This is a genomic window from Methylobacterium cerastii (assembly GCF_022179125.1).
In the GTDB taxonomy this organism is placed as follows: Bacteria; Pseudomonadota; Alphaproteobacteria; order Rhizobiales; family Beijerinckiaceae; genus Methylobacterium; species Methylobacterium cerastii.
The window spans coordinates 52,961-107,937 of sequence record NZ_BPQG01000025.1 but is presented as its reverse complement, the minus strand read 5'-3'; the positions used below and the strand labels follow the sequence as shown (position 1 = coordinate 107,937).

The window sequence follows — 54,977 nt, the reverse complement described above, 5'->3', positions numbered from 1 at the left end:
AGCTTCTGGCCCATCAGGATGTTCTGCAGCAGCGTCAGCACGCGGTTCGCCACGTACTTGTAGCGGGGCATCCCGCCTGCCAGCGCGCCCTTGCCGAGGATGCGCGAGGCGAGGACGGCATCGTACTCGCCGGACACGATCATCGAGGCCATCGCGGTGACGAGGCGCGGCGCGTACTGGTAGTCCGGGTGGAGCATGACGACGATGTCGGCGCCCCGCGCCAGCGCCGCCCGGTAGCAGGTCTTCTGGTTGCCGCCGTAGCCGCGGTTGCGCTCGTGCCGGATGGTGTGGATGCCGAGGCTTTCGGCGAGCGCCGCCGTCCGGTCGCGGCTCGCGTCGTCGATCAGGATGATGTCGTCGACGATGTCCTTGGGGATGTCGTCGAACGTCCGCCGCAGGGTCGCCTCGGCGTTGTAGGCCGGGAGGACGACGGCGATCTTCTGTCCGTGAAGCATGAGATCCTTCTGCGATCGGCGCGCGCGGCGTGGGCGTCTTCGAATTCAGGGCGCGCGGCGAAGCCGCACGAGGAGGCCCGGCATCGCGCCGGCGAGCAGCAGGGCGGCGTGGACGACCTGCCCCGCCTCCCGCGGCGAGCGCCGCAGCAGCGCCAACCCGAGCCGTAGCGGAAGCTGGAACGCGAAGGTCGCCCCCGCGAGCTTCAGCGCCGTCGCAAAGCCATGGTGCTTGGCCGCGTAGAGGATGCGGCTGCGCTGGATATAGAACAGGCGCCGCGCCTTCACCTGTCGGGTCGTCCCCTGCCCGTCGTGCCGGACCGTCACCTCGGCGAGGTGGCGGACCGTGAAGCCCGCATCCCAGACGCGGGCGCAGAGGTCGACGTCCTCGTAATAGACGTGGAAGCGCTCGTCGAAGCCGCCGAGCCGTTCGAACAGCGAGCGCCGGATCATCAGGAAAGCGCCCATCACCTGATCGACCGGCCCTGACGCGGCGTGGTCCCACTCCGTCATGAAGTGCGTCGGCACCCGCCCCGGCAGCAGCCGGTCGAGGTGGAGTTCCTGTCCGATCAAGCTTTTCGCGCTCGGGCGCCGCGCACACATCCGCTGCACTTGGCCCACGCCGTCGACCAGCTGCGCGCCGACGACGCCGACGGTCGGGTCTTGCGCAAGCGCGGCCAGCGCCAGCCGCAGGGCGTCCGGCCCGGCCTCGGTGTCGGGATTCAGGAACAGGATCGCCGGCGCCCGGCCAAGCGCGGCACCCTGGTTGCAGGCGCGGCCGAACCCGGCGTTGTCGGGGTTGCGCAGCACGGTGAGCCGAAGGTCCGGCCGCTCCAGCCCGTCGGCGGAGCCGTCGACGGAGGCGTTGTCGACGACGACCACCGCCTTTGCGGGGTCTTCGCCGGCGGCAGCCAGGCTCGCGAGGCAGGCGCGCACCAGGGCGCCGCCGTTCCAGTTGACGATCACGACGTCGATCTCGGCCGGGCCTTGGGCGAGGGGCGCCGTCATGGCGCGTCGGCCGGGCGCCCGAGCCGGCCACGGAAGCCGTCGAGCACCGCTTGCGCGAGCCGCCGCAGCACCGCCGGCCGGTAGCCGCCGTCGCGCCAGTACAGCGCGACCTGAAGCGGGAGGTAGGCGAGCTGGCGCAGCTTCCACGGCAGCGGGATGTGGCGCAGGCGCCAGCCGTAGACGGAGTTGCGGAGATACGTCGCCATACGGAACAGCGGCTGGCGTGGCGTCTCGATGCCGAACGCGCGGATCGTGCCGCCGCCGACGCGGTGGCCGATCGTGGCCTCCCGCGTCATCCAGCACCCATAGCCGGCGCTCCAGGCGCGAAAGCACCATTCGAGCTCGACGCCGTCGATGAAGTAGTCCGCCCGGAACGGCCCGACGGCGCGGAACGCCGCCACGTCGATGAGTGAACCGGAGGTGGCCAGGAATTCCACCGGCAGCAGCGTGCCGACCGCCTCGCGGCCGGGGCGTTGCCGGAACCGCGGGGGCTTGGCGGCGTCGTTCGCCCGCCCCGGCACCGGGCCGACCACCGCGCAAGGACGGTTCTCGGCCAGCAGGCGGTCGCGGGCCCCGGCCAGGGCGGCGACCATGTCCGGGCCGACCTGCGCGTCCTGGTCCAGCAGGAGCACGGCGTCCGCGCCCCCGCGCGCCGCCGCCTCGACGACGGCGTTGAGCGCTGCGGCGACGCCGACATTGGTCTCGGCCGACAGCAGGCGCACGCCGGCCGCCTCGAGCTTCATGCGATCCACCGGTCCGAGGCCGCCGTTGTCGAAGGCGAGGACCGGATGCGAGCTTCCGGCGTAGCGCCGGACGATGTCGTCGACTTGGTCGCGGCTCGGGTGGAACAGGGTCAGGCCGATGGCCAGCATCTCGCACATCCAAGACTGGCCGCGCAGGACGGGCTGCGCAGGACAGGCCGCGGCCGGCCTACGGCCCGAGCCGATACCGGAATCGCGCGCCCGAGGCGAGGCCCGGGCGATCGAGGCTCGGTGCCCAGCGCGATCAGCGCTGTCCGAAGGTCGGGTCCTTGAACAGGTCCTTGTAGGCCCGCGGCTGCGAGCGCCAGTACTGCTTGGGCGCCCGCACGGTCGCGCCGAGCTCGGCCGCCGCGTGCCAGGGCCAGCGCGGATCGTAGAGCATGGCGCGGGCGAGCGAGATCGCGTCCGCCCGGCCCTCGGCCAGGATCGCCTCGGCCTCGGCCGGCTCGGTGATCAGCCCGACGGCCATGGTCGCGAGCCCGGTCTCGGCCCTGATCCGCTCGGCGTAGGGCACCTGGTAGCCCGGCCCGAGCTTGATCGCCTGCTTCGGCGAGACGCCGCCGGTGGAGACGTGGATCGCCGGCGAGCCGGCCTGCTTCAGGCGCTGGGCGAGTTCGACGGTCTCCTCCAGGTCCCAGCCGTCCTCGACCCAGTCGGTGGCCGAGACCCGCATCCATACCGGATGGCCCGCGGGCACCACCGCGCGCACGGCCTCGAACACCTCGAGCGGGAACCGCATCCGGTTTTCCAGGCTGCCGCCGTAGGCGTCGGTGCGCTCGTTGGCGAGCGGCGAGAGGAACTGGTGGAGCAGGTAGCCGTGGGCGCCGTGCAGCTCGAACGCCTCGATTCCGAGCCGAACCGCGCGCTTGGCGGTGGCGACGAAGTCGTCGCGGATGCGCTTGAGGTCCGCCGCGTCGAGGGCGTGGGGCGCCACCTCGCCGTCGCCGTGCGCCAGCGCCGACGGCGCCTCGGTGCGCCATCCGTAGGGATGCTCCGGCGCGATCTGCTGGCCGCCGTCCCACGGCGCCTGGCTCGACGCCTTGCGGCCGGCATGGGCGATCTGGATGCAGACCGGGATCGGCGCGTAGTCGCGGATCGCCGACAGAACCCGGCCCAAGGCCCGCTCGCAGCCGTCGGAATAGAGCCCGAGGTCCCACGCCGTGATGCGCGCCTCGGGCGACACCGCCGTCGCCTCCAGCGTCAGCAGCCCGGCGCCCGACATCGCGAGCTGCCCGAGATGCATCATGTGCCAGTCGGTCGCCTCGCCGTCGCGCGCCGAGTACTGGCACATCGGCGCGATCAGGATGCGGTTCTCCAGCGTCAGGTCGTCGAGCTTGAGCGGTTCGAACAGGCGGGCGGTCATCGGCAACTCCGGGTTGCGGGGGCCCGCGCTGTGTGCCGCACTCTCGAAGCCGACGCCAGTTCGCCGCCTCATGCCGGTCCTCCGCCGAGCTTTGCTCTCGGCTTGCTGCCGCGACGCGGCTTCTGCGCCTCACCCCTCCCCGATCCCCCGCGCCTTCAGGCTTTCGCCGATCTCGTCCAGGACGCCCGCGTCGTCGATGGTCGCCGGCATGGTCCAGGGCTCGTGGTCGGCGATGCGCTTCATCGTGGCGCGCAGGATCTTGCCCGAGCGGGTCTTCGGCAGCCGCTGCACCGTAAGCGCGAGCTTGAAGGCGGCCACGGGGCCGATCTCGTCGCGGACCTTGGCGACCAGCTCGCGCTCGATCTCGGCCGGATCGCGCGCGACCTGCGCCTTGAGCACGACGAAGCCGCAGGGCGCCTCGCCCTTCAGCGCGTCGCGGATGCCGATGACCGCGCATTCGGCGACGTCGGGGTGGGACGACAGCACCGCCTCCATCCCGCCGGTGGAAAGCCGGTGGCCGGCGACGTTGATGATGTCGTCCGTCCGCCCGAGCACGGTGATGTAGCCGTCGGCGTCGATCACGCCCGCATCCGAGGTGTCGTACCAGCCGGGAAAGGTCTCGAGATAGCTCGTGCGCATCCGGGTATCGGAGCCCCACAGGGTCGGCAGGCATCCCGGCGGCAGCGGCAGGCGGATCGCGATGGTGCCCATCGTGCCGGCGGGCACCGGCTTGCCGCCCTCGTCGAGCACCTGCACGTCGTAGCCCGGCATCGGCACGCAGGTGCTGCCGTGCTTGACCGGGAGCAGCCCCAGGCCGACCGGGTTGCCGGCGATCGGCCAGCCGGTCTCGGTCTGCCACCAATGGTCGACCACCGGCCGGTCGAGCACGCGCTCGGCCCAGGCGACCGAAGCCGGGTCCGCGCGCTCGCCGGCCAGGAACAGGGTGCGGAAGCGCGAGAGGTCGTGGCCAGCCACATGGCTGCCTTTCGAATCCTCCTTCTTGATCGCGCGGAGCGCCGTCGGCGCCGTGAACAGGCAGACCGTGCCGGTCTCGGCGACGACCCGCCAGAACGCGCCGGGATCGGGGGTGCCGACCGGCTTGCCCTCGTACAGGACCGTGGTGCAGCCGTGCAGCAGCGGCGCGTAGACGATGTAGGAATGGCCGACCACCCAGCCGATGTCGGAAGCGCAGAAGTAGGTCTCGCCGGGCTGCACGCCGTAGAGGTTGGACATCGACCAGCTGAGCGCGACGAGGTAGCCGCCGGTGTCGCGCACCACGCCCTTGGGCTTGCCGGTGGTGCCGGAGGTGTAGAGCACGTAGAGCGGGTCGGTCGCGGCCATCGGCACGCAGTCCGGCTTCCGCCCCTCGGCCGCCGCGACCGCCTCGGCCCAATCCCGGTCGCGGCCCTCGACGAGGCTCGCGAGGGCTTGCGGGCGCTGAAGGATGAGGCAGGCGGCGGGCTTGTGCCGGGCCGTGGCGAGGGCGGCGTCCAGCAGCGGCTTGTAGGCGACCACCCGGCTCGGCTCGATGCCGCAGGAGGCGGCGAGCACCACCTTCGGCGCCGCGTCCTCGATCCGGACGCTCAGCTCGTTGGCGGCGAACCCGCCGAACACCACCGAGTGCACCGCGCCGATGCGGGCGCAGGCGAGCATGCCGAACAGGGCTTCAGGCACCATCGGCATGTAGAGGATCACCCGGTCGCCCCGGCCGACGCCGAGGTCGGCGAGCACGGCGGCCAGGGCCGAGACCTCGCGCAGGAGGTCCGCATAGGTGATGGCGCGCTTGGTGCCCGTGGCCGGCGAATCGTAGCGGATCGCGACCTGCTCCGCGCGGCCGCCGGCGACGTGCCGATCGACGGCGTTCCAGCAGGCGTTCAGCGCCCCGTCGGGGAACCAGCGACCGTAGGGGCCGGACTTGGGCTTGAAGGCCCGGGTCGGCTCCGTCGTCCAGTCGATCGCCCGCGCCGCGTCGAGCCAGAACCCCTCGGGGTCGCGCATCGCGCGCTCATGCACCGCGGCGTAGCGCGACGGCAGGTCTGGGGAGGGGTCGGCGGTCGGCATGGCGGCTCCTCGGACGGGGCGGCCTCTTCGGGGGCCGCCGCCTGGCAGCGAAGCTAGCAGGATTGCGGGCCGCGCAGGATCGAGCGGCTGCATAAAAAAGCCGCGCCGTGGGGGACGGCGCGGCGGATCTCGGTGTCGTGCTTCGAAACAGGTCCGTCAGTGCAGCGTGTCGACGCCCGCCTGCAGCCGGTTGATCTCGTCCTTCAGGAGAAGTTTGCGCCGCTTCAACTCGGCGATGTGCAGGTCGTCCTCGGACGGCCTCAGCGTCGCCTGGTGGATTTCGCGTTCGAGGGCTTCGTGCTTCCGGGTGAGCTGGCTCAGATGCGTCTGCAGCGACATGAGTCGTGTCTCCTGTCATCGTTCCGACGCGGGGAATCTGGCACATGTCGAGCCGGCTGTCGAAGGCAATCCTCAGCCTATGCCTCACGAATGCTTGCCGCTCGGGCGTGCCTGACGCATGCTCGATTCCGGCACAGGATGGTTTTCGAAGGCGGCGATGGCGGTTGAGTTGGTCCCGGATGCGCAATCCGAACTGGACGTCGAGCTGGCGCGGCTGAAACAGGAGCATCGCGACCTCGACGACGCGATCGATGCCCTCGAGCGCAACGTCGCCGGCGACCAGCTGCAGATCCAGCGCCTGAAGAAGCGCAAGCTGACGCTGCGCGACAGGATCGCCTTCGTCGAGGACCAGATCACCCCCGACATCATCGCCTGATGCCGGTGGATGCCGGTGCGCCTCGCCTTGCCGCGCCGGATCGGCGCCTGTAAGCGGCGAGCTTGCCAGCGGCGAGGACGGGTCGACCGGCCCGCATCGCGAAGGAAATGGGTTTGACGCGGATGGTGCCGTCGCCTGCGGTCGCGATCATCATGGGCAGCCAGTCCGACTGGGCGACCATGCGGAACGCCGCCGACACCCTCGACGCGCTCGGCGTCGCCTACGACGCGCGCATCGTCTCGGCTCATCGCACGCCGGACCGGCTGGTGGCCTTCGCCAAGGGCGCCAAGGCTGCCGGCTTCAAGGTCGTGATCGCGGGCGCGGGCGGCGCGGCGCACCTGCCGGGCATGGCCGCCGCGATGACGAGCCTCCCGGTCTTCGGCGTGCCGGTGGAATCGAAGGCGTTGTCGGGACAGGACAGCCTGCTCTCGATCGTGCAGATGCCGGCCGGCATTCCCGTCGGCACCCTGGCGATCGGCCGGGCCGGCGCGGTGAACGCCGCGCTGCTCGCCGCCGCCGTGCTCGCCCTGTCCGACGACGCGTTGGCCCAGCGCCTGGACGCCTGGCGCGCGGCCCAGACCGCATCCGTCGCCGAACGGCCGGAGACCGAGACCCCGTGACCCCAAAGACCATCGCGCCCGGCGGCACCCTCGGCATCGTCGGCGGCGGCCAGCTCGGCCGCATGATCGCGCTGGCCGCGGCCAACATGGGCCTCAAGGCCCACATCTACTGCCCCGATGCCGACAGCCCGGCCTTCGACGTGGCGGCTAAGACCACCTGCGCCGCCTACGACGACGCGGAGGCGCTGACGCGATTCGCGCAAAGCGTCGACGTGGTGACCTACGAGTTCGAGAACATCCCGCGCGAGACCGCCGACCTGCTCGCGGCCCACGCCGCCCTGCATCCCAGCGCCTCGGCGCTGGCGACGACGCAGGACCGGCTGTCGGAGAAGGACTTCATCAACCGCCTCGGCATCCCGACGGCGCCGTTCCGCGCGGTCGACACCCCGGACGACTTCGCCCGCGCCCTCGACGCGATCGGCCGCCCGGCCGTGCTGAAGACCCGCCGCTTCGGTTACGACGGCAAGGGCCAGCGCATCATCCGGACGGAGGCCGAATCGGACCGCAACGCGATCTTCGCCGAGTTCGGCGGCGCGGCTTTGATCCTCGAAGGCTTCGTCGCGTTCGAGCGGGAAGTCTCGGTGGTCGCGGCGCGGGCCGCCGACGGGAGCTTCGCCGCCTTCGACCTGTGCGAGAACGAGCACCGCGACCACATCCTCGCCGTCACCCGCGTGCCGGCGCCGGGCATCGCACCCGAGACGGCGCAGGCCGCCCTCGGCATCGCCCGGACGATCGCCGACGCCCTCGACTACGTCGGGGTGCTCGCCGTCGAGATGTTCCTGGTGCGCGAGGCCGACGGCGCCGAGCGCCTCGTCGTGAACGAGATCGCGCCGCGGGTGCACAATTCCGGGCACTGGACGATCGAGGGCGCGACCACCTCGCAGTTCGCCCAGCACGTGCGCGCGGTCTGCGGCTGGCCGCTGGGCGATCCGTCCCGCCCGGGCGGATTGAAGGCCGAGATGCGCAACCTCATCGGCGACGAGGTGGAAGGCTGGCGATCGGTGCTGGCCGAGCCCGGCGCGCACCTCCACCTCTACGGCAAGGGCGAGGCCCGGCCCGGCCGCAAGATGGGCCACGTCACCCGCCTCAAGCCCTGAACTCCGATGCATCCGCACCACAGCGGATGACTCGCGTGCCCCCCGCTTCGACGTTCGCGACGACTTTTCGCGTCGAGCCATACGTTCGCCACATCGGCCCGCATCAACGGGATCGTCGCCCGCGCTTAATCGGGCGTTCACCGCGATGCGCGAACGTGCCGGGGCCAACGCAACCGGATCGGACCGGCCGCGCGCCGGCCGCGCCGCTTGGGGTGCGTGGATCAGAGATTCGGGCGTGCTGAAGGCTTGAGCACCGTGCCGAGGGGAATGGGGCGATGACGTCAGACAGCGTGCGGTTACAACGGGCCCTGCTCGGCCTCGCGGCGCTCGCGAGCGTGGGGCTCGCCGGCTGCGAGACCGTGGGAAGCGCTGCCGGCTCGCGGCAATTCGCCGTGCTGGAGGCGGACACCACGGGCGCGACCAACGTCAACATCGCTTCGCTGACCGAGGTGGTGCAGCGTAACCCCAACGACGCCGCCGCCTACAACACCCGTGGCGCGGCCTACGCCCGCGCGGGCCAGTTCAACGACGCGATCGGCGACTTCACCAAGGCGGTGCAGATCGACCCGAATTCGGGCTCGGCCTACAACAACCGCGCGCTGGCCTATCGCCAGACCGGCCGCAACGACGCCGCGCTGCAGGATTTCACCAAGGCGATCGCCTCCGACCCGAATTACGGCCCGGCCTATATCGGCCGCGCCAACGTGCTGCGCGCCCAGGGCGACCTCGAAGGCGCGATGCGCGACCTCAACGTCGCGATCCGCCTGATGCCCGAATCGGCCGAGGCGTATCACGCCCGTGGCCTGGTCCGGCAGAAGCAGGGCCAGGACATCGCCGCCATCGGCGACTTCGACGCCGCGATCGACCGCAACCCCTTCGTCAGCGCGCCCTACGCCGCCCGCGGCCAGAGCCTGATCGCCACGAACAAATACGACAAGGCGATCGAGGACTACAACGCCGCGCTCAACGTCGACAACAAGGACGCGACCTCCTGGGCCTATCGCGGCCTCGCCTACGAGAAGTCGAACCGGAAGAAGGAGGCGATGGAGAACTACCAGCGCGCCTCGACCATCGACCCGAACAACCCGATCGCGCGCCAGGGCCTCGGCCGCGTGCAGGGCGGCGTCGGCTCGCTGTTCAACTGAGCTTCCGCCGCACGTTCCTGCGATCGACGCCGCGCGAGAGCGCGGCGTTTTTCGTTGCAAGGCCGCGACGGCGCGCATCGTATGCTTTATGCACGTGCGCGCAAACCACCTGTGTTAGCGGCTGCGAAAACAAACCGGATGCGCTGGGTCGCGAAATCTGTCACACTTTCGCAAATGCCGTACTTTTACTGCCATCTTCATGGACCGGGCGGTTTCGAGCGCGACGAGATCGGACTGGAGTTCAGCGGCCTCGATGCGGTCTACCTCGACGTCTGCCGCGCCATCCTCGACATCTCGGCGGACCTCGCACGCTCCGGCTACGACCCGATGCCCTACGCGTTCGAGATCGTGGACGCGGGCGGCGCGCTGCTGATGGACGTGCCGTTCCGGGAGATGCTGAACAAGGCTCCGCGCAACGGCCGGTACCGCCCTCCCGTCTCTCAGGCGGGGCAGCGCGCCGAGATGCTGCGGGCGACGCTCCTGAAGGCCGCGGTCTCCGAATCGATCGACCGCCTCGGGGAGACGATCAGGATGTCGCGCCAGATCGTGGCGCGCTCGCGCGCCAGCGCCGCAGACGACCCGTGGGGCGCCCCGCCGCGACAGGCCGCCCTCGCGTCCTAGTGCATGTTCTTCACGCGAGCCGGCATCCACCTCGCTCGAAAATGCTCTCGCTCCGGTCAGGCCGGCCGCAGGGCGAGGATGGCGTCGGCCAGCGCGTCGACCTGCGCCGCGTCATGCGCCGCCGAGAACGCCACCCGCAGCCGCGCGGTGCCGTCGGGCACGGTCGGCGGCCGGATCGCCACGACGAGGAAACCGCGCGCTTCGAGCGCCGCGGAGAGCGCCAGCGCATCCTGCGCCGCGCCGACCATCACCGGCACCACCGCGCTCTCGGCCTCCGGCAGCCCGAGGCGTGCGGTGAAGCGGCGGGCGAGCGCCAGGGGTTTCGCGCCGCGCTCGGGCTCCACCTCGAGGATCGCCAGGGCTTCGAGGGCGGCCGCCGCGGAGGCCGGCGGTAGCCCGGTGGTGTAGACGAAGCTGCGGGCGCGGCTCGTCAGCAGGTCGACCACGGCCTGCGAGGCGCAGAGATAGCCGCCGTAGGAGCCGAGCGACTTCGACAGGGTGCCCATCTCCAAGGGCGCTTTCGGACCGCCCTCGACCACGCCGAGCCCGTGCGCGTCGTCCACCAGGGTCCAGGCGTCATGAGCCTCGGCCACCCCCAGGATGTCGCCGAGCGGCGCACGGTCGCCGTCCATGCTGAACACCCGCTCGGTGAGGATCATCGCCCGGCGATGGCGCGCGCGATGCTCGGCGAGCAGCCGGCCGAGGTCGGCGACGTCGTTGTGGCGGAACGTCAGGGTCGTCGCCCCCGAGATCCGCGCGCCGCCCCACATGCAGGCGTGGGCGAGCGCGTCGACGAGGATGAGGTCGCCCGCGCCGACCAGCGCCGGGGTGATGCCAAGGTTGGCGAGGTAGCCGCTGCCGAAAACCAGGGCGGCCTCGGTGCCCTTGTGCGCGGCGAGCCGGGCCTCGATGGCGATCAGCAGCGGATGGTTGCCGGTCACCAGGCGCGATCCGCCGGCGCCGGCGCCGTAGGCGGCGACGGCCTGCTGCGCCGCCGCGACCACCCGCGGGTCGTGGCTCAGGCCGAGGTAGTCGTTGCACGAGAACGAGACCAGGCGGCGCGCGCCGCGTTCCGCCATCGCGTCGACGGCGCGGGTCGTCGGCACGAGGCGGCGGCGCAGCGCGGCAGCGTCCAGGCCGGAGAGCTTGTCGCGGGCGAAGGATTCGAGGCTCGACATGCGGCCTCAAAGCGCCGCGGGGCCGCCGTGAGTCAAGTCGCGCGCGGAGGTTGACCGGCGCGCCGCGGGCCAGCATCGATCGGCGCATGGCGACGGACGATCCGAGCGCCGCCCACCTGTGGCGGCCCTACACCCAGATGAAGCAAGCGGCGCCGCCGCTGGAGGCGGTGCGCACGCACGGGTCGCGCATCGTGCTCGCAAACGGGCGCGAGCTCGTCGACGGCATCGCCTCATGGTGGACGGCGGTGCACGGCTACAATCATTCCCACATCGCCGCCGCGGTGGCTGGACAGCTCGGCACCATGCCGCACGTGATGTTCGGCGGCCTGACGCACGCTCCGGCCGAGCGGCTGGCGAGCCGGCTCGCCGCCCTCCTGCCCGGCGATTTGAACCACGTGTTCTTCACCGATTCCGGTTCGGTCGCGGTCGAGGTGGCGTTGAAGATGGCGGTGCAGCTCTGGCTGAACCGCGGCGAGGCCGGGCGCACCCGCATCCTCGCGTTCCGCGGCGGCTACCACGGCGACACCATGGGCGCGATGTCGGTCTGCGACCCCGAGGAGGGCATGCATCGCCGCTTCGGCGCCTTCCTGCCGAGCCAGGTCTTCTGTGACCTGCCGCGGACCGAAGCGGAGACGGCCGCCCTCGACGGCGTCTTGGCGCGCCACCGCACCGAGCTCGCCGCGGTGATCGTCGAGCCGCTGGTGCAGGGTGCCGGCGGCATGCGGATGCATCCGCCCGAGGTGCTGGCGACGATCGCGCGCCTCGCGCGCCGGCACGGCCTGCCGCTGATCCTCGACGAGATCTTCACCGGTTTCGGCCGCACCGGCACGCTGTTCGCCTGCGAGCAGGCCGGCATCGTGCCCGACATCCTGTGCCTGTCGAAGGCGCTGACCGGTGGGACGATGGCGCTCGCCGCCACGGTCGCGACGCACGCGGTGTTCTCCGGGTTCTGGTCGGACGACGCGAGCGCCGCGCTGATGCACGGACCGACCTTCATGGCCAACCCGCTGGCCTGCGCGGCCGCCAACGCCAGCCTCGACCTGTTCGCCAGCGAGCCGCGGCTGGAGCAGGCCCAAGCGATCGGCGCCCGCCTCGCCGACGGCCTCGAAGCGTTGCGCGGGCGGCCGGGCATCGCCGAGGTGCGCACGCTCGGCGCGATCGGCGCCGTCCAGTTCACCCGGCCGCCGGACCTCGGCGCCCTCAAGGCGCGCTTCGTGGAGCGCGGCGTCTGGGTCCGCCCGTTCGGCGACATCGTCTACCTGACGCCGGCCCTGACCATCGAACGCGGCGACCTCGACCAGCTGATCGAGGCCGTGGTCGCGGTCGCCGGATCGGTCGGGACGACGGCCGGCTGACGACCTGTCGGCAACCCCCGATTCGCACTGCAACCGGAACGCCCTTCTGCCGTTGGACATCGAGAACGACGGTGCGGCGGGGGGCGCGTCCCGGCCGCGCCTCCGGACCGAAACGCTGGAGATGCACATCGTGACGAGCGAGCAGACGAGTCCCCAGGAAGACCGGCCCGTGATCCTGCTCGTCGAGGACGAGGCGCTGACCATCATGGACCTCGGCGACGTGCTCGAGGGGGGCGGCTACGAGACGGTGCAATGCGCCTCGGCCGAGCGGGCGATGAGCATCCTGCAAGCGCGGCCGGACATCTGCGGCCTCGTCACCGACGTGGAGCTGTCCGGCAAGGCCAACGGCTTCGACCTCGCCAGCTCGGTCGCCGAGGCACGGCCCAAGCTGCCGATCCTCATCGTCTCGGGCCGCGCCGCGCCGGACCCGGCGCGGATGCCGGAGGGCGCGCACTTCATCGCCCGCCCGTGCAGCGGCGAGGACATCCTCGACCAGCTCCGCCGCCTGATGCCCTGCTGAGCGGGGGATCGCCGCCGCCACCGTCATCCCAGCTTCACACGCCCGAGGCACAGCCGACCGAGAACGATGTCGGCCCCCGCGCGGGGCCGGACTTTCGGCGTGTTCGGTCGTGTTGTGCGGGGTATGGGATGTCAGCGGCGGATGAGATACCGGCAGCCGCGCCGGTCATCGACAACCCGGGACTGCCCGTGAACGGCAAGGCGAAGAACCGGAAGGACGAGCGGCACGCCGCCGACGCGCCGCGAGCCAAGCGGAAGGGCCGCCCCAGCGAGGTGGCGCCCATCGTCGAGGCTTCCGCCGTCGATGCGCCGAGCGCGAAAACTGCGGAGACCAAGCGCGTCGGAGCCAAGCCGCCGGGCGCCAAGAGCGTCGGGTGGGCGCTTGTCCAGGCCGCGCGGCTGCATCGGGCTCGAATCGGCGACCGGCTCGCGACCCTCGATCTCTTCGCCGGCCAGGAGCAGGTGGTGCAGGTGCTGGCGGCGTCGGGCACCATGACGATGGGCGACCTCGCGGCCACGTTGCGCGTGCGTCCGCCGACCGCATCGAAGACGATCTCGCGGCTGGCCGCCCTCGGCTTCGTGGAGCGCCGGGCGGAAGCCGGAGACGGGCGCATCGTTCGCGTGCGCCTCACCGAGGCAGGGCTGGCCAAGGCCGAGGCGATCGAGGGCATCTGGGACGCCGTCGAGGCGGAATTGCTCTCCGGCTTCGACGGCAAGGAGCGCCGCCGCCTGCGCAAGCTGTTGCGCAAGGCCGCCAAGGGCCTCGCCGAGGCCGGCGGCCTCACCGGGCACGAGACCGAGGCGGATGCCGAAATCGAGGCCGACGAGGACGAGACCGAGCCCCTGGTCGTCGCGCCCGCGCACTGACGCCGAGAATTTCGAGACCGTTGGACAACGGGAGCGCGGCCGGTACGCTGCCGGAATGCGCACGCCCCTCGCCATCGGCCTCGCAACCGCGGCACTGCTCGCCGGACCCGGCATCGCCGAGACGACTCCGGTCGCCGATACCATGCCGAAGCGGGTCGGCGCGTGCGCCACGACGGTCATCACCGCGATCGGGACGCGCTTCGGCGACACGCTCGTGCGGCCGAAGAGCAAGGACGCCGACGACGGCACCGGCGTGGTGCTCAAGAACGGCGTCTACGGCGTGTCCTATCAATTCGTCCCCGAGGTCGCGAACGCCCGCGTCGGCGACCCGGTCAGAACCTGCCTGGTCTCGGTTCCGAAGGGATGCCCCGAGGGCGACGACCGAGGAAAGGTCTACACGACGACCAACCTGCGCACGCAGGAATCCTGGACGCTCGCCGATTCACAGCACCTCTGCGGCGGCGCCTGACCGGACCAGCCGCGAAGGCTTGTCCCGTCGGGCGCTGTCGGCCTACCGGCCGAGCGGCTGGATGCTCTCAGCGATCGCCTTGAGCTGCGAGGCGTACTTCTTCTCGCCGGCGGGCGATCCCCAATACGACAGCATGCCGACCTTGGTCTCGGACAGGATGATGATCGACAGGCTCACCTTGGTCGGGCCGTCCTTGTCGACGCCGTCCCAGCCGAGGTCGACCACGTCGAAGCCGTTGACCTTGGCCTCGGTCTTCTTCTGCGACTTCGGATCGATCTTCACGCCGCTCTCGGCGAAGAACTTCACTCCCTCGACGATGGCGTTCTCGAGGTTCTTCAGGTTCTGGACCTCGAAGGCGACGTAGATAGAAGCATCCGGCGACGTCGCCTGGGCGCCCTTGTCGATCTCCTCAGGTGACCACGCATTCGGCAGGTCGATGGTCACGATCGGCTTGGCATCAGGTAGCTCGAACGGCTTGGCGAGCGCACCCGATGTTGTGCCGACCAACAGACCGGCGACGACCGCCGTCATCAAAACGATGTTCTTCAAGACAACCTCCACCGTCGCCGAAGACGGCGCTCGGAATACAGCCCTGACCGACGTCGCGCGAGGAGTCGAGACCGGTTCCGAGGTCATGCACGGATCGTGCGCTCGCGCCGTCACGGAATCGGCGCACCCGGTGGCACGAGTCCCGCATAGGGGGTTGCGATCCCTGCATACGCCGTCGACGACGGCGCGCGGATGACGGATCACCCGGAATGATACGACGGACGGTTGACCCGGCTCTATTTTCCTAGGCATCCAGAGTGGGTCGATCCTGCCGATGCCCATCGCTTGAGGGAGTTGCGTTTGTCGATTTCACGGATCCGGACGTTGGCGGCGGCCACCAGCCTCGCCATCGCGCTCGGGATGGCGCCGGCTCAGGCCGCGAACGTCTTCCGCTTCGCCTTCCAAGGCGACATCAAGTCCTTGGACCCGTATTCGCTGAAGGAAAGCTTCACGATCGGCATGCACGCCGCGGTCTACGACGCGCTGATCACCCGCGACAAAGACCTGAACCTCGCCCCCGGCCTGGCCGAATCCTGGGAGACGCCGGAGCCGACGCGCTGGCGCTTCCACCTGCGCAAGAACGTGAAATTTCACGACGGCTCGCCCTTCACCGCCGACGACGTGCTGTTCTCCGCCGACCGGGTGCGCGCTTCGGGATCGAGCTTCACCACCAACATCCCCTCGGACGCCAAGTTCGTGAAGGTCGACGACCACACCGTCGACATGGTGCTGTCGAAGCCGAACCCGATCGCGCTGTACCAGTTCTCGACCTGGTACATCATGTCGAAGGCTTGGGCGGAGAAGAACGGCGCCGTCGCGCCCTCCCCCGTCAGCGCGTCGGCCCCGAGCTATGCGACCCTGCACGAGAACGGCACCGGCCCGTTCGTGATCACCGAGCATCAGCCCGGCGTCCGCACGGTGTTCAAGAAGTTCCCCGGCTACTGGGGCAAGGTCGAGTCGAACCTCGACGAGGCGGTGTTCACGACCATCTCGAACGACGCGACCCGCGTCGCGGCACTGATCGGCGGCGAGGTCGACTGGATCGACCCGGTGCCGCTGCAGGACCAGCAGCGCGTCAACGCCAGCGGCACCGCCACGGTGATGACCGGGCCAGAGCTGCGCACGATCTTCCTCGGGATGGATCAGGTCCGAGACGAGCTTAAGGATTCGAGCGTCAAGGGCAAGAACCCGTTCAAGGACGTGCGCGTGCGCGAGGCGATGTACCTCGCCATCGACGAGGACACGATCGCCAAGCGCGTCATGCGCGGGCAGGCGACGCCGAGCGCGCTGATGATCGCGCCCTCGCTCTACGCCCGCTCGGCCGAGTTCAAGCGCCCGGCGACCGACGCCAAGAAGGCCAAGGCGCTGCTCGCCGAGGCGGGCTACCCGGACGGCTTCACCGTGCCGATGGATTGCCCGAACGACCGCTACGTCAACGACGAGGCGATCTGCCAGGCGGTGGTCTCGATGCTCGCCCGCGTCGGCGTCAAGGTGAACCTCAACGCCCAGCCGAAGGCCAAGTACTTCGCCAAGGTTTTGGCGCCGAACTACGACACCTCGTTCTACCTGCTGGGCTGGACGCCCTCCTCGCAGGACAGCCACAACATCCTCTACGAGATGGTCGGCTGCCGTACCGATCCGAAGTCGAGCCGCGGCGGCTGGAACCTCGGCGGCTACTGCAACACCAAGCTCGACGCCATCGCCGACCAGGTCGAGGGCGAGACCGACCCGGCCAAGCGCGACCAGGAGATCATGGACGGCTTCGAGATCCTGCAGAAGGATTGGGCCGTGATCCCGCTGCACCAGCAGGCCTTGGCCTGGGGCGTCTCGAAGAAGGTGACGCTGACCCAGCGGCCCGACAACCTGCTGCTGCTCTACTGGGTATCGAAGCAGCCGTGAGGCGGGGCGTGGAGGGTTGAACCCATGCTAGCCTTCATCCTCCGCCGCCTTCTGCAATCGGTCGTGGTGCTCGCCGTCGTCGGGCTGATCGCCTTCTCGATGTTCCGGTTCGCGGGCGACCCCGTGAACCAGATCGTCGGCGTCGACACGCCGGTCTCCGAGCGCACCGAGATTCGCAAGAGCCTCGGCCTCGACGATTCCACGGCGGTGCAGGCGGCCCGCTACGCCGCCAACGTGCTGCGGGGCGATTTCGGGATCTCGTACCAGTTCCGCCAGCCGGTCTCGCACCTGCTGGCGGAGCGGATGCCCGCGACCCTCGAGCTGGCTTTGTGCGCGACGGTCTTCGCGCTCGTCGTCGGCATCCTCATGGGCGTCTACTGCGCGCTCCACCGCGAGACGGTGCTGGCCAAGCTGTTCCTCGCGGTCTCGCTCGCGGGCGTCAGCCTGCCGACCTTCCTGATCGGCATCCTGCTGATCTTCCTGTTCTCGGTGACGCTCGGCTGGCTCCCTTCCTTCGGTCGCGGCGACACGGTGCGGCTCGGCTGGTGGACCACCGGCTTCCTGACGGTCTCGGGGCTTCGCGCCCTGATCCTGCCCGCGATCACCCTGGGGCTGTTCCAGATGACCCTGATCATGCGCCTCGTCCGCGCCGAGATGCTGGAGGTGCTGCGCGCCGACTACATCCGCTTCGCCCGCGCCCGCGGCCTCACCACCCGCGCGATCCATTTCGGGCACGCGCTGAAGAACACGCTGGTCCCGGTCATCACCATCGCCGGGCTGCAGCTCGGTTCGGTGATCGCCTTCTCGATCATCACCGAGACGGTGTTCCAGTGGCCGGGCATGGGGCTGCTGTTCGTGCAGGCGGTGCAGAACGTCGACATCCCGATCATGGCCGCCTACCTGCTGCTCGTTGCGGCGATCTTCGTGGCGATCAACCTCGCCGTCGACGTGCTCTACACCATCGTCGACCCGCGCCTGCGACTTGCGGGGCGCACCGCATGAGCCTCGCTTCCGCGACGCCGCCTTCGCGCTGGGCCAAGTTCCTCGATTCCGACGTGTTCGCGAGCTTCCGCCGCTCGAAGCTCGCGATGGCGGCGCTCGCCGTCACGGTGCTGTTCTTCGCGCTCGCCATCGCCGCCCCGTGGATCTCGCCGCAGAACCCCTACGATCCAGCGCAACTCGACCTGATCAACTCCAACCTTCCGCCGATCTGGAGTCCCGACGGCCAATCCCCGTTCCTCGTGGGCACCGACGACCAGGGGCGCGACGTCCTCTCGGCGGTGTTCTACGGCTTGCGCCTCTCGCTCGTCGTCGGCCTGCTCGGCGTCCTCGTCTCGGGCACCCTCGGCGCCGCGCTCGGGCTGATCGCGGGCTATTTCGGCGGATTCGTCGACACGCTCATCATGCGCGTCGCCGACGTGCAGCTCACCTTCCCGGCAATCCTGATCGCCCTCGTCGTCGACGGCGTCGCCAAGGCCGCGGCCGGCGGCGGGCTCGACACCAACGCGACGATCGGGCTGATCGTGGTCTCGATCGGACTGTCGTTCTGGGTCCAGTACGCCCGCACCGTGCGCTCCTCGGTGTTGGTCGAGAAGAACAAGGACTACGTCCAGGCCGGGCGCCTGATCGGCCTGTCCTCGCCGGTGATCATGGTCCGCCACGTCCTGCCGAACGTGCTCGGGCCGGTCTTCGTCATCGCCACGATCAACCTCGCGCTGGCGATCATCACCGAGGCGACCCTGTCGTTCCTCGGCACCGGCCTCCCCGAGACCATGCCGTCGCTCGGCACCCTGATCCGCACCGGCAACCGCTTCCTGTTCTCCGGCGAGTGGTGGATCGTCGCCTTCCCCGGCCTGGCGCTCGCCGGGCTGGTGCTGGCGATCAACCTGCTCGGCGACTGGCTCCGCGACGCGCTGAACCCGAAGCTGCAATGACAGAGCCAGTCCTCTCCGTCCGCGACCTGCGCGTCGAGTTCGCGACGCGCCGCGGCGTCCTCAAGGCGATCGACGGCGTGTCCTTCGACATCGCGCGGGGCGAAATCTTGGGCGTCGTCGGCGAGTCCGGCGCCGGGAAATCCGTCACCGGCGCTGCGGTGATCGGGTTGATCGACCCGCCCGGCCGGATCGCCGGCGGCGAGATCCGGCTCGGGGGCGAGCGCATCGACAACCTGCCGCCGGAAAAGATGCGGCGCATCCGCGGCCGGCGCATCGGCATGATCTTCCAGGACCCGCTGACGAGCCTCAACCCGCTCTACCGCATCGGCCGCCAGATCATCGAGACCGTGCAGACCCATACCGACCTCTCGGCCAAGGCCGCGCGGACGCGGGCGATCGACCTCCTCGCCGAGGTCGGCATCCCGGCGCCCGAGCGGCGGATCGACGGCTACCCGCACGAGTTCTCCGGCGGCATGCGCCAGCGCGTGGTGATCGCGCTCGCGCTCGCGGCCGAGCCCGAACTGATCATCGCCGACGAGCCCACGACGGCGCTCGACGTCTCGGTGCAGGCGCAGATCATCACCCTGCTCAAGCGCCTCGGCCGCGACCACGGCACCGCGGTGATGCTGGTGACCCACGACATGGGCGTGATCGCGGAGGCTGCCGACCGCGTCGCGGTGATGTATTCGGGTCGCGTCGCCGAGATCGGCCCGGTCCGCGCCGTCGTCGGCGACCCGCTCCACCCCTATGCCAAGGGCCTGATGGGCGCGATCCCGACGCTGACCCAGGACACCGGGCGCCTCGCCCAGATCCCGGGCGCGATGCCGCGCCTGACGGCGATTCCCCCCGGCTGCGCCTTCAACCCGCGCTGCCCGAAGGTCTTCGTCCGCTGCCGCGTGGAGCGGCCCGACCCGATCCCGGTCGGCGAGCACCGCGTCGCCTGCCATCTCTACGATCGCGCCGAGGTGGCGGCATGAGCGGGCCCACCCCTTACGTCGAGGTCGAGGGCCTGCGGCGGCTGTTCGACGTCTCGAAGCCCTGGCTCAACCGGATGATCGAACGGAAGCCGAAGCAGTGGCTGAAGGCGGTCGACGGCGTCGGCTTCACGATCCAGCGCGGCGAGACCTTCGCCCTCGTCGGCGAATCCGGCTCCGGCAAGTCGACCGTGGCGCGGATGGTGGTCGGGCTGCTGCCGCCGAGCGCGGGCGACGTGCGCATCACCGGCGTCTCGATGACCGATCCGGCGCAAGGCGCGGCCCGCCGCCAGCTGCGACGGCGCATCCAGATGGTGTTCCAGGACCCCTACGCCTCGATGAACCCGCGCTGGCGGGTGGGCAAGATCGTCGCCGAGCCGATCCGCGCCTTCGACCTGATCCAGGGCGAGGCGGCCATCGCCGCCCGCGTCGGCGAATTGCTCACCCTCGTCGGCCTGCATCCCGACGACCGGGTGAAGTACCCGCACGAATTCTCCGGCGGCCAGCGCCAGCGCGTCGCCATCGCCCGCGCGCTCGCCTCGGAGGCCGAGTTCCTCGTCGGCGACGAGCCGACCTCGGCCCTCGACGTCTCGGTGCAGGCGCAGATCCTGAACCTGATGCGCGACCTGCAGGACCGGCTCGGGCTGACCTACCTGTTCATCAGCCACAACCTCGCCGTGGTGCGCCACATGGCGACGCGCATCGGCGTGATGTATCTCGGCCGCGTGGTCGAGATCGGCGGCGGGCGCGAGCTGTTCACGCGCCCCAAGCACCCCTACACGCGGATGCTGCTCGACGCGGTGCCCGATATCGGCCTCACCGGGCGGCAGCGCACGCCGGTCTCCGGCGAGATCCCCAACCCGATCGACCCGCCGCCGGGTTGCAGCTTCAACCCGCGCTGCCCCTTCGCCAACGACCGCTGCCGCGCCGAAGTGCCGGCGCTGATCGAGGGCGTCGCCTGCCACGCCTATCAGGAACGCCGGCTGACCTGAGCGCCTACATGCCGTGCTGCCCCTTGCCATTCTGCGCGGTGGAGACCGCATGACCGCGTCAGCCCTCCCCTCCGACATCCTGGAGATGAGCGCCGTGGCGCTCTCGGCCGCGATCCATGCCAGGACGGTGTCCTGCGTCGAGGTCATGCGCGCCACCCTCGCGCAGATCGCGCGGTACAACCCAGCGGTGAACGCGATCGTCGCGCTTCAGGACCCGGTCCAGCTCCTCGCGGAAGCCGCCGAGCGCGACGCGCGCCTCGCCCGCGGCGAGAGCGCCGGCCCGCTCCATGGCTTTCCGCTGGCGGTGAAGGATTTCGATCCGGTACGCGGCCTGCCGTTCTCGCAGGGCTCGCCGATCTTCCGCCACCGGATCGCGCCGGCCGACTCGATCATGGCCGGGCGGTTTCGCTGCGGCGGCGTGGTCTTCACCGGCAAGACCAACATCCCGGAATTCGGCCTCGGCTCGCACACCTACAACCCGGTCCACGGCGCCACCGCGAACGCCTACGACCAACGCAAGTCCGCCGGCGGTTCGAGCGGGGGCGCCGCGGTGTCGGTGGCTTTGCGGATGCAGCCGGTGGCCGACGGCAGCGACCACGCCGGCAGCCTGCGCAACCCGCCGGCCTTCAACAACCTGTTCGGCCTTCGCACCTGCTACGGCCGCATCCCGATCGCGACGCCGGACGTGTTCGCGCCGGGCTTCGGCGTCTCCGGCGCGATCGGCCGCTCGCCGGCCGACATCGGCCTGATGCTGTCGGTGCAGGCCGGCGCCGACCCGCGCGTGCCGTACTCGATCCCGCAGGACCCAGGCATCTTCGCCGAGGACCTGAAGCGCGACGTCTCCGGCACCCGGATCGCGTGGCTCGGCGACTTCGGCGGCCAGATCCCCTTCGAGCCCGGCGTGCTCGACCTCGGCGTCGCCGCACTGTCCGCCTTCGAGGTGGTCGGCTGCCGCGTCGAACACGCCGTCCCGGCCTTCGACATGGAGCGGCTGTGGCGCGCCTACGTGCTGCTGCGCGCCTGCGCCAACGCGGCGACCCTGCATCCGCTCTACGAGGACCCGGCGCACCGGGCCCTGCTCAAGCCGGAGGCCGTCTGGGAGGTGGAGCAGGGCATGGCGCTCACCGCCGACGCGGTGCGGATGGCGCAGGAGACCCGCACCGCCTGGTACGAGACCGTGCGCCTCTTCATGGAGCGCTTCGACTTTCTGGTGATGCCGAGCGCGCAGGTCTTCCCCTTCGCGATCGAAGCCGACTGGCCGAAGCAGGTCGGCGGGCGCGCGATGGACACCTACCACCGCTGGATGCAGGTGGTGATCCCGGCGACCATGAGCGGCCTGCCGGCCCTCAACGTCCCGGCCGGCTTCGGCCCCGGCGGCCTGCCGACCGGCATCCAGGTCGTCGGCCGCAACCACGGCGAATTGGACTGCCTGCGTCTCGGCGCGGCCTACGACGCGGCCACCAACTGGGTCTCGCGACGGCCGCCGCCCTTGCTCGCGGCCTGATCGCAACGGCCCGGGACCGGGACGCTGCGGACGCATTTCACGCAAGCTGGGCCGGTTCGTTGCGGCGCGGACACAATCCGTTTTTTTGCGGTCGCGAGAGGATGAAACGCGGGCGAAGCAGGGGCCGGCATGTCTATAAGATCGGTCATGAGCAATGCGGTTCGCCCTTCCTCGAAGCCGCATGCGGCCTCCGTCGCCTCGAAGCCGCATGCGGCCTCCCTCGGCATTTCTGCCGGCCTGTTGGCCGTGCTGCTCGGTGGGACGGCGCTCGCCGCCGACCTCGGGGCGATCATGCCGCGAGCGGTGCCGAGCTTCTCGCAGGTCGACCCGGACACCTGGGTCGTCACGCTGACGGGCAACCTGCAGTTCACGCCGCGCTATCCCGGCTCCGAGGACTACACGGTCATCGGCTACCCGGCGATCGACGTGCGCCGGGCCGGCGAGCCCCGCCGCTTCGCCGCGCCGGACGACGGATTCAGCTTCTCGCTCTACGACAACGCCGTGTTCCGCATCGGCCCGACCGCGCGCTTCGTGCCGGGCCGCTATTACGGCGACGACCGCCGCCACCTCTTCGGCTTCCGGGACGCGCGCTTCGCCGTCGAGCCCGGCCTGTTCATCGAGTTCTTTCCGATTCCGTCGATCCGCACCCGGGTCGAAGTGCGGCAGGGCGTGTACGGCCACCACGGCACCGTCGGCTCGGTCGGGGCGGACTACATCCTGCCGGTCGACCAGTTCCAGTTCTCGATCGGGCCGCGCCTGAACATCGGCGACGCGTCGTACGCGCGCAAATACTTCGGCGTCACCGCCGACGAAGCCATCGCGAACGGCCGGGTCACCGCCTACGATCCGGGCAGCTTCTTCTCGGCGGGCGTGCTCGGCGCCGTCACCTACACCCAGGACGCGACGTGGGCCTATACCGGCTACGCCGGCTACACCCGCATCCTCGGCTCCTCCGGCGACAGCCCCCTGGTGCGGCGCCCGTTCGGCGACCCGAACCAGTTCCTGTTCGGCCTGAAGGTCGACTACTCCTTCACCACGCGATCCTGGTTCTGACGCCGGAGGCGACCGACTGAAGGTTCCGCGCCTGCATCGAACGGCATGATTGACCAGTGTGCCGGTCTCGGGCGACAGGGACCGATGCAACCGTTCTTTCGCGTCACGGCTTGGCTCGTGGTGGCCGCGCTCGTCTTCGTCACCCTGTCGCCGATCGGTCTGCGGCCCTCCGTGGCACCCGCCAACGTCGAGCGGGCGCTGGCCTACGGCGCGCTCGGGATGCTGTTCGTCCTCGCCTACCCGCGCCGCTGGCCGGTGGTGCTCGCCGGCGTCGTCGCCCTCGCCGCGATCCTCGAACTCGGGCAGGGCCTGACCCTGACCCGCCACGGCCGCCTTTCCGACTTCCTGGTGAAGGGCGGCGCGGCGATGCTCGGCACCGTCCTCGCTCTCGCCGCGACCTCGATCGCCTCCCGCCGCACGCGCTCGTGAGCCCGAACGGTCAAGCCGCTTGCACGCGGGCGACGCGGCGGGTACAGCACGCCACCCGGTCGAACCGTCCGCCGCCCGCCTAAAGCGGGGCGCGGCCCTCCACCGGGTCCGGAGGGGTGGCCGAGTGGTTGAAGGCGCACGCCTGGAAAGTGTGTATACCGGAAACGGTATCGCGGGTTCGAATCCCGCTCCCTCCGCCACGAACCGCTGATCGTCTCGCGTTCGCTCGGCACTCGACTTTCAACCCAGCTTCCATCGATCGCGTCGGATCCGCCATCCGCTTCCGTCGGAGCACGCCTCTCGTCGGCCAGTGCGCGTCGGCAGCGCGGTGTGGTAGGCAGGCCGCCGACTCGGCACCGGCAAGTCCGTCGACCGAAGAGGGAGGACATAGCGTGCGCAAGGCAAACACCGCTCCGGCGGGCATCGTCGTGGGAGCCGTGTGGCTCCTCGCGGCCGGCGTCTCGCCGGCCCAGGCGCAGCTCGATACCGTGAACACGATCCCCTGTGCGCAGGAGGGCGGCGTTTGCCGGATGCCGCATCCGACGAACGTGTATTATGGCGTGCCGGGCAAGACCAACGGCCGCCCGTTCCCGCAGGGCGGCGTCATCGCCTGCAACACCCAGACCTTCGGCGATCCCGCGCCCGGCCAACGCAAGAGCTGCTGGTATGCGCCGAAACTCGTCGACAACCGCCGCGGCAATTCCGGGGGATACGGCGGCTACGGCGCGGACGACCGCTCGGGCTACCGCGGGCGCGACCGCGACTACGACCGTCCGACGCGTCGATCGGAGGAATACGACGCGCCGCGCCGGCGCTATCGCGGCGAGCCGGACGACGACGAGTAGGGATCGCAACGCCGTCGGCGTTCCGCGATCGGCAGGAAAGTGCCGATCGCGGAGCGCCAAGGTGCGCTGGAGCACCACGCCGCGGCAGTGTCGGGCGCAGGAAACATTCGTGCAATCCGCGGTGCTTAACCGTCGGTGCGATCGGTGACCTGACGACGGCGAGGCAGCACACATGACGACCGCGACCCGGCTCCTGCACCTTCCCGTCGTCCTCGTGGCCCTCGCCTTCGCCGCGACGCCCCTGGCGAGCCCCCTCCTCCTGGCGCTCGCCGCCTTCGCCGGCGGGCTGCTCCTGGCCTATCGCTGCCTGGCCGACCTGATGTCGGCGGAGCACGAGACCACGGTGGGCCAGACGGTATTTCGCCACTACCTCTGAGCGAGGAAGTCCGGACCGGGCTACGACACCGCGGTCAGCTTGTCGGCCATCGTCTGCGCCTTGTCCCGGCGCGACGAGAACGCCATCGTGAAGAACACGCGCTGCACGCCGAGCTCGGTCAGGCGCGCCTCGCACAGCTCGATCAGGCGGCAGATGTCGGCGAGCTCGCCCTCGATGTTGGTGCCGTTGGCGTGCATCTCGGCGTTCAGCCCGCTCGTCTCCAGGATCGCCTTGATCTCGCGGACGTAGGACGACACCGAGGGGCCGACGCCCATCGGCACGATGCACAGATCTGCAACAACCTTCATGAACTTGTCCTCGGTGGCGAACCTGGGGTTATGTCCGGCGGCATCGCCCGCTACATAGCGAGCCACAATCCGGAAAGCCGGCCCGGTGCCGTTCTGGCCGAACCGTGCCGCGTTTCCCAGCCCGACCCCGCCTTTGCGATGGAGATCTCCGTGACCGACACCAAGCGCCGCAGCACACTGGCGGCCGTCGCCGCGGTGGCGCTCGCCTGTCTCGCCGGAGGCGCCGAGGCGGCCCAATGCGGCAACTCGGCCGCCGGCTTCGAGGCCTGGAAGTCTCAGTTCGCCCAGGAGGCCCAGGGCCGCGCCAGCGCCGCGAGCCTCGCGGCGCTCCGCGAGACCAACTATTCCACGGCCACCATCTCGGCCGATCGCGGCCAGAAAAGCTTCAAGCTCTCGCTCGACCAGTTCCTGGCCAAACGCGGCGCGACCACGATCGTCTCCCGTGGGCGGGCGCTGAAGCGCCAGAACGCGGCCCTGTTCGCGCAGATCGAGCAGCGCTACGGCGTCCCCCCAGGGCCGCTCCTGGCGATCTGGGGCATGGAGACCGGGTTCGGCGCCGTGCGCGGCAACGTCAACACGCTGTCGGCGGTGGCGACGCTGGCCTACGATTGCCGCCGCTCGGCCTACTTCACCGACCAGCTCTATGCGGCGCTCACCCTCGTCGATCGCGGCATGCTCTCGTCCAGCACCCGCGGCGCGGCGCATGGCGAGGTCGGGCACACCCAGTTCCTGCCGAAGAACGTGCTGACCTACGGGACCGGCGACCTCAACAACGTCGGCGCGGCGCTCAGCTCCACCGCGAATTTCCTGAAGGGCCACGGCTGGCAGGCCGGGGCCGGCTACCAGCCCGGCGAGCCGAACTTCGCTGCGCTCCAGGGCTGGAACGCCGCCACGGTGTACCAGCGCGCGATCGCGCAGATGGGCCGGCAGATCGACGGCGAATAGGACCAGCGCCTGATCGCACCGCCGAAGCGATGAATCAGGGCCGAGAACCGCCACGATTCATCCTCGGTCAACCATAATCCCGCCCCGGAAAAGCCGGGCGGGCTGGGCCTTTTGCCCTCTCGGCCGATCGGGCCGGGAGGGTGCCGGTCCGACCGCACGCACGGACGCGTCCGGCGACAGCGGCTCGGGATCGACGGCATCCGTATCGAAACGGGCGCCGTCCTCATGGTTCGAGACCCCCTCGCAGAAGCCCCTTCCGCCCAAGAGCTGTTCCCGGCGCAACGCCATCGTTCGAACGCCGGCCTTCGGCGCCTCGCCCTGAGGGCGGCATCGGTCGCGGCGGTCGCCGCCCTGGTCTCCGGGAGCGTCGTCCTCGGCGGCCTGCCGCGCGGGCCGACAATCACCGAGGCGCTGGTCGCCTCGACGGATCCGGTAACGAGCGAAGCGGCGGAGGAGCCGGCTCCGACGCTCGGCGCGGAGGCCCGGCAGCGCTGGCGCGAAGCGCTGCTCGAAGCCTTCCCCGACTGGTCCGCCGGGCGGCCGCAGGCCCCGTCCGAGCAAACATCGCCCGAGCAGGCGTCCCCCACCCCGTTCGCGCAGCAGGAGCCGGCCCCGCAGGACCCGTCCCCAGCGACGCCCGGCCTTCCGGCGCAGACGGTGCCGCTGCCGGTGCCGCGCCCGCCCGAACTCCGGCGCCCGGCCGGCACCGAGACGACGCGCCGCGCCGACAGGCAGGCGTCGCGCCGCACCCGGACCGCGGCGATCCCGGCGCCCGCCCCCGACGACCGCAACTTCCTGGAAAAGTTCTTCGGGATCGAGCGCACGTCGACGCCGGCCATGGCCTACGCCGCCCTCGAGACGCCGTCGCCCGCGACCCTGCCGCGGCAGCGGATCGTGCCCCCGGCGAACCCCGACCCGGCGGCGGTCGCCGTCTACGACATCAGCGCGCGCATCGTGACGCTGCCCAACGGCACGAAGCTGGAAGCGCATTCCGGCCTCGGCGAGATCATGGACGACCCGCGCAACGCCCACGTGCGCATGCGGGGCGCGACGCCGCCCGGCACCTACGACCTCACCGAGCGGGAGGACCTGTTCCACGGCGTCCGCGCGATCCGCCTCACCCCCGTCGGCGGCAGCGGTGCGGTCTACGGCCGGGTCGGCCTCCTCGCCCACACCTACATGCTCGGGCCGACCGGCGCCTCGAACGGCTGCGTCTCGTTCAAGGACTACCAGGCGTTCCTGCAGGCCTACCTGCGGGGCGAGATCCAGCGCCTCGTCGTCGTGCCGGGCCGCGGCCAGGACGCACCGCCGAGCGTCGCGCAGCAGGCGCCGCCGAGCGCCACCCCGCCCGGCCCGGCCCGTTCGGCCCGCCTCGGCACCGACGCGTAAGCCGCCTTCTTACAGCGGCACGACCGGCCCCTTCTTCGCCGACAGGCCGTCGATCAGCTTCGGATCGATCCGGGTGTGCGCCTGGACGAGGGCGTGCGGCGTCAGCGCCATCCACTGGCGCAGCGACAGGTCGGCGTAGCGCGGGCTCTTGAACATCTCGAGGAAGGTCAGCGGCGTGTCGCCGGTGTTCTCGATGTAGTGGCCCATGGCGAACGGCACGTAGCCGACGTCCCCGGCCTGATAGTCGAAGGTGCGGGCCTTCGATTCCGAGCCGAACACCGTCATCCGCCCCTTGGCCGAGAGGTAGTACTGCCACGCGTCGCCGTTCGGGTGCCAGTGCAGCTCGCGCATCGCGCCGGGCTCCAGCTCGACGAGGGCCGCCGCGATCGTCTCCGAGGCGGGGAAGTTCGACGTGTCGGTGATCCGCACCGTCCCGCCCTTCGTGCGGATCGGCTCCTGCGCCAGCATCCGATGGCTGAACGCTTTCGGGATCGGGCCGGCCCCGCCCATGCGGTCGCCGGCCAGCGGGCCCGGCTTCGGGCCGGGGAAGATGTAGAGTTCGCGCTCCGGGATGTTCGCGAAGGCGCTCTCGGGCAGGCCGAAGTTCTTGGCGAGCACGTCCTTCGGGGTGTGCGCGAGCCAGTCGGTGATCAGGAAGGTCGAATCCTCCGAGAAGCCGCCGTCGTCGAACGCCAGCAGGAATTCGCAGCCGTCGACGTCCGATTCGAGCGCCTGGATCGTGTGCGGGATGCCCGAGGGGGAGTACCAGAGGTCGCCCTCGCCGACGTCGTCGGCGAAGGTGCGGCCCTCCGCGTCGATCGCGGTGATCCGGGCCCGGCCCTTGATCATGTGGGACCACTCGGCCTCCTTGTGCCAATGCATCTCGCGTACCGCGTTGGCCTTGAGGCGCATGGTCACGCCGGCCATCGCCTTGGAGATCGGCAGTTCGCGCACGGTGGTCTGGCGCGCCCAGCCGCCCTCCTCCAACCGCATGTGGCTGTCGGCGAAGGACCATTTCAGGTTCGGCATGGTGCCGTGATCCGTCGTGGGCGGCGCGACCGTGTTGGGGTCTTCCGCCTCGCGCGCCGGGTTGCGCGGCCCGAGCACGTCGGCGCCCTTGCCGGCCCGCTCCAGCGACGGCCCCTCGGCGGCGCGGGCGCCTCCGACGGCGAGCGCGGTGCCGGCGGCGATCAGGGTGCGGCGTGAGATGTCGTTCATGCGGGCTGTCCTTGAAATCCGATGCGCTCGGCGGGGCAGGACAAGCCGAAGGCCCACGATCCGATCCCCGCCCGCCCGCATGGCTGCCGCGCGGAACCGGCGAACCTGTCCGAACCGTCATCTTTTCGCGATGCTCCGGTCATCCGGGCGGTTCCAGGATGCGGGCGACCGATCGGAGGAGGACAGCCGGATCGTGACCGTCCAGACCCATTCCGCCCCGTCCCGGTCCGCGCTATGGACCGAACCCATGCGGCTCCTGATCATCGAGGACGATCGCGAGGCGGTCTCCTACCTCGTCAAGGCGTTCCGGGAGGCCGGCCACGTCGCCGACCACGCGACCGACGGCCTCGACGGCTACGGCCTCGCCTGCGACGGCGCCTACGACGTGCTGATCGTCGATCGCATGCTGCCGAAGCTCGACGGGCTCTCGCTGATCCGGTCGCTGCGCGAGCAGGCGGTGACGACGCCGGTGCTGATCCTGTCCGCGCTCGGGCAGGTCGACGACCGGGTGAAGGGCCTGCGCGCCGGCGGCGACGACTACCTGCCCAAGCCCTACGCGTTCTCCGAGCTGCTCGCCCGCATCGAGGTGCTCGCCCGCCGCGGCGGCGCCTCGGGCGCGAGCGCCGAGGCCACCGCCTACCGCGTCGGCGACCTCGAGCTCGACAGGCTGTCCCATCGCGTGACCCGGGCCGGCCAGGACGTGGCGCTGCAGCCGCGCGAGTTCCGGCTGCTCGAATACCTGATGCGCCATGCCGGCCAGGTGGTGACCCGGACGATGCTGCTGGAGCACGTCTGGGACTACCACTTCGACCCGCAGACCAACGTCATCGACGTCCACGTCTCGCGCCTCAGGGCCAAGCTCGACAAGGGCTCCGCAACGCCGATGATCCACACGATCCGCGGCGCCGGCTACATCCTGCGCGCCGACGAGGCGCGGGCGTAGTGACGACGGCCGTCCCTTCGCCGTCGCGAATCCCAACCCCGTGACGCCGCACGCCTCGGCGCCGGACGGCCCCCTCACGCGCATCCAGAAACTGTTCCGGACGACGGCGTTCAAGCTGTCGATCGCCTACCTCGTCGTGTTCGCGGCCTGCGCCGGGGTCGCGCTCGGCACCATCGCCTGGAGCGCGCGGCGCGTGCTCGACGACCAGATCGTCTCGACGATCGACGCCGAGATCAACGGGCTCGCCGAGCAGTACAACGGCGGCGGGCTGCGCCGGCTGATCGGGGCTGTCGAGCGGCGCGCGGCCGAGCCGGGCGCTTCGCTCTACCTCGTGACCACGGCCAACGGCGACCACGTGGTCGGCAACGTCGGCGACCTGCCCGCGAGCGTGCTGGCGACGCCGGGACAGGCCGAGACCACCTACGGCCGCAGCCGCGAGACGCAGGGCCGCGAGACCCACCGGGCGATCGTGCGGATCTTCACCCTGCCGGGGGGCTTTCGCCTGCTCGTCGGGCGCGACGTGGAGGAGCGCGACCGCCTGCGCGGGGTCATCGCCAGCACCCTCGGCACCTCGCTCGCCGTCGTGGTCCTGCTCGGGGTGATCGGCGGGTGGGTGGTCGCCAGCCGCGTGCTGAAGCGGGTCGACGCCATGACCGAGACCGCCGGCACCATCATGGCGGGGGATCTCGGCCGGCGCCTGCCGGTAGCGGGCAACGGCGACGAGCTCGATCGCCTCGCCCAGAACCTCAACCTGATGCTGGAGCGGATCGGCGAGCTGATGCGCGGCCTGCGCGAGGTCTCCGACAACATCGCCCACGACCTCAAGACGCCGCTGACCCGGCTGCGCAACCGCGCCGACGAGGCGCTCCGCGGCGAACGCTCGCCGGACGCCCTGCGCGCCGCGCTCGACGGCGTGATCGAGGACAGCGACGGTCTGATCCGGGTCTTCAACGCCTTGCTGATGATCGCGCGCCTGGAGGCCGGCAACGCCCGCGAGATGATGGCGCCCGTCGACCTCGGGCCGGTGGTGCGGGCGATCGGCGAACTCTACGAGGCGCTGGCCGAGGAGCGCGGCCTGCACCTCACCGTCTCGGCGCCGGACGGCCTGATCATCGACGGCAACCGCGAGCTCGCGGGGCAGGCGCTCGCCAACCTCGTCGACAACGCCATCAAGTACGGCGCGGGAACCGCTTCCGGCGGCGACGGCACGATCGCGGTGGCGGCCGAGCGGGCCGGCTCCGAGATCGTCGTCACGGTGGCCGACTGCGGACCCGGCATCCCGGAGGCCGAGCGCGGACGCGTCCTCGACCGCTTCGTGCGCCTGGAGGACGCCCGCTCGGCGCCCGGCTTCGGACTGGGCCTGAGCCTCGTCGCCGCGGTCGTCCGGCTACACCAGGGCCGCCTGACCCTGGCCGACAACGCACCGGGCCTACGCGTCGCGATCGCCCTGCCGGCGGCGGAGACTTCCGCCTGAACGGTCTGATCCGGCGGCGACCAGGGCTTCATCGCGACGCCGATATTACCCTCGACTCAGCCGACGAAATCGGCCTTCCTTTCGTAGCGATCGATCGCGAACGCGTTCTGACGAACCTTTTCAGCGTTCGACGACCGCCTGCCGAGCCTGGCCCGCAGGGCGCCGTGCGGCAGCGCCAGCCGTTCAGTGCGCCTCCGGCGCCTCGTCGGCCTCGACGTCCGCGTCGTCGGCCGGTGCGGCGTCCTCGTCACCGTCCTCATCACCGTCCTCGGCATCGGATTCGGGATCGGCCTCGGACGGCGCGGCTTTGGCGATGCTGATGAAGTCGCCCCGGCGGATGGCCTCGCCGCTGGAGGCCATGGTGCTGAGGTAGGCGTTCAGCGTGGCCGGCGCGACGTCGGGCAGGCGCTGGGCCACCTGTGCGGTGGAAAGCCCCTGCGGGCCGGCGCTTTCGAGCAGCGCCCGCAGGCGGCCCTTGGCGGAGTTCGCCCGGGGCCCGCGCGGGCCGCGGGTCGAGGGCTGTCCGCTCGAGGCGGCGCGGTCGGCGTTTCTGCGGGCCGGGCCGTCGGCGACGGAGACGGCGTCCAGGGGCGTGTTCTCGACGATCGAGCGCAGAGCGCCCTCGGCCATCTGCAGCTTCGCCAGCTCGGTGCCGATCCGCTCGTATTCGGCCTGAAGGAGATCGCGGCGCTGGCTGATCTCCGCAAGTGCCTTCGTGATGGTGTGATCTTCCGCCATGACCGCCTCTACTCTCGAACGACGGCCATAACCCATAGCCGTCTTGACCGGTCAAGACCTTCATCTGCACCGGACACGATCGGCCTGGAAAACCTTCCGCACCGATGCCCCCGCACTGGCCTGAAGACGTGGAGCGGGTAAGACATGCATCGGATCCGGCATCCGGGCTTCTGTGCCCGGTCCGTCCACGGGGACAGGCGATGGACACCCTTCGATGAGCGAAGCCCGACCCGCCGGCCCCCGCCTCTCGGTCGAGGAGGCGGTCGCGCGTTTCGCGGGCGGCGCCGCGACCCTAGGGGTGATCGGCTTAGGGTATGTCGGCCTGCCGCTCTGCCTCGCGGCCGCAGGGGCCGGGTTCGACGTGGTCGGGTTCGACATCGATGCCGACAAGCCGACGACGTTGATGCGCGGCGAGACCTACCTCGAGCACATCCCGGCCGACGCGGTGGCGGCGGCTGTGAGGTCCGGCCGCTTCCGCGCCACCGCCGACTTCGACGGCTTGGCGGCGGTGGACGCCATCCTGATCTGCGTACCGACCCCGCTGACCCTGCAGCGCGAACCGGACCTGTCTTTCATCCGCACGACCACCCAGGAGATCGCCAGGCGGCTGCGGCCGGGGCAGCTCGTCGTGCTCGAATCCACGACCTGGCCGGGTACCACCGACCAAGTCGTGCGACCCCTGCTCGAAGCGCTCACCGGCCATCGCAGCGGAACGGATTTCTACCTCGCCTTCTCGCCGGAGCGCGAGGACCCCGGCAACGCCTCCTTCAGCACCGCGACGATCCCGAAGATCGTCGGCGGCGACGGGCCGGACGCGGCGCGGCTCGCCGAGGCGCTCTACGCGCGCTTCGTCGCCCGGACGGTGATGGTGTCGTCCACCGCGACGGCGGAGGCGACGAAGCTGACGGAGAACATCTTCCGCGCCGTCAACATCGCACTGGTCAACGAGCTGAAGGTGATCTTCGACGCGATGGGCATCGACGTCTGGGAGGTGATCGAGGCGGCCAAGACAAAACCCTTCGGCTTCACGCCGTTCTATCCCGGACCCGGCCTCGGCGGGCACTGCATCCCGATCGATCCGTTCTACCTGACGTGGAAGGCGCGCGAGTTCGGCATCGCGACCCGGTTCATCGAGCTCGCCGGCGAGATCAACCAGCAGATGCCGGGCTTCGTGCTCGACAAGCTCGTCCGCGCCCTCGACGCCCATGCCGGCCGCGGCCTGTCCGGCAGCCGCATCCTGATCGTGGGCTTGGCCTACAAGAAGAACATCTCCGACATCCGCGAGAGCCCCGCGCTCAAGCTCTGGACGATGCTGCAGGCCCGCGGCGCGCAGGTCGACTACCACGACCCCTTCGTGCCGGCGGTTCCGACCACCCGCGCCTACAAGGCCTTGAAGGGCGCGACCTCCACGGCGCTCACGGCCGAGACGCTGTCGGCGTTCCACGCCGTCCTCATCGTCACCGACCACGACGCGATCGATTACGCGGCGATCTGCGACAGCGGCGTGATCGTCGTCGATTGCCGCAACGCGCTTCGCAGCCGGGGCCTGACGGGGGCGAACGTCGTTCCGGCGTGATGGAAGCTTACTTTGCGCTCGCCCGTCGCGAGCAACGCTGTTGTCCGACCTCGACGCCTGCGAAGGGATCGGCCCTGTATTCGTTCCACGCCGTCATCCCGGGGCTGCGCAGCAGAGCCCGGGATCGAGAGCCGCCGACGAAGCAGACTGGAACACGACCTGCGGTTCTGGATCCCGGGCTCGCCTCCGGCGCCCCGGGATGACGGGGAGGATTTGAACGCCGGTTTTTCCAGAACCGAGTATCCGATTACCTTCGCGGGCGGCGGAGACCATCTGATCTTGGTCTCGACCCGAGCGGTTAAGAAAGATACGCCTTCAGGTTCCGGCGGATGCGCTCGAGTGGCACCTCGGCGGGATCGGGAAGAGTGAACGTCCGCCCGGTGATGGTCTCGAAGGCGTTGATGTAGACGGCCGCCGTCTCCAGCACGATCTCGGCCGGGATCTCGGGGATCGGATCGGTGTAGGGGTCGCAGCGCGCGACCACCCAGTTGCGGACGAAGTCCTTGTCGAAGCTCTCCGGGGCGGCGCCGGCGGCGAAGCGCTCGGGGTAGGTCTTGGCGAACCAGTAGCGGCTGCTGTCGGGCGTGTGGATCTCGTCGGCGAGCACGATGCGGCCGTCGGAATCGGTGCCGAACTCGTACTTGGTGTCGGCCAGGATCAACCCGCGCTGCGCTGAAAGCTGCTGGCCGCGGGCGAACAGCGCGAGCGCCGTCTCCGACACGGTGCGCCACTGCTCGGCCGTCAGCAACCCCTGGTCGAGGATCGCGTCGGCGGTCAGCGGCGCGTCGTGGGCGCCGTCGGCGGCCTTGGTGGTCGGCGTGATGATCGCCTGCGGGAGCCGCTCGTTCGGGCGCATCCCGTCCGGCAGGGTGTGGCCGTACATCGCGCGCGCGCCGGCCTTGTACTGGGTCAGGATCGAGGTCGCGGTGCTGCCCGCGAGGTAGCCGCGCACCACGATCTCCACCGGCAGGATGTCGAGGCGACGCCCCACGAGCACGTTCGGGTCCGGGTAGGCGAGGACGTGATTGGCGCAGAGGTCGGCGGTGGCCTCGAACCAGTAGCGCGCGGTCTGCGTCAGCACCTGCCCCTTGAAGGGGATCGCGGCGAGCGCCCGGTCGAAGGCGCTGATCCGGTCGCTGCTGATCAGGATGCGGCGCCCGTCCGGCAGGTCGTAGTTGTCGCGCACCTTGCCGCGGTAATGGTTCGGCCATTCCGGCAGCGTCGCGTCCTGGAGGACCTGGTGGGCGTGCGGGGCGAGGGAAGCCTTGTCCAAACCGGGATGCTCCATCAGGCGGCCGATCAGGATGGCGGTGTGGACCAGCGCGCGCGGCGTGACCAGCCCCCGGCATCTGCCTTATTCAACCCGCCCTTGCACGATCGCGCCGCCCATGGGACCGGTCGGCCTCGCGCGCGGCGTCGGCGCCCCGTCCCCGACGCGCCCGAACGGAGGCGATCCCGGACGTGCCCCACACCCACCGACCGCCGCGCATCTTCGACACCGTGGAGGGGCGCCGCCTCGCCGAGACCCGCGCCGACCCGGCCTGGCGCCTGTGGGGGCCGTATCTCAGCGACCGGCAATGGGGCACGGTACGCGAGGATTACAGCGCCGACGGCGAGGCCTGGAACTACCTGCCCCACGACCACGCCCGCTCGCGCGCCTACCGCTGGGGCGAGGACGGCATCGGGGGCTTTGCCGACAAGGACCTCAATTGGTGCCTGTCGCTCGCCCTGTGGAACGGCCGCGACCCGATCCTCAAGGAACGCCTGTTCGGCCTGACCAACGCACAAGGCAACCACGGCGAGGACGTCAAGGAACTGTACTATTACCTCGACGGCGTGCCGACGCATGCGTACATGCGGATGCTGTACAAGTATCCGCACGGAGAATTCCCGTATTCGCGCCTGACCGAGGAGAACGCCCGCCGCGGCCTCGACGACCGCGAGTTCGAACTCGTCGACACCGGTCTGTTCGACGAGGGCCGCTACTGCGACGTCACCATCGAATACGCCAAGGCCGGCCCGCACGACGTGCTGATGCGCGTCACCGCGATGAACCGCGGGCCTGACGCGGCGACGCTGACGCTGCTGCCGCAGCTCTACGCCCGCAACACCTGGTCGTGGGCGAACGGTCCGCGTCCCGACCTGCGGCTCGCCGCCGACGGCACCGTGCTCGCCATCCACCACGCGATGCCGCCGATGCGGCTCCACGCCGACGGCGCGCCGGAATGGCTGTTCTGCGAGAACGAGACCAACGCCCACCGCCTGTTCGGCGCTCTGAGGGCCGGCTATTCGAAGGACGCGATCGGCCGCCACGTGGTCGAAGGCGAAGCGGATGCGGTCAACCCCGACCGGTCCGGCACGAAATGCGCCGGCCGTCACCGCCTCGTCGTCCCGCCGGGCGGCGCGCAGAGCCTGCGCTTGCGTTTCCGCGCCGCCGACGCGCCGGGCGACGCCTTCGCCGACTTCGACGCGGTGTTCGCCGCCCGCATCACTGAAGCCGACGACTTCTACGCCGCGCTGCAAGCCGACGTCGCGGATGCCGACAGGCGCGCGGTGCAGCGCCAGGCCTTGGCCGGCATGCTGTGGTCGAAGCAGCTCTACCATTACGACGTGCGCGAATGGCTCGACGGCGATCCGGCCCAGCCGGCCCCGCCCGAAGCGCGCAAGGCCGGGCGCAACGCCGACTGGCGGCACGTGCGGGCGCACGACATCGTCTCGATGCCCGACGCCTGGGAATACCCCTGGTTCGCCTCCTGGGATCTCGCGCTCCAGAGCCTCGTCTTCGCGACGATCGACCCGGACTTCGCCAAGGGCCAGATCCTGCTCCTCCTCGACGAGGCCTACGGGCACCCCAACGCAGAGCTGCCGGCCTACGAGTGGAACTTCTCCGACGCCAACCCGCCGCTCCACGCCTTCGCCGCCTGGCGGGTGTTCTCCCTCGACCGGGCGCTGACCGGACGGGCGGACCACGACTTCCTGCTCAGGGTGTTCAACAGGCTGTCGATGAACTTCACCTGGTGGGTGAACCGCAAGGACGCGTCCGGGCGCAACCTGTTCCAGGGCGGCTTCCTCGGCCTCGACAACATCGGCCTGTTCGATCGCTCGAAGCCGATCGCGGGCGGGGCGCTGACGCAGTCGGACGCCACCGCCTGGATGGCGATGAACGCCCTCGAGCTGATGCGGATCGCGGTCGAGCTCGCCCTGCGCGACCCCGCCTACGAGGACATGGCCCAAAAATTCTTCGAGCACTTCCTGCTCATCGCCGACGCCGCCGCGCGCAAGGGCGGGCTCTGGGACGAGGCCGACCAGTTCTTCTACGACGTGATCGAGACGCCCGGCGGCGAACGCATCCCGATCCGCGCCCGCACCCTCGTCGGGTTGATCCCGATCTGCGCGGTGGCGGTTTTGCGCGAGGACGACCTCGTTCAGCTCCCCGGCCTGCAGAAGCGCCTGCGCTTCTTCCTGGAGAACCGGCCCGACCTCGCCGCCCTGGTCTCGCGCTGGCAGGAGCCGGGCGAAGGCGGCACGGCGCTCCTGTCGCTGCTGCGCGGGCATCGCCTCAAGGCGCTGCTGCGGCGGATGCTCGACGCGGACGAGTTCCTGTCGCCGCACGGCATCCGCGGCGTGTCCAAGGTCTACGAGCGCCAGCCGTTCCACTTCGCCTGGGACGGCGCCGACCTCACCCTGCCCTACGAACCGGGCGAGTCGCGGACCCGGCTGTTCGGCGGGAACTCGAACTGGCGCGGCCCGATCTGGCTGCCGATCAACTACCTGCTGATCGACGGCCTGCGTCGGTTCCACCGCTATTACGGGCCGGAGTTCCGGGTCGAGGCCCCGACCGGCTCAGGCACCTTCCTCTCGTTGCAGGAGATCGCCGACATGCTGGCCGACCGCATGATCGGGCTTTCGACCCGCGGATCGGACGGGACGCGCCCGTTCCAGGCGACGAGCCGGCTGGAGCAGGAGGACCCGCACTTCCGCGACCACGTGCTCTGCTACGAATACTACCACGGCGACACCGGCCGGGGGCTGGGCGCCTCGCACCAGACCGGCTGGTCGGGCCTCGTCGCGCTGCTGATCCAGCAAAGCGCGCTCGGGCCGCTCCACGCGCTGTCGCCCGCCGAAGCGCCGTGACTATTGCGTCAGCCGCAAGGTGCCGATGCTCGCCGCGATCTGGTTGAAGGCCCCGATCAGGCTCGACGAATCGTTGGCGACGAACGATTGGGATGCCGTCGTCGCGCAGTCGCTCAACAACTTCAGGCCCTGCGTGTCGATGGGATCCGACGGGATGCTGAAGCCGATCGTGTAGATCGAAATTCCCGTGGCTTTCGCGTTCTTGCACGCCAGCGCGGTCAACGCGTCGACGGCGTCGCGGGCGCTGTCGGCATCGTTCACGGTCGGCGTGCCGGGGACGAGCCTCGATGTCGGGCCGGTGCCGTCGACGTTCTTGAGGTAGCCTGCGGCGAAATAGAGCGAGCCGTTGGAGGAGGACCCGTTCGTCGCCCAACTGTTGGCCCCGTCCGTCATCAGGATGATGATCTTGTTGACGGTGTTCGACGAGTACGCGGCCCCGTCCGCGAAGACGCTGATCGGAGACAGCGTACGCCACCCCCACATCATGCCCTCGTGGATGTTCGTCGATCCGAGGGCGGCCATGCCGTTGATCGTCGTCTTCAGCACGGACGTGTCGCTGGTCAGGCGTTGGAGCGGCTGCGTGGTACAGCCGAAGTTCGGCCCGTTCGGCACCTTCGTCGAGGAATTGGAATTCGTCGGCGAAGCGTTCTTCGGGTTGACGTACTTGCACGCCCGACCTTCCGCGTCGAAGAACGACGCATTGGACTGGCTCTGACAGGACGCGTTGTACGTCGAGTCGTCGATGTAGCTGTTATAGCTCCGGCTACTATTGTAGTCGCGATAGCCGGTGCCGCCATTGCCCGGCTCGTCGGGCGCGAACATAGGGACGTAGTATGAGTCAGCGTTCGAACTCGACGGCGTACCATCCTGCACGTTCAGCGGATACGGCAACGTCTCCAGGCACCCGCCCCAACCCCAACCGGAATAGGCGGCCTGCAACTTGGTGAAGATATCGAAACGGTTGGTGAAGCCGGACCCGGACGGCGAGAGCACGTTGTCCCAGTGGTAGGAGGATTTGGCGTTCTGGTCGATCCAGGTCGCGTAGCGGTAGGTCGTGGGGTTCAAGGCGACCGACGCCGCGAACGGCACGATCGCGATCTTGGTGCCGGTGGCGAAGGCGGCGTTGGTGTAGACGTAGTTGACGAAGTTGGTCGCCGCCGTCTGCACCGCCTGGAGCTTGCTCTGGCCGCCGCTCGATTCGAGCATCGAGCCGGTGTTGTCGAGCACCAGCGCGATCTCGAAGGTCTTCGGGATTGGCGTGGCGCAGCGCGCCGATCCGCCAGGGCGCGGTGCCGTCACGCCCGTGATGCGGCCGAAGAAGACCGGTGAGACGATGTGGGTCGTCAAGGTGATCTGGCGCGGGTTCGCCGTCACCGTCAGCGGATCGACCGTGAGGCCGGTCGCGCCCATGTAGCCGGTCATCATGGTGGACGCCTGCGTCTGGAGCACCGCGTTCGTCGTCGCCATCGGCGTCTGGCAGAGGGCGAGCGCGCTGGCGTCGGTCGCCGCCTGGAGCTTGGTCTCGAGGTAGGTGGCGAAGCCGTAATCGATCGCCGCGCCGGTGAATCCGAGGAGCGGGAGGGCCATCAGCCCGAACAGCAGGGCGACGTTGCCGTCGCGCGCCCGCGCGAAGCGGCCGGCTTGTCCACGCAGCGACGCCTTGCGGCCTGCCGGGGTCGGGATCACGGGCATGCGGCGCCTCCGGGCATCCAGACCTCGGTGTAGGTCGACTTGGCGGGTTGGCCGCCGCGCGCCGGCCAGGGGATGCTGGACTTCAGCGTGATCGCGGTGCTGGCGCCCTTCACGAGCTTGACCAACGAGGCACCGAGCATCGGCGTGTACGGCATGCTCACCTCGGTGAGGACGTAGCGGACCCCGGTGGTGCGGAACCCGACGGGCACGGTCAGGTCGGAGGCCGCGCCGGTGGCGCGCGCCGAGGCGTTGGCGTTGGCGGTGCTGGAACAGACCCGCGGGACCAGGTTGAGGTTGGTGAGATCGACGGCCATCGCGCTGACCACGATCTTCACGCGGCTGGCGTCGAACGGTTTCAGCACCAGCGTGGAGGTGGCGAGGATGTCGCCCATCAGCGACGCGTCGATCGGGTTCTGAGCGTCTCCCTGCGCCGTCAGGTCGGACACCGTCCGGGCGAGCAGGACGACCTTGCGCCAGTTGTCGATCGCATGCGCGTATTCCGACAAGCCCGCCCAGATCGTCAGCAGCACGGGCAGGATCAGCGCGAACTCGATCGCGGAGACGCCGCCGCGGGCGCGTACGAAGCTGCGGAGGCACGAAAGTCCGGTCCTCAACATCCGGTCGAGGCCGTGGTCTGGTACGGCTCGGTGCGGAACACCGCCGTCGATTGCAGGAGGTGAGTCCCGTCCGCGAAACTCTTCTGGGCGAGGTTCAGCAGGCTGAAGAACACTGGGATCTTCACCGCCGCGGTGACGACGACGATCGCCCCGGGCTTCGCGCAGGCGTAGTTCGTGCCGAAGCCGCTGTTCCAGGTCCGCGAGGTGGCGTTCATCGGCGTCGCGCCGGCCCCGGCCGAAAAGGACGACGCGACCGACACGTCGATCTTCACGCTGGAACAGTCGAACAGCGTCATCGTCCGGTTCGCACCGGTGCCGCACATCGCGTCGTTGAGCTTCTGCAGCAGGATCGCCGGGCTGCTCGTGGCGGCGTTGGCGATCTGGAACTGCCCGGTGAACAGGCTGCGCACCGCGTTCTGAACGGTGCGGTCGAAGTTCTGCCCGGCCCAGATCACGAAAGCGATCTGGACGATCGCGCCGACCAGCGCGAGGAACGGAAGCGCCACCAGGGCGAACTCGAGCGCCGCGGCGCCCTCTGTGGCGGCGGCGAACGAACGCAAGCGCGGCGGGCGAATGGGACGGGTGAAGCGTCGCGGCATGTCACCGGGGGCGGCTAGAATACATCATCCAGACGCTTGCCAGCCAGATCTAAACCAAACGCAAATGTGCAGGCTCAACCCTAGATAACATCTTCTGGCATCAGATTGCCAGTGACACACCCCCCGGTTGCAGACTCAGGTGATAGGCTTAGGACAAAAAGACTGATTTTGCAGAAGAGCATTTGGATCTAGCCGAAACACCGGCCGATCGCGGAAATTAGACTTCTCCGGGTCTAGGCGGATCAGGTGACGATCTCGCCAAAGCTCATGAAAATGGCCCCGGATGGGACATCCGAGGCCGTCAAATTTTCGAGATCGGATCGTTCGCGACGCCCGAGGCGACCGCGCCCGGGCCCTAGAACGGGATGTCGTCGTCGAGGTCGTAGTTGCCCCGCGAGCCGCCACCACCGCCGCCGCCGGACGGCGCCGGGGGCTGACGACGCTCGCTGCCGCCCTGGGCACGGCCGCCGCCGTATTCGCCACCGCCACCGCCACCGCCGCCGCGGCTGACCTGGCCGCCGCCCTCGTCGTCGGCACCCATCTCGCCGCCGCCGCCGCCGCGGCCGTCGAGGATCGTCATCTCACCGCGGAAGCGCTGCAGCACCACCTCGGTGGTGTACTTCTCGACCCCGGAATTGTCGGTCCACTTCCGGGTCTGGAGCTGGCCCTCGATGTAGACCTTCGAGCCCTTGCGCAGGTATTGCTCGGCCACGCGGGCGAGGTTCTCGTTGTAGATCACGACCGAGTGCCACTCGGTCTTCTCCTTGCGCTCGCCCGACGCCTTGTCCTTCCACGACTCGGAGGTCGCGAGGCGCAGGTTGACCACCGGGTCGCCGGAGCCGAGGCGGCGCGTCTCGGGATCGCGCCCGAGGTTGCCCACCAGAATGACCTTGTTGACGCTGCCCGCCATCGCTCTCTCCTTCGCCGTCGGATCTCACAGGGTCCGGTCTCACCGAGCCCGCGTGCGCCCTTCATGGGCCTCGGACCGGCCCCCGGCAACCGCTTGAGGGGCGCTTGTCCCCATCGTGCACACGCGCCGCCGGCACGATCATGTTCTATCTTTGTTCCCAACCGGCGGCAACTCGGCGCCGCGCGGACACGGCGCCGGATGCAAGCCTTCGCGCTCAGGCGACGTGGACGACGAGCTTGCCGAAGTTGCGGCCCTTGAGCAGGCCGATGAACGCCTCCGGGGCGTTCTCCAGCCCCTCGACGACGTCCTCGCGATACGTCACCGACCCGTCCGCGATCCAGCCGCCGACCTCGCGCTCGAACGCGTCGATGTGGCTGGCGAAGTCCCAGACGATGAAGCCCTGCATCCGCAGGCGCTTGGTCAACACCGCGCGCATCAGGAGCGGCGAGCGGTCGGGACCGGGCGGCAGCTCCGTGGCGTTGTAGGCGGCGACGAGCCCGCAGACCGGCATGCGCGAGAAGTCGTTGAGCAGCGGCAGCACCGCATCGAACACCGCGCCGCCGACGTTCTCGAAGTAGACGTCGATGCCGTTCGGGCAGGCGGCGGCCAGCGCGCCGGGTAGGTCGTCGGAGCGGTGATCGACCGCGGCGTCGAAGCCGAGCTCGCGAGTGAGGTAGGCGCACTTCTCGGGGCCGCCGGCGATGCCGACCGCGCGTGCGCCCTTGATCCGGGCGATCTGCCCGACGAGGGAGCCCACCGGCCCGGCGGCGGCAGCGACGACGACGGTCTCGTTGGGCTTCGGCTCGCCGATGTTGAGGAGGCCGGTATAGGCGGTCATGCCGGGCATACCGAGGACGCCGAGCGCCGTCGTCGGCGGCGCCACCGCGGGGTCGACCTTGCGCAGGCCCTTGCCGTCGGACACCGAATAGTCCTGCCAGCCGCCGAAGGCCTGGACCAGGGTTCCGACGGGGAAGTCCGGGTGCTCGGAGCGCATCACCTCGCTCACCGTCCCGCCGGTCATCGGCTCGCCGATGCCGACCGGCGCGGCGTAGGATTTCGCTGCGCTCATCCGGCCGCGCATGTAGGGGTCGAGAGAGAGCCAGCGCGTGCGCAGCAGGATCTCGCCGTCGCGCGGGGTCGGGACGACGGCCTCCTCGAGGCGGAAGTTCTGCAGGGTCGGCTCGCCGTGCGGGCGCGCGGCGAGGACGATGCGGCGGTTCTTGGCGGCCATGCCGTGTCTCCTTGGGATGGAGGGATCGAGGCTCGTTCGAACGCTCATGTCGCAGCCGTGGCCGCCGATGTCACCGGCTGGCCTGATCCGCGTTTCCCGTTCGAACCATCCCGTTTAGGGGAATAAGGACCATCATGCGCGTCGGATCCGGTGTCGCCCTCGCCATCGCGTTCGCAGCCTTCGCCGGACCCGGCGCGGCGGCCCAGGACCCGCTCGCGCGCTATCGCCAGGTCTCGCGGGTGCTCGTCCTGTCGGCGCCGGATGCGGGAGACCGCCGGCTCGTCGCGCAGCGCGCGACGATCGCCGCGGCGCGCGCAGGTCTCAGCGAGCGGGACCTCGTCGTGGTCGAGGCGGTCGGCGGAGGCGGCGACGCAGAAGCGATCCGGCGGCGGCTAGGCCTGCCGGCCGACGCGTTTCGCGCGGTGCTCGTCGGCAAGGACGGGGGCGTGAAAATCACCGAGCCCGAACCGATCGCGCCGCAGCGCCTGTTCTCGACCATCGACGCCATGCCGATGCGGAGGGACGAGATGCGGCGGCAACGCTGAGCGGAAAATGAAAAAGGGCTGCCCGCAGGCAGCCCCCTTCTTCGTCACGATCGGACGCGCCGCTCAGTAGCAGCGCTCGATCAGCACGCGGCGGTAACCGTAAGGCGTCCAGCGCACCCGCGGGACGGTCACGCACTCGCCGCCGTAGCCGTAGCCGCCGTAGGCCGCCGGGGCGTAGCCATAGCCGTAACCCGGGTAGCCGTAGCCGCCATACCCGCCGTAGAGACCGCCGGCCGCCAGGCCGACGCCGACGCCGAGCCCAAGCCCGCCGAGCCCGTACCCGAGACCACGGCCGTAGCCGTAGCCACGATACCCGCCGTAACCGCCGCGGTAGCCACCGAACCCACCGCGGTAGCCGCCGAAGCCGCCCCGGTACCCACCGAAGCCCGCACCACGGAACCCACCACCGAAGCCGCCGCCCCGGAAGCCGCCGAAGCCGCCCCCGTGGAAACCACCGCCATGGAACCCACCGCCGAACCCGCGCGCTTCGGCCGAGGCCGGAAGGTAGGCGAGAGCCCCGACCATCAGCGTCGAGGCAAGAAGAAGACGCTTCATCTCATCAGCTCCAGAAGAGTCGTGTCCTTGACCCCCGTCACATCGAGAACGCCCAGCCGCCGACTTCGGTTCACGCTGCGACATCGGCGATCGACGCCCGGGCTTCGGGGTCCGGGCCGCTTGAAAACCGTCGCATTCTGAGGTGAGGAGGCGTGCGGCGGCCCCTTCAAGGGCTCGCGCGCGGTCAGGACCTCACGATGATGTTACGCCTTACCAAAGCTGCGGTCCTCGCGCTGATCGCAGTCTCGGCCGGCGGCGCCCACGCGGAGACGGCGCCGAATGAGACGTGCCGCCCTGTCCAGGCGCAGGGCGACAGCTTCACCGTATGCACCGTCGACCTCCGCCGCCAGCGGGTGCGCCTGTTCTGGCTCGGCGCGGACGGGTTGCCGTATTCCTCGCTCTCGACGCTTGCCGAGAAGCAGGGTCCGCGCCTCAGCTTCGCGATGAACGCCGGCATGTACGACAAGGGTCAGGCGCCGGTCGGGCTCTACGTCGAGGACGGGCGGGAAATGAAGGGCGTCTCGACCGCGAACGGGCCGGGCAACTTCCACCTCAAGCCCAACGGTGTGTTCTACGTGAAGGGCGAGCGCGCAGGCGTGCTCGACACCGGCCATTACCTCAAGGCCCGCATGAAGCCCGACTTCGCGACGCAATCCGGCCCGATGCTGGTGATCGACGGCCAGATCCATCCCAAGATCTCCGCCGACGGGCCGAGCCTGAAGATCCGCAACGGCGTGGGCGTCCGCGACGACGGACGGGTGGCGGTGTTCGCGATCTCGGAGCACCCCGTCACCTTCGGCGCCTTCGCCCGGTTGTTCCGGGACGACCTCGGCTGCCGCAACGCCCTGTTCCTCGACGGCAGCGTGTCGAGCCTCTACGCGCCTGCGCTGAAGCGCAACGACCTCAGCCGCCCGCTCGGGCCGATGGTCGGGGCCGTGCCGCGCTAAGAGGCGTCTGCCCCCGGCGGGTCGCATCCATGCGCAGGCCGTGCTCGGGACGCAGCGTCACCCGGTGCAGCGGCGTCATCGGCGGATGGTCGTCCGGCATCCGGAACCGGACCGCGCGGACGACGTGGGCTAGCACGATCACCGCCTCCTGCACCGAGAAGCTCTGGCCGATGCAGACGCGCGGGCCGGCCCCGAACGGCAGGTAGGCGAAGCGCGGGATCGCGTCGCGGTTCGCCCCGAGGAACCGCTCCGGCACGAAGGCGTCCGGGTCGTCCCACAGGGTGCGGTGCCGATGCAGCACGTAGGGCGCCACAAGCACCATCGACCCGCGCGGCACCTTGATGCGGCCGAGGCGGTCGTCGCGGATCGCTTGGCGGCTGAGAAACGGCACCGGCGGGAACAGCCGCATCGCCTCTTCCATCACCGCCTTGGCGAAGGGCAGCGTGTCGAGGGCGAAATCGCCCTCGCCCGCCGCGTCGACCTCCGCCTCCAGCCGCTCCCGCGCCGCGTCGTCCTTCGCCAGGCAGTACAGCGCCCAGGTCAGGGCGTTCGCCGTGGTCTCGTGGCCGGCGGCGATGAAGGTGATGATGTTGGCCTGCACCTCCAGGTCGGTGAGGCCCTTGCCGGTCTCCGGGTCCTGAGCCGCGAGCAGCAGCGTCATCAGGTCCTGCGGCGCGCCGCCGGCGGCGACCTGGGCCTTGCGCCTTGCGATCAGCGCCTCGACCACCTCGGCGAAGTAGCGCCCGGCCGGCCGCGCCCGCAGCCGGCCGAGCCGCGGCACGAAGTCGGGCACGCCGAGCACGTCGAGGGGATCGATCGGCCCGACCGCCTCGAGGAAGCGCGTGATCGCGCGCCCGAGGGCGTCGGGATCGCCGGGCAGGCCTTGCGTGAAGATCGTCCGCTCCAGCACGTCGAGGGTGACGCGGGTCATCTCCAGCGCGACGTCGACCCGGGTGCCGTCCCGCCGGGCCAGGCGCCGCGCGAGCTTGGCGCCGGACGCGTTCATCGCATCCGAGAAGCCCTGCACCGTGCGGGCCGAGAAGATCGGCGCCAGCGTCCGCCGCTGCAACTTCCATGCGTCGCCCTCGGCGCTGAGCAGGCCGTTGCCGAGACCGGGGGCGAGCACGCGGCGCTGCAGGTCGTCCTTGCGGTAGTTGCCGACGTTCTCAACCAGCAGGTAGCGGATCAGGGCCGGGTCGCTGACCACGGTGATGCGGCCCATGGCGCCGTCGCCGGCCACCACGGGCGCGGTGAAGTGATCCTCCATCCAGGTGGTGATCGGGTTCTGCCGCGCCGCCTTGAGGAACGCGAACAGGCCCATCGCCGTGCGGCGCGGCGCCGGCACGGGCGGCCGGAAGCGGGCCACCGCCGACGCCGGCGTGTCGATCGCGATCGTCGCCGTCATCGACGCCATCCTTGTTCGCCGGGCGGGGAACAGCCCGCCGCGTTTGTCGAGGCGCGGCCGGAAAAGCACCTTCGCGATTTGCCGCCGCCTGTCGTAGGTAGGCTTCGCATTGCACCAAACGTAGGGGCCACGATGTCGCCGCAGCAGACCGAGACCGAGACTCGGACCGCCACCCGCACGGAATCCGACACCTTCGGGCCGATCGAGGTCCCGGCGCACCGGTATTGGGGCGCGCAGACCCAGCGCTCGATCCAGAACTTCAAGATCGGCACCGAGCACATGCCGGCGCCGCTCGTCCACGCGCTCGGCCTGGTCAAGCAGTCAGCCGCCCTGGTGAACCAGGATCTCGGCGGCCTCGACCCGAAGGTGGCCGAGGCCATCGCCGCGTCGGCGGCCGAGGTGGTGGACGGCCGCCACGACGACGAGTTCCCCCTGGTGGTCTGGCAGACGGGCTCGGGCACGCAGTCGAACATGAACGCCAACGAAGTGATCGCGAGCCTCGCCAACGAGCGGCTCGGCGGCCAGCGTGGCGGCAAGTCGCCGGTGCATCCCAACGACCACTGCAACCGCGGCCAGTCCTCGAACGACGTGTTCCCGACGGCGATGCACATCGCGGTCTCGCGCGAGATCACCGGCCGCCTGATGCCGGCGCTGACCCACCTTCATGCGGCGCTCGACGCGAAGGAGAAGGACTTCGAATCGATCGTCAAGATCGGCCGCACCCACCTGCAGGACGCGACCCCGGTCTCCCTCGGCCAGGAATTCTCCGGCTATGCCGCGCAGGTCGCGCTCGGCGGCTCGCGCATCGCGGCGACGCTGCCCGGCGTGCTGGCGCTGGCGCAGGGCGGCACGGCGGTGGGCACCGGCCTCAACGCGCATCCCGAATTCGCCGAGCGTTTCGCCGCCAAGGTCGCCGAGCTGACCGGCCTGCCCTTCACCTCGGCCGCCAACAAGTTCGAGGCGCTGGCGACCCACGACGCCCTGGTTTTCACCCAAGGGGCGCTCTCGGCGCTGGCCGCCGGCCTGTTCAAGATCGCGCAGGACATCCGCCTGCTGGCATCCGGCCCGCGCTCGGGCCTGGGCGAGCTGTCGCTGCCGGAGAACGAGCCGGGCTCGTCGATCATGCCGGGCAAGGTCAACCCGACCCAGTGCGAGGCGCTGACGATGGTCTGCGCCCAGGTGATCGGCAACGGCACCACGGTGAGCTTCGCCGGCAGCCAGGGCAACTTCGAGCTCAACGTGTTCAAGCCGGTGATCGCCAACGCGGTGCTGCAGTCGATCCGCCTGCTCGCCGACGCGGCGGTCAGCTTCACCGACAACTGCGTCGTCGGCATCAAGGCCAACGAGGACCGGATCGCCGACCTGATGAGCCGCTCGCTCATGCTGGTGACCGCGCTCGCCCCCTCGATCGGCTACGACAAGGCGGCCGAGATCGCCAAGACCGCGCACAAGCGCGGCACCACCCTGAAGGAGGAGGCGCTGCGCCTCGGCTACGTCACCGAGGCCGAGTTCGAGCGCGTGGTGCGGCCCGAGACCATGCTGGCCCCGAGCGCCGAGTAGGCGCCCGCTCGAACGGGAGATCGACGCGATGGCCGAGATCATCAACCTGCGCCAGGCCCGCAAGGCGCGCCTGCGGGTCGAGAAGGACGCCAAGGCGGAGGACAACCGCATCGCCTTCGGCCGCCCGAAGAAGGCCCGGACCCTGCAGGAGCGCAAGACAGCCATCGAGGTGGCCCGCCACGAGGGCCACAAGCTCGTCGGGCCGGATTCGGACACGTGACGCGGTGCCCCTTCTCGACCTCTGTGCGAGCGACAGGATTCGCACATCGCTGCTTCTGGCGTTTCGATCTGCGCGCATCCCCTCGCCCCGCTTGCGGGGAGAGGGACGCGACGACCTCGCCGTCGTCGCGGCGAGGCGGCAGCCGACGGTGAGGGGGCCGATCCGGAGGAGGCTTTTCCGTTCGCGCCCCCTCACCGTCGCTCTGGCTTCGCCGACGCTAGCCGGCTGCATGACAAGGTGCAGCCGGGCCTCTGCCCGTACGCGGGGAGAGGAGAACCCGCGCGTCATCAGATGCCGTGACGAAATGGACGACTACCGTTTCCCGTGCGCTGGACGGAGAAGGCGCGCCCGATGACCATCACCAAGCGCTCGGTGATGATCGCCGGCCACCGCACCAGCGTGTCCCTGGAGGACCCGTTCTGGGCGGCTTTGGGCGAGATCGCAGCGGCGCGCGAAAAGTCCGTCCAGGCGCTGATCGGCGCGATCGACGCGGAGCGGAACGGTCAGAACCTGTCCTCGGCGATCCGGGTCTTCGTGCTGGCGGCGTATCGCGAGCCGGCGGACGGACCGGTCGTCAACGCCGGATGTCGCGAAGGCTGAGCGAGGCGGGGGCGCCGAAGGTCCGCCTGAAATCGTGGGCGAAATGGGCCTGGTCGGCGAAGCCGGCCGCATGCGCGGCGCCGGTGAAGTTGTTGCCGTCGATCACCGCACCGATCGCCCGGCGCATCCGCAGCCAGCCCCGATAGCGCCGGAACGGCACCCCGACGGCGTCGGTGAACAGGTGCTGGAACCGCGAGGCCGACAGGCCGACCGAGGCCGCGAGCGCTCCGACCGACGGCGTCGCGTCGGGCTCGGCGAGCAGGCGGCGGATCGCCCGCGCGATCCGCCCGTCGATCCGCGGCTCCGGCTGCCGCCCCGCGAACGCGAGGAGGTCGGCGAGCGCCGGCCCGGCGGCGGAGGCGCCGTCGCGGTGCTCGAACAGGTCGCGCAGCGGCGTCGTCTCGCCGGCGGCGCCCAGGAGCGCGCCCGCGATCTCGCGGGTGCCGTGCAGGAGCGGCGTCAGCGCCTCGACCCCGAAGCGGTCCGGCTCGAGGTAGAGCACGCCGAGCGGGTCGCCGCCGAGGTCGAGTTCGTGCACGCACCCGGCCGGGATCATCGCCGTGCGGCAGGTGGTCCAGTCCTGCGCGCCGACGCGCAGGCGGAAGTCGCCGTAGAGCCCCGCGAGGAAGACCGGCGCGCCGTGCTGGTGCCCGGCATTGTAGCGCAACGGCCCGGCGAAGAAGGTCGTCGCGCCGGCCACGTGCCAGAGCGGTCGCAACGGCCCGTCGTCGGCAGCACGTTCGTACAAGCGCCCGATCCCCCGCAGCCGGTAGGCCTTCGCCCACGCCGCGCAGTCTGCGGCCTCACGCGGGCGAAGGGAATGATTCGATGATCGAACGGACGCGTCGACAACTCGCCGCGACCGGCCTCGCCGCCTTGGTCGCCCCGGCGCTGTTGCCTCGGTCGGCGCGGTCCGAACCGCTCGGCCCGGCCGCGTCGGCGCAGTACCGCTTCGCGCTCGGCGCCTTTCGCGTGACGATGCTGCTCGATGCCGCCGGGATGATCGACGGCCCCTGGCCGATCGTCGGCGAGGACCGCCCCAGGGGCGAGGTCGAGGCCCTGATGCGCGCCAACCGCCTGCCGCCCGATCGCTTCCAGCCGGGCTTCACCCCGGTGCTGATCGAGACCGGGCGCGAGACCATCCTGTTCGACACCGGCAACGGCGCGGTCGGCTTCGTGCCGCCGCCGGCCGGCGGACGTCTGGTCGAGCGGCTGCGCGCGGCCGGCACCGCGCCGGAGGCGATCGACGTCGTCGTCCTCAGCCATTGCCACACCGACCACATCGGCGGGCTGATGCGCAACGGGCACCCGACCTTCCCCAACGCGCGCCTCGTCGTCGGCGCGGTCGAGTACGATTTCTGGACCAAACCCGAGCGCCTCGCGTCGGAGCCGTCGGGCAACGAGCACGCCTCGGCGCTGGTGTTCCGCGCCCACCTCCTGCCGCTGGCCGCATGGACGCGCTTCGTGGCGGCCGGCGACGAGATCGTTCCCGGCATCCACGCGCTCGCGGCCTACGGGCACACGCCCGGCCACCTCGCCTTCCACGTCGAGAGCGCGGGGCGGCGGATGCTGATTTGGGGCGATTGCGCCCACCACGAGGTCGCCTCGCTCGCCGAGCCGGGCTGGCACGCCCTGTTCGACATGGACAAGGGACAGGGCGCGGCCACGCGGCGTCGGATCTACGACATGGCGGCGAACGGCGACATCGTGGTCGCCGGCTACCATACGTCGTTCCCGTCGCTCGGCTACGTCGCGCCGAGCGGCGCAGGCTATCGCTGGATCCCGGTCACCTACCAGCTCGAACCGTGAGGCCGGTCACTCGGCTGCTTGCAGCACCGGCTCGGCCGTCGCCTTGAGCGCCGCCGGCCGCGGGCCGCCGGTGGCCCAATCCAGCAGTTCCACCGTGTGGACGATCGGGATCGCGGTGCCCTTCCCGATCTGCGTGGCGCAGCCGATGTTGCCGGTGGCGATCACGTCGGGGCGCATCCGCTCGATGTTGGCGACCTTGCGCGCCCGGAGCTTGCCGGCGAGTTCCGGCTGCAGGATGTTGTAGGTGCCGGCCGAGCCGCAGCAGATGTGGCCCTCGGGCACGTCCTTCACCGTGAAGCCCGCCCGCTTCAGCAGGGTCTTGGGCTCCGTGCGGATGCCCTGGCCGTGCTGCATCGAGCAGGCCGAGTGATAGGCGACGACGAGGTCGCTCTCGACCGTCGGCGCGATGTCGAGGGTGGCGACGAACTCGGTGACGTCCCTGGCGAGCGCCGAGACCCTTGCCGCCTTGTCGGCGTAGGCCGGGTCGTCGCGGAACATGAAGCCGTAATCCTTGATCGTCGTGCCGCAGCCGGACGCGGTGACGAGGATGGCGTCGAGGCCGGCGCCGTCGGCTTCCGCGATCCAGGCGTCGATGGTGCGCCGGGCCTGGGCGTGCGAGTCGTCCGTCCGGCCCATGTGATGGGTGAGCGCGCCGCAGCACCCCTCGCCTTCCGCGTGCACCACCTCGACGCCGTGGCGGGTGAGCAGGCGGATCGCCGCCGCGTTGAAATCCGGCCGCAGCACGCTCTGGGCGCAGCCGCGCAGCAGGGCCACGCGCTTGGGCGCGCCCTGCGCGCCGACGGCGGGGAAGGTCGCGGGCCGGTTGGTCGCCTCGCGGCCGGGCAGCGCGGCGGGGGCGAGGTCGAGCATCGCGGCGAGCCGGTTTCCGACCCGCGGCAGGCGCGCCACCAGGGGCCGGAACGGCGCACCGAGCTTGGCCGCCCACAACGCCGCCCGGAACCTCGCGGGATAGGGCAGCACGAAGGCCAGGAGCGCCCGCAGCGCGCGGTCGTCGAGCCGCCGGGAGAACGTCTGCTCGATATGGCTGCGGGCGTGGTCGACGAGGTGCATGTAGTGCACGCCCGAGGGGCAGGTCGTCATGCAGGACAGGCACGACAGGCAGCGGTCGACGTGCTTGACCACCTCGGCGCTCGCCGCCTTGCCGCCCTCCAGCATGTCCTTGATCAGGTAGATCCGTCCGCGCGGGCTATCGAGTTCGTCGCCGAGCAGCAGGTAGGTCGGGCAGGTCGCCGTGCAGAACCCGCAATGCACGCAGGTGCGCAGGATCTTTTCGGAGGTCGCCATCGCCGGGTCGGCGAGCTGGGCCAGGGAGAAGTTGGTTTGCATGGCGCGTTCTGGATGCGTCCTGTCTCGGGCCGATGGCGTCGGCCCCGTCGATCGATCGTCTCTGCCACCGTTTCGCGCCGCGCACGATGCGGCGGAGGGCCCGCGTCGGGCCCGGGCGCCTCAAACCTCGGCGTACATCCGCCCTGGGTTGAACACACCCGCGGGGTCGTGCGCCGTCTTGATCCCCTGCGTCACCCGCATCAGCGGCTGCGAGAGTGGCTGGAACACCGGCACGGCGGCGCGCACCGCATCGGGCGCCCGGATCAGCGTGGCGTGGCCGCCGTGCTGGCCGAGGGCGGAGCGGATCGCCTCCGCCCCGGCATCGCCCTCGGACGCGACGGCGAGCCAGACCAGGCCGCCGCCCCAATCGTAGAACCAGCGCGCCGGCATCGCGCGGCCGATCGCGGCGGCGAGCGCCGGGCCTCGGGTCGGCGCGGTCGAGAGCCGCCATACGGCCTCGGACGTTCCGGCGAAGGGCGTCACATCCCGGATCGTATTCCAGAGGGCGACACCCGGTTCGCCGTCCAGGATCTCGGCGGCGCCGAAGCGCTTCAGGAGCTTCTGCAGCTCACCGATCCGGTAGGCGAGCGAGTCCGAAAAGCCTTCGAGCCGCATCAGCGTGCGAGCGTCCGCGCCGTCGATGCCGGCGGGCAGGTGCGCCGCGCCGGTGAGCTCGAACGGCGAGCCGAGGGCGGCGGCGAGCGCAGCCACCGCGCGGGCGTCGTCGAGCCCGCGGAAGACCAGCGTCGCCACGCGCTCCTGCACCGGCAGCACCTTGAAGGTGACCTCGGTGAGGAGCCCGAGGGTGCCCCAGGAGCCGGCCATCAGCTTCACGAGGTCGAGGCCGGTGACGTTCTTCATCACCCGCCCGCCGGACTTGATCGCCTGGCCGCGACCGTTGACGAAGCGCACGCCGATCAGGCTGTCGCGGGCGGCACCGGCGTTGATGCGGCGCGGCCCGGAATTGTTGGCCGCCGCCACCGCGCCGAACGTCGGCTCGCCAGCGCTGCCCATCAGGGCGCGGGCGTCCATCGGCTCGAACGGCAGCATCTGGCCGCGGGCGGCGAGCATCGCCTGAACCTCCGCGAGCGGTGTGCCGGCACGGGCCGAGATCACCATCTCGGCGGGCTCGTAGAGGGTGACGCCGGAGAGCGCCCGCGCCGAGAGCGTCGCCTCGTCCTGCGCCGGCCGGCCGATCCCGGCCATGGTGTCCCCGCCCACGAGGCGCAGGCGCTCGGAGCGGCCGGCGGCCGCGCCGACGATCTCGGCCGCCTCGCCCTCGTCGCGGGGCTCGTAGAATGGCATCGTTTCCTGCCCGGTCGCGTGTCTTTGCCGGATGCCTGTGCGCGGCACCCTTGTAGCCCCGATCATGCGGGATCGCGGCCGCGTTGCAAAGTGGAACCGCTCTACTCTGCCGCCACAGGATCGGCCGCCGCAGGATGCGCCGGGCGGAACCGGCCCTCGACCTGGCTGCGCAGGCCGGCGATGTCGAACAGCCATACCAGGGCCGCGTAGAGCCCGGCCCCGAGGGGCACGGCGACGCCGAGCGCCAGCGCCGGATCGAGGTGGCGAAGCGGCGCGAGCGCCGCCGCCATGGCGCCGCAGGCGGCGCTGGCCACGAGGATCTCGTTCCAGAGCAGCGCGAGGCGGTCGCGGCCGGTGAGCGCCCGCACGGCGAGCCAGGCGAAGGCGGAGGCGAGCGCCAGCGTCTGGGCGAGGGCGACGCCGGCGCCGCCGAGCAGCGGCGGCAGGACGAGGAGGCCGAGGCCGTTGACCGCGAGCCCGGCCGCAGCCGCCGCGATCACCGGCAGGGTCCGGCGGCGGATCTGGAACACCGGGTTGATCGCGTAGAACATCATCGCGAGGCAGAACAGGCCGGGGATCAGCAGCAGCGCGTAGAGCGCGAACGGCCCGCGATAGGCCTCCGGCACCACCAACGCCTCCAGCGCCGGCAGCACCGCCCAGAACCCGACGGCGCAGGGCAGCAGCAGCGCGTAGACGGTGGCCGCGTTGGCTGCGACCTGCCGTTCGGCCGCCGCGCGGCCGTGCTGCTCTTCGGCCCGCACGGCGAGCTGGAACAGCAGCAGGTCGAGGGCCGTGCCGAGCATGGTGAGGCTGCGCGCGGTCACGTCGGCGGCGAGCGCGAAGTAGCCGGCCTCGGCGAAGCCGGCCTGCGCGGCGATGGTGCCGCGGTTGAGGAACGGCAGCAGCTGGTAGACGGCGTTGGCCGCGATCAGGGGCAGGCCGTAGCGCAGGAACAGGCTCCAGGTCTCGCGCCGGCGATGGTGCTCCACCGCCGAGGCCGGGTCGCGCAAGGGGTGGCGCAGGATCAGTACGGCGAGGAGTTGGCTCACTCCGGCGGCGGCGAGCACCCAGGCCGGCTGGCGCAGGTACCAGGCGGCTGCGGCCATCATGGCGAAGGCGATCACGTTCTTCACCGCGACCAGCCCGAGATAGAGCTTGCCGTCGAAGCGGGCACGGGCGAGCGCGGCGTGATAGTCGAACACGCCGATGCCGAGCGCCGCCAGCATCGCACCGGACAGGATCGCGGCATGCCCGTCCGGCCCGTCGCCGAGCCCGAGGCCGGCGGCGACGGCCGCGGCGGCGAACAGCAGCACCGCGAGGATGGCGTAGGCGCGGTCGAGGCCGTGCCGGATCCATGGTTCGTCGAGGCGGACGCGCACCGAGTAGAACCGCGTCGCCGACAGGCGCAGCCACTCGAACAGGACGGTGGTGATCACCAGGGTGCCGGCGGTGGCCAGCGCGAAACGCCCGAAATCGGCCGGCCCCAGCAGCTTGGCGATGAGCAGGCCGAGGACGAAGTTCAGCCCGGCATTCATGACGAAGGCGGCGATCACGGCCATGGTCGGGCTTTCACGGGCGGGCTCTCAAGGACACGCGTCGCGGACGAGCCGGCGCGGGCGGGCGCGACCCTGCATCCGTGCTCTAACGCGACGCCGGTAAGATTCCCTGAATCCGGCATGACGAGGGCGCCCCGGAACGGTTTCGGGCCGGAGGCCGTTTCCGCGTCCGTTCGAAACTTTTCCCGGAGTCCCTATCCGATGCGCATCCTCGTTCCCGCCGCCGCGATCCTCGCCCTCGCCGGCATCCAGGCCGCCACCGCCCAGACGACCGTGATCGAGCGCCGGGCGCCCGACACCGTCGTGGTCGACCGTCCGGCCACCGAGAGCAAGACGGTGGAGACCCGCGAGAGCAGCGACGGCTGTTCCACGAAGACGGTGACGAAGACCAACGACGAGGGCGACCGCAAGACGGTCAGCCGCGAGCGCTGCGACTGATCTGCCGGCTTCAGCCGCTCCGGCGCTGCCGGGGCGGCTCCTGCGTCGCGTCCGCCGCGTCGTCGGCGAGGGCGCGCTCGTAACACCACGCCTCCATGCCGTCCTCGTAATAGCCTTCGCGAACCTCGAA

General features: G+C 70.5%; 56 protein-coding genes and 1 tRNA gene (2 of these 57 running past the window's edge). 33 read left to right on the top strand and 24 right to left on the bottom strand.

The annotated features are described in order from the left end of the window. From MFF13_RS09095 to MFF13_RS09070, 6 genes are all read right to left on the bottom strand, one after another. Positions 1 to 455 carry the 5' portion of a glycosyltransferase family 2 protein gene (locus MFF13_RS09095; RefSeq protein ID WP_147764092.1) on the bottom strand. It extends 331 nt beyond the left edge of the window, so 455 of the gene's 786 nt are visible here — the first part of the coding sequence; its start codon is at positions 453 to 455; its stop codon lies off the left edge, out of view. 45 nt (positions 456 to 500) lie between these two features. Next, on the bottom strand, positions 501 to 1,460 hold the full coding sequence (locus MFF13_RS09090; RefSeq protein WP_238271968.1) for a glycosyltransferase family 2 protein: 960 nt from the start codon (positions 1,458 to 1,460) through the stop codon (positions 501 to 503). Continuing rightward, a complete protein-coding gene (locus tag MFF13_RS09085) occupies positions 1,457 to 2,332 on the bottom strand; it encodes a glycosyltransferase family protein (protein WP_238271966.1) in 876 nt (291 codons plus the stop codon). Before MFF13_RS09085 ends, MFF13_RS09090 begins: the two co-directional genes overlap by 4 nt. A gap of 133 nt (positions 2,333 to 2,465) precedes the next feature. After that, on the bottom strand, positions 2,466 to 3,584 hold the full coding sequence (locus MFF13_RS09080; RefSeq protein ID WP_147764095.1) for an NADH:flavin oxidoreductase/NADH oxidase: 1,119 nt from the start codon (positions 3,582 to 3,584) through the stop codon (positions 2,466 to 2,468). 129 nt (positions 3,585 to 3,713) lie between these two features. Continuing rightward, positions 3,714 to 5,645, bottom strand: a complete 1,932-nt coding sequence (locus MFF13_RS09075; protein WP_283205817.1) for a propionyl-CoA synthetase — start codon at positions 5,643 to 5,645, stop codon at positions 3,714 to 3,716. A gap of 156 nt (positions 5,646 to 5,801) precedes the next feature. After that, complete coding sequence (locus tag MFF13_RS09070) at positions 5,802 to 5,984, bottom strand: YdcH family protein (RefSeq protein WP_147751100.1); 183 nt, start codon at positions 5,982 to 5,984, stop codon at positions 5,802 to 5,804. A gap of 157 nt (positions 5,985 to 6,141) precedes the next feature. On the opposite strand from MFF13_RS09070, the gene MFF13_RS09065 reads away from it, so the two are divergent. The 5 genes from MFF13_RS09065 to MFF13_RS09045 all read left to right on the top strand — a co-directional run bounded on the left by MFF13_RS09065 (position 6,142) and on the right by MFF13_RS09045 (position 9,843). Then, positions 6,142 to 6,360: a YdcH family protein gene (locus MFF13_RS09065; RefSeq protein ID WP_147751101.1), complete on the top strand. Its 219-nt coding sequence runs from the start codon at positions 6,142 to 6,144 to the stop codon at positions 6,358 to 6,360. Between the two features lie 122 nt (positions 6,361 to 6,482). Continuing rightward, the gene (gene purE / locus MFF13_RS09060; protein WP_147751102.1) at positions 6,483 to 6,980 is read left to right on the top strand and encodes a 5-(carboxyamino)imidazole ribonucleotide mutase; all 498 of its coding nucleotides are present in this window, start codon (positions 6,483 to 6,485) and stop codon (positions 6,978 to 6,980) included. After that, a complete protein-coding gene (locus MFF13_RS09055) occupies positions 6,977 to 8,077 on the top strand; it encodes a 5-(carboxyamino)imidazole ribonucleotide synthase (protein WP_147764098.1) in 1,101 nt (366 codons plus the stop codon). Before purE ends, MFF13_RS09055 begins: the two co-directional genes overlap by 4 nt. Before the next feature lie 275 nt (positions 8,078 to 8,352). Continuing rightward, entirely contained in the window at positions 8,353 to 9,222 is an 870-nt protein-coding gene (locus MFF13_RS09050; protein WP_147764099.1) for a tetratricopeptide repeat protein, read from the top strand. 174 nt (positions 9,223 to 9,396) lie between these two features. Beyond that, a complete protein-coding gene (locus MFF13_RS09045; RefSeq protein WP_147764100.1) occupies positions 9,397 to 9,843 on the top strand; it encodes a DUF6894 family protein in 447 nt (148 codons plus the stop codon). 56 nt (positions 9,844 to 9,899) lie between these two features. Here the strand turns inward: MFF13_RS09045 and MFF13_RS09040 are convergent, their stop codons facing one another. Next, entirely contained in the window at positions 9,900 to 11,021 is a 1,122-nt protein-coding gene (locus MFF13_RS09040) for an aminotransferase class I/II-fold pyridoxal phosphate-dependent enzyme (protein WP_147764101.1), read from the bottom strand. An 86-nt stretch (positions 11,022 to 11,107) separates the two neighbouring features. Between MFF13_RS09040 and MFF13_RS09035 the strand changes: the two genes are divergently transcribed. From MFF13_RS09035 to MFF13_RS09020, 4 genes are all read left to right on the top strand, one after another. Continuing rightward, positions 11,108 to 12,376 carry an adenosylmethionine--8-amino-7-oxononanoate transaminase gene (locus MFF13_RS09035; RefSeq protein ID WP_147764102.1) on the top strand — a complete coding sequence of 423 codons (1,269 nt, stop codon included), beginning with the start codon at positions 11,108 to 11,110 and terminating at the stop codon, positions 12,374 to 12,376. 121 nt (positions 12,377 to 12,497) lie between these two features. Beyond that, positions 12,498 to 12,896, top strand: a complete 399-nt coding sequence (locus MFF13_RS09030) for a response regulator (protein ID WP_147751108.1) — start codon at positions 12,498 to 12,500, stop codon at positions 12,894 to 12,896. 188 nt (positions 12,897 to 13,084) lie between these two features. Continuing rightward, positions 13,085 to 13,762 (top strand): MarR family winged helix-turn-helix transcriptional regulator, encoded by a 678-nt coding sequence (locus MFF13_RS09025; RefSeq protein ID WP_373322502.1) that lies wholly within the window; start codon positions 13,085 to 13,087, stop codon positions 13,760 to 13,762. Between the two features lie 55 nt (positions 13,763 to 13,817). Next, on the top strand, positions 13,818 to 14,231 hold the full coding sequence (locus MFF13_RS09020; protein WP_147764103.1) for a hypothetical protein: 414 nt from the start codon (positions 13,818 to 13,820) through the stop codon (positions 14,229 to 14,231). Between the two features lie 42 nt (positions 14,232 to 14,273). Here MFF13_RS09020 and MFF13_RS09015 read toward each other — a convergent pair whose 3' ends face one another. Then, positions 14,274 to 14,780 (bottom strand): hypothetical protein, encoded by a 507-nt coding sequence (locus MFF13_RS09015; RefSeq protein WP_147764104.1) that lies wholly within the window; start codon positions 14,778 to 14,780, stop codon positions 14,274 to 14,276. 306 nt (positions 14,781 to 15,086) lie between these two features. Here MFF13_RS09015 and MFF13_RS09010 point away from each other — a divergent pair, with 306 nt between their 5' ends. The 11 genes from MFF13_RS09010 (at position 15,087) to MFF13_RS08960 (ending at position 24,786) form a co-directional block, all read left to right on the top strand. Further along, positions 15,087 to 16,679, top strand: coding sequence for an ABC transporter substrate-binding protein (locus tag MFF13_RS09010; RefSeq protein ID WP_246686179.1), 1,593 nt, complete (start codon positions 15,087 to 15,089; stop codon positions 16,677 to 16,679). Positions 16,680 to 16,703: 24 nt separating this feature from the next. Next, positions 16,704 to 17,681 carry an ABC transporter permease gene (locus MFF13_RS09005; RefSeq protein WP_147751111.1) on the top strand — a complete coding sequence of 326 codons (978 nt, stop codon included), beginning with the start codon at positions 16,704 to 16,706 and terminating at the stop codon, positions 17,679 to 17,681. Continuing rightward, positions 17,678 to 18,613, top strand: coding sequence for an ABC transporter permease (locus MFF13_RS09000; protein WP_238271964.1), 936 nt, complete (start codon positions 17,678 to 17,680; stop codon positions 18,611 to 18,613). The genes MFF13_RS09005 and MFF13_RS09000 overlap by 4 nt, the downstream gene beginning before the upstream one ends. Next, a complete protein-coding gene (locus MFF13_RS08995; protein WP_238271963.1) occupies positions 18,610 to 19,590 on the top strand; it encodes an ABC transporter ATP-binding protein in 981 nt (326 codons plus the stop codon). Before MFF13_RS09000 ends, MFF13_RS08995 begins: the two co-directional genes overlap by 4 nt. Next, on the top strand, positions 19,587 to 20,579 hold the full coding sequence (locus tag MFF13_RS08990) for an ABC transporter ATP-binding protein (RefSeq protein WP_147829305.1): 993 nt from the start codon (positions 19,587 to 19,589) through the stop codon (positions 20,577 to 20,579). The genes MFF13_RS08995 and MFF13_RS08990 overlap by 4 nt, the downstream gene beginning before the upstream one ends. A gap of 49 nt (positions 20,580 to 20,628) precedes the next feature. Continuing rightward, positions 20,629 to 22,083: an amidase gene (locus MFF13_RS08985; RefSeq protein WP_238271961.1), complete on the top strand. Its 1,455-nt coding sequence runs from the start codon at positions 20,629 to 20,631 to the stop codon at positions 22,081 to 22,083. A gap of 147 nt (positions 22,084 to 22,230) precedes the next feature. Continuing rightward, complete coding sequence (locus tag MFF13_RS08980) at positions 22,231 to 23,136, top strand: MipA/OmpV family protein (RefSeq protein WP_147829310.1); 906 nt, start codon at positions 22,231 to 22,233, stop codon at positions 23,134 to 23,136. A gap of 84 nt (positions 23,137 to 23,220) precedes the next feature. Then, positions 23,221 to 23,565: a hypothetical protein gene (locus MFF13_RS08975; protein ID WP_147829312.1), complete on the top strand. Its 345-nt coding sequence runs from the start codon at positions 23,221 to 23,223 to the stop codon at positions 23,563 to 23,565. 110 nt (positions 23,566 to 23,675) lie between these two features. Beyond that, a tRNA-Ser gene (locus tag MFF13_RS08970) sits at positions 23,676 to 23,765 on the top strand. Positions 23,766 to 23,957: 192 nt separating this feature from the next. Beyond that, a complete protein-coding gene (locus MFF13_RS08965; RefSeq protein WP_238271959.1) occupies positions 23,958 to 24,410 on the top strand; it encodes a hypothetical protein in 453 nt (150 codons plus the stop codon). A gap of 172 nt (positions 24,411 to 24,582) precedes the next feature. Further along, entirely contained in the window at positions 24,583 to 24,786 is a 204-nt protein-coding gene (locus tag MFF13_RS08960) for a hypothetical protein (protein WP_147763852.1), read from the top strand. 20 nt (positions 24,787 to 24,806) lie between these two features. Here the strand turns inward: MFF13_RS08960 and MFF13_RS08955 are convergent, their stop codons facing one another. After that, positions 24,807 to 25,094: an MTH1187 family thiamine-binding protein gene (locus tag MFF13_RS08955; RefSeq protein WP_147763851.1), complete on the bottom strand. Its 288-nt coding sequence runs from the start codon at positions 25,092 to 25,094 to the stop codon at positions 24,807 to 24,809. Positions 25,095 to 25,244: 150 nt separating this feature from the next. Here MFF13_RS08955 and MFF13_RS08950 point away from each other — a divergent pair, with 150 nt between their 5' ends. Together MFF13_RS08950 and MFF13_RS08945 are read left to right on the top strand one after the other, a co-directional pair. Then, entirely contained in the window at positions 25,245 to 26,039 is a 795-nt protein-coding gene (locus MFF13_RS08950) for a lytic murein transglycosylase (protein ID WP_373322501.1), read from the top strand. A gap of 225 nt (positions 26,040 to 26,264) precedes the next feature. Continuing rightward, a complete protein-coding gene (locus tag MFF13_RS08945) occupies positions 26,265 to 27,428 on the top strand; it encodes a tlde1 domain-containing protein (RefSeq protein WP_238271957.1) in 1,164 nt (387 codons plus the stop codon). Positions 27,429 to 27,437: 9 nt separating this feature from the next. Here MFF13_RS08945 and MFF13_RS08940 read toward each other — a convergent pair whose 3' ends face one another. Next, positions 27,438 to 28,646, bottom strand: a complete 1,209-nt coding sequence (locus MFF13_RS08940; protein ID WP_238271954.1) for an oxalate decarboxylase family bicupin — start codon at positions 28,644 to 28,646, stop codon at positions 27,438 to 27,440. A gap of 247 nt (positions 28,647 to 28,893) precedes the next feature. Here MFF13_RS08940 and MFF13_RS08935 point away from each other — a divergent pair, with 247 nt between their 5' ends. Both MFF13_RS08935 and MFF13_RS08930 read left to right on the top strand, forming a co-directional pair. Next, positions 28,894 to 29,589 carry a response regulator transcription factor gene (locus MFF13_RS08935; RefSeq protein WP_147829318.1) on the top strand — a complete coding sequence of 232 codons (696 nt, stop codon included), beginning with the start codon at positions 28,894 to 28,896 and terminating at the stop codon, positions 29,587 to 29,589. A gap of 40 nt (positions 29,590 to 29,629) precedes the next feature. After that, positions 29,630 to 31,063: a sensor histidine kinase gene (locus MFF13_RS08930; RefSeq protein ID WP_238271953.1), complete on the top strand. Its 1,434-nt coding sequence runs from the start codon at positions 29,630 to 29,632 to the stop codon at positions 31,061 to 31,063. Between the two features lie 183 nt (positions 31,064 to 31,246). Here MFF13_RS08930 and MFF13_RS08925 read toward each other — a convergent pair whose 3' ends face one another. Next, the gene (locus MFF13_RS08925) at positions 31,247 to 31,801 is read right to left on the bottom strand and encodes a hypothetical protein (RefSeq protein WP_238271982.1); all 555 of its coding nucleotides are present in this window, start codon (positions 31,799 to 31,801) and stop codon (positions 31,247 to 31,249) included. Between the two features lie 214 nt (positions 31,802 to 32,015). Between MFF13_RS08925 and MFF13_RS08920 the strand changes: the two genes are divergently transcribed. Further along, positions 32,016 to 33,377 (top strand): nucleotide sugar dehydrogenase, encoded by a 1,362-nt coding sequence (locus tag MFF13_RS08920; RefSeq protein ID WP_238271951.1) that lies wholly within the window; start codon positions 32,016 to 32,018, stop codon positions 33,375 to 33,377. A gap of 298 nt (positions 33,378 to 33,675) precedes the next feature. Here MFF13_RS08920 and MFF13_RS08915 read toward each other — a convergent pair whose 3' ends face one another. Then, positions 33,676 to 34,650: a phosphoribosylaminoimidazolesuccinocarboxamide synthase gene (locus MFF13_RS08915; RefSeq protein WP_187273652.1), complete on the bottom strand. Its 975-nt coding sequence runs from the start codon at positions 34,648 to 34,650 to the stop codon at positions 33,676 to 33,678. Positions 34,651 to 34,838: 188 nt separating this feature from the next. Between MFF13_RS08915 and MFF13_RS08910 the strand changes: the two genes are divergently transcribed. Then, positions 34,839 to 37,511, top strand: coding sequence for an MGH1-like glycoside hydrolase domain-containing protein (locus MFF13_RS08910; RefSeq protein ID WP_238271942.1), 2,673 nt, complete (start codon positions 34,839 to 34,841; stop codon positions 37,509 to 37,511). Here MFF13_RS08910 and MFF13_RS08905 read toward each other — a convergent pair whose 3' ends face one another. The 5 genes from MFF13_RS08905 to curA form a co-directional block, all read right to left on the bottom strand. Further along, entirely contained in the window at positions 37,512 to 39,203 is a 1,692-nt protein-coding gene (locus MFF13_RS08905; protein ID WP_147829328.1) for a TadE/TadG family type IV pilus assembly protein, read from the bottom strand. It lies immediately after the preceding gene. Then, positions 39,194 to 39,820: a TadE/TadG family type IV pilus assembly protein gene (locus MFF13_RS08900; protein WP_147829330.1), complete on the bottom strand. Its 627-nt coding sequence runs from the start codon at positions 39,818 to 39,820 to the stop codon at positions 39,194 to 39,196. The genes MFF13_RS08905 and MFF13_RS08900 overlap by 10 nt, the downstream gene beginning before the upstream one ends. Then, positions 39,814 to 40,380 carry a TadE/TadG family type IV pilus assembly protein gene (locus tag MFF13_RS08895; RefSeq protein WP_238271931.1) on the bottom strand — a complete coding sequence of 189 codons (567 nt, stop codon included), beginning with the start codon at positions 40,378 to 40,380 and terminating at the stop codon, positions 39,814 to 39,816. The genes MFF13_RS08900 and MFF13_RS08895 overlap by 7 nt, the downstream gene beginning before the upstream one ends. A gap of 394 nt (positions 40,381 to 40,774) precedes the next feature. After that, complete coding sequence (gene ssb / locus MFF13_RS08890; protein ID WP_147829332.1) at positions 40,775 to 41,329, bottom strand: single-stranded DNA-binding protein; 555 nt, start codon at positions 41,327 to 41,329, stop codon at positions 40,775 to 40,777. A 214-nt stretch (positions 41,330 to 41,543) separates the two neighbouring features. Then, a complete protein-coding gene (gene curA, locus MFF13_RS08885) occupies positions 41,544 to 42,560 on the bottom strand; it encodes an NADPH-dependent curcumin/dihydrocurcumin reductase (RefSeq protein ID WP_147829334.1) in 1,017 nt (338 codons plus the stop codon). A 134-nt stretch (positions 42,561 to 42,694) separates the two neighbouring features. On the opposite strand from curA, the gene MFF13_RS08880 reads away from it, so the two are divergent. Further along, on the top strand, positions 42,695 to 43,105 hold the full coding sequence (locus MFF13_RS08880; protein WP_147763840.1) for a DUF4174 domain-containing protein: 411 nt from the start codon (positions 42,695 to 42,697) through the stop codon (positions 43,103 to 43,105). Between the two features lie 63 nt (positions 43,106 to 43,168). Here the strand turns inward: MFF13_RS08880 and MFF13_RS08875 are convergent, their stop codons facing one another. Next, positions 43,169 to 43,660 carry a hypothetical protein gene (locus MFF13_RS08875; protein ID WP_147829336.1) on the bottom strand — a complete coding sequence of 164 codons (492 nt, stop codon included), beginning with the start codon at positions 43,658 to 43,660 and terminating at the stop codon, positions 43,169 to 43,171. A gap of 197 nt (positions 43,661 to 43,857) precedes the next feature. Between MFF13_RS08875 and MFF13_RS08870 the strand changes: the two genes are divergently transcribed. Next, positions 43,858 to 44,607 carry a phosphodiester glycosidase family protein gene (locus MFF13_RS08870; protein ID WP_147753234.1) on the top strand — a complete coding sequence of 250 codons (750 nt, stop codon included), beginning with the start codon at positions 43,858 to 43,860 and terminating at the stop codon, positions 44,605 to 44,607. Here MFF13_RS08870 and MFF13_RS08865 read toward each other — a convergent pair. Beyond that, a complete protein-coding gene (locus MFF13_RS08865) occupies positions 44,564 to 46,012 on the bottom strand; it encodes a cytochrome P450 (protein WP_238271922.1) in 1,449 nt (482 codons plus the stop codon). The two genes, MFF13_RS08870 and MFF13_RS08865, sit on opposite strands and share 44 nt — an antisense overlap. A 132-nt stretch (positions 46,013 to 46,144) precedes the next feature. On the opposite strand from MFF13_RS08865, the gene fumC reads away from it, so the two are divergent. From fumC to MFF13_RS08850, 3 genes are all read left to right on the top strand, one after another. Further along, a complete protein-coding gene (fumC, locus tag MFF13_RS08860) occupies positions 46,145 to 47,572 on the top strand; it encodes a class II fumarate hydratase (RefSeq protein WP_147829340.1) in 1,428 nt (475 codons plus the stop codon). A gap of 28 nt (positions 47,573 to 47,600) precedes the next feature. Next, a complete protein-coding gene (locus MFF13_RS08855; RefSeq protein WP_147763837.1) occupies positions 47,601 to 47,792 on the top strand; it encodes a DUF4169 family protein in 192 nt (63 codons plus the stop codon). Positions 47,793 to 48,143: 351 nt separating this feature from the next. Continuing rightward, positions 48,144 to 48,392, top strand: coding sequence for a ribbon-helix-helix domain-containing protein (locus MFF13_RS08850; RefSeq protein WP_147829342.1), 249 nt, complete (start codon positions 48,144 to 48,146; stop codon positions 48,390 to 48,392). Here the strand turns inward: MFF13_RS08850 and MFF13_RS08845 are convergent. Further along, positions 48,367 to 49,140, bottom strand: coding sequence for a helix-turn-helix transcriptional regulator (locus MFF13_RS08845; RefSeq protein ID WP_238271919.1), 774 nt, complete (start codon positions 49,138 to 49,140; stop codon positions 48,367 to 48,369). The genes MFF13_RS08850 and MFF13_RS08845 overlap by 26 nt on opposite strands. Positions 49,141 to 49,220: 80 nt before the next feature. Here MFF13_RS08845 and MFF13_RS08840 point away from each other — a divergent pair, with 80 nt between their 5' ends. Continuing rightward, positions 49,221 to 50,201, top strand: coding sequence for an MBL fold metallo-hydrolase (locus tag MFF13_RS08840; RefSeq protein ID WP_147829346.1), 981 nt, complete (start codon positions 49,221 to 49,223; stop codon positions 50,199 to 50,201). Positions 50,202 to 50,207: 6 nt separating this feature from the next. Here the strand turns inward: MFF13_RS08840 and glcF are convergent, their stop codons facing one another. From glcF to MFF13_RS08825, 3 genes are all read right to left on the bottom strand, one after another. Then, positions 50,208 to 51,548 carry a glycolate oxidase subunit GlcF gene (gene glcF / locus MFF13_RS08835; RefSeq protein WP_147829347.1) on the bottom strand — a complete coding sequence of 447 codons (1,341 nt, stop codon included), beginning with the start codon at positions 51,546 to 51,548 and terminating at the stop codon, positions 50,208 to 50,210. Between the two features lie 120 nt (positions 51,549 to 51,668). Beyond that, the gene (locus MFF13_RS08830; protein ID WP_147829349.1) at positions 51,669 to 52,853 is read right to left on the bottom strand and encodes an FAD-binding protein; all 1,185 of its coding nucleotides are present in this window, start codon (positions 52,851 to 52,853) and stop codon (positions 51,669 to 51,671) included. Positions 52,854 to 52,954: 101 nt separating this feature from the next. Continuing rightward, a complete protein-coding gene (locus MFF13_RS08825) occupies positions 52,955 to 54,412 on the bottom strand; it encodes a lipopolysaccharide biosynthesis protein (protein ID WP_147829351.1) in 1,458 nt (485 codons plus the stop codon). 198 nt (positions 54,413 to 54,610) lie between these two features. On the opposite strand from MFF13_RS08825, the gene MFF13_RS08820 reads away from it, so the two are divergent. Next, positions 54,611 to 54,847, top strand: a complete 237-nt coding sequence (locus tag MFF13_RS08820) for a hypothetical protein (protein WP_147753225.1) — start codon at positions 54,611 to 54,613, stop codon at positions 54,845 to 54,847. Between the two features lie 10 nt (positions 54,848 to 54,857). Here MFF13_RS08820 and MFF13_RS08815 read toward each other — a convergent pair whose 3' ends face one another. Then, on the bottom strand, positions 54,858 to 54,977 hold the end of the coding sequence (locus MFF13_RS08815; RefSeq protein ID WP_147829353.1) for a GNAT family N-acetyltransferase. Its footprint extends 414 nt past the window's final position; only the last 120 of its 534 coding nucleotides appear in the window; the start codon falls outside the window, past its right edge; the stop codon is at positions 54,858 to 54,860.

Excerpts from the sequence above, each read along its gene's own strand:
- MFF13_RS09090 (WP_238271968.1), bottom strand. The coding sequence starts at position 1,460 with ATGACGGCGCCCCTCGCCCAAGGCCCGGCCGAGATCGACGTCGTGATC.
- MFF13_RS09085 (WP_238271966.1), bottom strand. The coding sequence starts at position 2,332 with ATGCTGGCCATCGGCCTGACCCTGTTCCACCCGAGCCGCGACCAAGTC.
- MFF13_RS09080 (WP_147764095.1), bottom strand. The coding sequence starts at position 3,584 with ATGACCGCCCGCCTGTTCGAACCGCTCAAGCTCGACGACCTGACGCTG.
- MFF13_RS09075 (WP_283205817.1), bottom strand. The coding sequence starts at position 5,645 with ATGCCGACCGCCGACCCCTCCCCAGACCTGCCGTCGCGCTACGCCGCG.
- MFF13_RS09070 (WP_147751100.1), bottom strand. The coding sequence starts at position 5,984 with ATGTCGCTGCAGACGCATCTGAGCCAGCTCACCCGGAAGCACGAAGCC.
- MFF13_RS09065 (WP_147751101.1), top strand. The coding sequence starts at position 6,142 with ATGGCGGTTGAGTTGGTCCCGGATGCGCAATCCGAACTGGACGTCGAG.
- purE (WP_147751102.1), top strand. The coding sequence starts at position 6,483 with ATGGTGCCGTCGCCTGCGGTCGCGATCATCATGGGCAGCCAGTCCGAC.
- MFF13_RS09050 (WP_147764099.1), top strand. The coding sequence starts at position 8,353 with ATGACGTCAGACAGCGTGCGGTTACAACGGGCCCTGCTCGGCCTCGCG.
- MFF13_RS09045 (WP_147764100.1), top strand. The coding sequence starts at position 9,397 with ATGCCGTACTTTTACTGCCATCTTCATGGACCGGGCGGTTTCGAGCGC.
- MFF13_RS09040 (WP_147764101.1), bottom strand. The coding sequence starts at position 11,021 with ATGTCGAGCCTCGAATCCTTCGCCCGCGACAAGCTCTCCGGCCTGGAC.
- MFF13_RS09035 (WP_147764102.1), top strand. The coding sequence starts at position 11,108 with ATGGCGACGGACGATCCGAGCGCCGCCCACCTGTGGCGGCCCTACACC.
- MFF13_RS09030 (WP_147751108.1), top strand. The coding sequence starts at position 12,498 with ATGCACATCGTGACGAGCGAGCAGACGAGTCCCCAGGAAGACCGGCCC.
- MFF13_RS09020 (WP_147764103.1), top strand. The coding sequence starts at position 13,818 with ATGCGCACGCCCCTCGCCATCGGCCTCGCAACCGCGGCACTGCTCGCC.
- MFF13_RS09005 (WP_147751111.1), top strand. The coding sequence starts at position 16,704 with ATGCTAGCCTTCATCCTCCGCCGCCTTCTGCAATCGGTCGTGGTGCTC.
- MFF13_RS09000 (WP_238271964.1), top strand. The coding sequence starts at position 17,678 with ATGAGCCTCGCTTCCGCGACGCCGCCTTCGCGCTGGGCCAAGTTCCTC.
- MFF13_RS08995 (WP_238271963.1), top strand. The coding sequence starts at position 18,610 with ATGACAGAGCCAGTCCTCTCCGTCCGCGACCTGCGCGTCGAGTTCGCG.
- MFF13_RS08990 (WP_147829305.1), top strand. The coding sequence starts at position 19,587 with ATGAGCGGGCCCACCCCTTACGTCGAGGTCGAGGGCCTGCGGCGGCTG.
- MFF13_RS08985 (WP_238271961.1), top strand. The coding sequence starts at position 20,629 with ATGACCGCGTCAGCCCTCCCCTCCGACATCCTGGAGATGAGCGCCGTG.
- MFF13_RS08980 (WP_147829310.1), top strand. The coding sequence starts at position 22,231 with ATGAGCAATGCGGTTCGCCCTTCCTCGAAGCCGCATGCGGCCTCCGTC.
- MFF13_RS08975 (WP_147829312.1), top strand. The coding sequence starts at position 23,221 with ATGCAACCGTTCTTTCGCGTCACGGCTTGGCTCGTGGTGGCCGCGCTC.
- MFF13_RS08960 (WP_147763852.1), top strand. The coding sequence starts at position 24,583 with ATGACGACCGCGACCCGGCTCCTGCACCTTCCCGTCGTCCTCGTGGCC.
- MFF13_RS08955 (WP_147763851.1), bottom strand. The coding sequence starts at position 25,094 with ATGAAGGTTGTTGCAGATCTGTGCATCGTGCCGATGGGCGTCGGCCCC.
- MFF13_RS08945 (WP_238271957.1), top strand. The coding sequence starts at position 26,265 with ATGGTTCGAGACCCCCTCGCAGAAGCCCCTTCCGCCCAAGAGCTGTTC.
- MFF13_RS08940 (WP_238271954.1), bottom strand. The coding sequence starts at position 28,646 with ATGAACGACATCTCACGCCGCACCCTGATCGCCGCCGGCACCGCGCTC.
- MFF13_RS08935 (WP_147829318.1), top strand. The coding sequence starts at position 28,894 with ATGCGGCTCCTGATCATCGAGGACGATCGCGAGGCGGTCTCCTACCTC.
- MFF13_RS08925 (WP_238271982.1), bottom strand. The coding sequence starts at position 31,801 with ATGGCGGAAGATCACACCATCACGAAGGCACTTGCGGAGATCAGCCAG.
- MFF13_RS08920 (WP_238271951.1), top strand. The coding sequence starts at position 32,016 with ATGAGCGAAGCCCGACCCGCCGGCCCCCGCCTCTCGGTCGAGGAGGCG.
- MFF13_RS08905 (WP_147829328.1), bottom strand. The coding sequence starts at position 39,203 with ATGCCCGTGATCCCGACCCCGGCAGGCCGCAAGGCGTCGCTGCGTGGA.
- MFF13_RS08900 (WP_147829330.1), bottom strand. The coding sequence starts at position 39,820 with ATGTTGAGGACCGGACTTTCGTGCCTCCGCAGCTTCGTACGCGCCCGC.
- ssb (WP_147829332.1), bottom strand. The coding sequence starts at position 41,329 with ATGGCGGGCAGCGTCAACAAGGTCATTCTGGTGGGCAACCTCGGGCGC.
- curA (WP_147829334.1), bottom strand. The coding sequence starts at position 42,560 with ATGGCCGCCAAGAACCGCCGCATCGTCCTCGCCGCGCGCCCGCACGGC.
- MFF13_RS08880 (WP_147763840.1), top strand. The coding sequence starts at position 42,695 with ATGCGCGTCGGATCCGGTGTCGCCCTCGCCATCGCGTTCGCAGCCTTC.
- MFF13_RS08875 (WP_147829336.1), bottom strand. The coding sequence starts at position 43,660 with ATGAAGCGTCTTCTTCTTGCCTCGACGCTGATGGTCGGGGCTCTCGCC.
- MFF13_RS08870 (WP_147753234.1), top strand. The coding sequence starts at position 43,858 with ATGATGTTACGCCTTACCAAAGCTGCGGTCCTCGCGCTGATCGCAGTC.
- MFF13_RS08865 (WP_238271922.1), bottom strand. The coding sequence starts at position 46,012 with ATGACGGCGACGATCGCGATCGACACGCCGGCGTCGGCGGTGGCCCGC.
- fumC (WP_147829340.1), top strand. The coding sequence starts at position 46,145 with ATGTCGCCGCAGCAGACCGAGACCGAGACTCGGACCGCCACCCGCACG.
- MFF13_RS08855 (WP_147763837.1), top strand. The coding sequence starts at position 47,601 with ATGGCCGAGATCATCAACCTGCGCCAGGCCCGCAAGGCGCGCCTGCGG.
- MFF13_RS08850 (WP_147829342.1), top strand. The coding sequence starts at position 48,144 with ATGACCATCACCAAGCGCTCGGTGATGATCGCCGGCCACCGCACCAGC.
- MFF13_RS08840 (WP_147829346.1), top strand. The coding sequence starts at position 49,221 with ATGATCGAACGGACGCGTCGACAACTCGCCGCGACCGGCCTCGCCGCC.
- glcF (WP_147829347.1), bottom strand. The coding sequence starts at position 51,548 with ATGCAAACCAACTTCTCCCTGGCCCAGCTCGCCGACCCGGCGATGGCG.
- MFF13_RS08830 (WP_147829349.1), bottom strand. The coding sequence starts at position 52,853 with ATGCCATTCTACGAGCCCCGCGACGAGGGCGAGGCGGCCGAGATCGTC.
- MFF13_RS08825 (WP_147829351.1), bottom strand. The coding sequence starts at position 54,412 with ATGGCCGTGATCGCCGCCTTCGTCATGAATGCCGGGCTGAACTTCGTC.
- MFF13_RS08820 (WP_147753225.1), top strand. The coding sequence starts at position 54,611 with ATGCGCATCCTCGTTCCCGCCGCCGCGATCCTCGCCCTCGCCGGCATC.